The organism is Streptomyces sp. NPDC101118 (assembly GCF_044759445.1).
In the GTDB taxonomy this organism is placed as follows: Bacteria; Actinomycetota; Actinomycetes; order Streptomycetales; family Streptomycetaceae; genus Streptomyces.
Window position 1 is genome coordinate 78748 of the sequence record NZ_JBIVZG010000008.1, and the last position, 55918, is coordinate 134665.

Here is a 55918-nt window from a genome sequence, read left to right on the forward strand (position 1 = left end):
CGGGCGTCGTGTCGGGCCGTACTCCCCGGGGAGTACGGCCCGACACGACGCCCGGCCGACGCGCCCGCCGCCGGGCGCCCCTAGCGTGGTCGTATGGACGACCAGCGGGGGCCCGCGCACGGCCGGCGACGGGACGGGTGGCGGGACCGGCGGGACGAGCGGGCGGAGCGGGCGGAGCTTCGGGACGGCCGGGCGGAGCGGCGGGACTCCTCGGCGCCGTGGACCGCGGGCCCGCCCGGGCGGCGGGGGCGGCCCGTGCGCGCCGCGCTGCTGGTCGCGCTCGTCGCGCAGGCCGGCGCGGGATGGGCCGCCCACGCGCAGCCGGAGGCGCGGCCGGTCGACGTCTGGGCCCGGCTGCTGCTCCTGGCGGGCCCGGTGCTGCTCGTCTGGCGGCACCGCCACCCGGTGCCGGTGGTCTTCGGCGTCTGCGGCGTCACCCTCGCGTACCTGGCCGCGGGGTACCCATACGGGCCGGTGTTCCTCGCGGTGGTGGTGGCCGTGCCGGCGGCGGTGTCCGCCGGGCACCGGTACGCGGCGTGGACGGCGCTGGGCCTGCTCTGGGCCGGTCACCTGCTGGTCGCGCACTGGCTGTACCGGTGGCTGCCCCCGGCAGGGGACGGGCCGGGCTCGTGGACCGCCGAACTGGGGGCGACGGCCTGGGTGCTGGTGCTGGCGGCCGTCGCCGAACTGGCCAGGACCCGGCGCGAGCGGGCGGTCAGGGAGCGGGCCGAGCGGGCTGCCCGGGAACGCCGCCGGGCCGACGAGGAGCGGCTGCGGATCGCCCGTGAGCTGCACGACGTGCTGGCCCACAGCATCTCGGTGATCAACGTGCAGGCCGGGGTGGGGCTGGCGCTGCTCGACAGCGACCCGGAGCAGGCCCGGTCCGCGCTCACCACCATCAAGACGGCCAGCAAGGAGGCCCTGGGCGAGGTGCGGCAGGTGCTGGACGCGCTCCGGGCGCCGGGGGCGGCCCCCCGTACCCCGGCGCCGGGCCTGGCGGAGCTGCCGGAGCTCGTGGCGCAGGCCGCCGCCGCGGGGCTGACCGTACGGGTGGAGCGGCCGGATGCCGGCGCGTCCGGGGCCGGGGTGCCGCCGGCGACGGAGCTGGCGGCCTTCCGCATCGTGCAGGAGGCGCTGACCAACGTGATCCGGCACTCGGGGGCGCGTACCGCCCTGGTACGGGTGACCCGCGCGCCCGGGGCGCTGGAGGTGCTGGTGACCGACGGGGGCCCGGCCACCGGCACGGCCGCGGGCGGCAGCGGCACCGGGCTGGTCGGCATGCGGGAGCGGGCGGCGGCGCTGGGCGGCACCCTGGAGGCCGGGCCGGAGCCCGGGGGCGGGTTCCGGGTGCGGGCGGTGCTGCCGGTGGAGGAGGGGTGAGCGGGGTGGGAGGTGCGAGCGAGGCGGGCGGCGCGCGTGGGATGGACGGCGCGGGGGGCACGGGGGGCGTGATCCGGGTGCTGCTGGCCGACGACCAGCTGCTGGTGCGGGCCGGGTTCCGGGCGCTGCTGTCCGCGCAGCCGGACGTCGAGGTGGCGGGCGAGGCCTCCGACGGGGCCGAGGCGGTCCGGCTGGCCCGCGAACTGCGGCCCGACGTGGTGCTGATGGACATCAGGATGCCGGTGCTCGACGGCCTGGCGGCCACCCGCGCGATCACCGGCGACCCCGCGCTCGCGGAGGTGAAGGTGGTGATGCTGACCACCTTCGAGCTCGACGAGTACGTCTTCGAGGCGCTCAGGTCGGGCGCCTCCGGCTTCCTCGTGAAGGACACCGAGCCGGAGGAACTCGTCCGTGCGGTCAGGGCGGTTCGGGAGGGCGACGCGCTGCTCTCGCCCGGTGTGACCCGGCGGCTGATCGCCGAGTTCGCCGCGCGGTCGAAGGCGCCCGCGGCCGTCGCGCCGCTGGAGGCGCTGACCGAGCGGGAGCGGGAGGTGATGGCGCTGGTGGGGATGGGCCTGACCAACCAGGAGATCGCCCGCCGTCTGGTGGTCAGCCCGCTCACCGCGAAGACCCACGTGAGCCGGACGATGGTGAAGCTCGGCGCCCGCGACCGGGCCCAACTGGTGGTGCTGGCGTACGAGTCGGGGCTGGTCAGACCGGGCTGGCTGGACTGACGGGGTGGGGGCGGGGCCGGGTGCCGGTAGGGGGAGGCCGGACGCGGGGTGCCTCTGAGGGCGGGGTCGGACGCGGTGCCGCTGGAGGGGCCCGGTCGGACGCCGGGTGCCCCCTGGGGGTCTGGCGCCCGGGTGCCGGGGGCGGGGGCCGTCGGCCGAGCGCCGGGGGCGGCTACCGGCGGCCGGGCCCCGGGGGCGAGAGCCGTCGGCAAGGTGCCGGGGGCGGGTACCGGCGACGGGGTGCGCAGGCAGGTGTCATCGGCCGGGTGCCGGGGGCGGATACGGGCCGACGGGAGCCGGAGGCGCGTGCCTTGGGCCGGATGCCCGGACGGGTGCGGCCGGGCAAGTGCCCTCGGCTGACGCGCTGCCGCGGGCCGGGGGCTCGTACGCCCGGGCCGCTCGCGCCGCGGGCCCGTACTCCCCCGGGAGCAGGCACGGTGCCGCCGGGTGGACGACGACGGGAGGGGTGGGGCGGGGCGAGTCTCGAAGGGTCACGGCGTCCACCCCGGACGCCGGCGCCATCGAGGAGCTGAACGACGGTGAACACCCTCGCGTACGACGGGCCCGGCCCGTGGATCCTTTTCCTCCCGCTCGTGTGGACGGCTGTCGTCATCACCGTGGTGACCGTGCTGCGCCGCACGGTGTGGCGCGGCAGGCGCGGTCCGTGGCAGGGCCGCGCGGTGCACGGCGAGCACTCGCCGATCGCGATGCTCGGCCGGCGGTTCGCCTCCGGCGAGATCGACGAGGACGAGTACTGGCGACGGCTGTCGGTACTGGACGAGCAGTTCGGCCGACGCCCCGAGGACGCCGGCCTCTGACCCCGCATCCCGGCCCGCCGCGGTCATCGCGGCCGGCCGGCCCACCCGCCGTGGCGGCGGTCACCCGAGGCGGGGAGCCCGCCCGCGGCGGAGCCGGCGGGGCTGACCCGAGGCGCGGGCTGACCCGAGGCGAAGGACAGGCTGGTCCGGAGGCAGGCACTGCGGGGGCCCTGCCGCGACGGGGTACCAGCCCAGAGCGGGGCGTCGGCCCACGGCCGGCGGACGTCGCGGGCGAACTCGCGGCGTACGCAGACACGGGACGCCTGCGCGAGCGGGACCCCGGCCCAAGGCCGAAAGGCGCCCGAGGCAAGGGCCGCTCCAGGGCGGGACACCCGCTCGCCGTGGGAGGCCCGCCCAGGACGGGGCCCACGCGGAGTGGGAGGCCCGCCCACAGCGGGGCACTCCCTCAGTGGGAGGCGCCCTCAGCGGGAGGCGCCGTCAGGGTGCGGCGCACGTCAGGGTGCGGCACGTCAGGGTTGGGGCCGGGGCGGCGCGGGCGTGGGGGCGGTGCCCAGGGGGTCGGCCTCGGAGCCGCGGGCGGGTCGCGCAGGCCCGGGACCTGCGGGGATGCCGGTACCGACCGGGGTGCCGGGGGCGTTCGGGTGGGTCCCCCGGTGCCTTCTGCCGGAGAATGGCCCCTGGAGCTGTTGCCCGCGGCCGACCACACGGCCGCCGCCCGGACCACGGACGCGCACCCCTTCGGAGGGACCGCCAGTGAGACAGCACAGGACCGTCCTCCTCACCCGCCTGCTGGCCGCCCTGATCCTCGCGCTCGGGGCGGGCACGGCATCGGCCGCCGCCGCCCCCGCACCCGCCGCGCCCGCGGCTCCGGTGCCGCTGGGGCGGGTCGTGCCGGTCCCGGTCTCGGTGGCGCCCGCGGGCAGCCCGTACACGCTCGGCGACGCGACGGTCATCCGGGTCGACGCGGGCTCACCGGCGGCCCAGCGGGTCGGCGAGTGGCTGGCGGCCCTGCTGCGGCCCTCGACCGGCCTCGCGCTGCCGGTGGTCGCAGGCGCCGGGACGGACGGCATCCAGCTCCGCCTGGGCGCGGGCGACAAGGCGCTGGGGACCGAGGGGTACCGGCTGGTCAGCGGTCCCGGCACGGTCGCCGTCACGGCCAACGCGCCCGCCGGCCTCTTCCACGGGGTGCAGACCCTGCGGCAGCTGCTGCCGCCGTCCGTCGAGGAGCGCACCCGGCAGTCCGGCCCCTGGCAGGTCGCCGGCGGCACGGTGCGGGACTTCCCGCGCTACCCGTACCGCGGCGCGATGCTGGACGTGGCCCGGCACTTCTTCACGGTGGAGCAGGTCAAGCGGTACGTCGACCAGCTCGCCCTCTACAAGATCAACACCCTGCACCTGCACCTGAGCGACGACCAGGGCTGGCGCATCGTGGTGGACTCCTGGCCGCGGCTGGCGACGTACGGCGGCTCGACCGAGGTGGGCGGCGGGCCCGGCGGCCACTTCAGCAAGGCCGACTACCGGGACATCGTCGCGTACGCGGCCTCCCGCCACATGGAGGTCGTGCCGGAGATCGACACCCCCGGGCACACGACCGCGGCACTGGCCTCGTACGCCCAGCTGAACTGCGACGGCGTGGCCCCGCCGATCTACACCGGCACGCAGGTCGGCTTCAGCTCGCTGTGCGTGCCGAAGGCGGTCACCTACAGCTTCCTGGACGACGTGCTGCGGGAGCTGGCGGCGATGACTCCCGGCCGGTACCTGCACATCGGCGGGGACGAGGCGCAGTCGACCACGGCGGCGGACTACGCCACCTTCATGGGCAGGGTGCAGCCGCTGGTGACGAAGCGCGGCAAGACGGTGATGGCCTGGCACCAGATCACCGAGGCCCGGCCGGTGGCGGGCGCGGTGGCCCAGTACTGGGGCATGGGCGGTACGGAGACGAAGCTGGTGGCGGCGGCGCGGACCGGGACGCGGGTGGTGATGTCGCCGGCGAACCACGCGTACCTCGACATGAAGTACAAGGCGGGCGCCCCGTTCGGCACGGAGTGGGCCGGGTACGTGGAGGTGGACAAGTCGTACGCCTGGGACCCGGCCACACTGGTGCGGCAGCTGCCCGCCTCGGCGGTGCTCGGCGTGGAGGCCCCGCTGTGGTCGGAGACGATCGACAACAGCGACGAGATCGAGTACCTGGCCTTCCCGAGGCTGCCCGGCATCGCGGAGATCGGCTGGTCCCCGGCGGCCACGCACGACTGGAGCACCTACCGGACGCGGCTGGCGGCCCAGGGGCCCCGGTGGGACGCGATGGGGATCGACTACTACCGGTCGCCGCTGGTCCCCTGGCCCGCGGGGTAGGGTGCCGAGGCGTTTTCGATCTTCTTCAGAGAGGCCGGGCGGACCATGGCGGTCGACGAGCTGGACACCCGGATCCTGCGGCTGCTCATCGAGCAGCCGCGGACCAGCGTGCGCGAGTACGCACGGATCCTGGGGATCGCCCGGGGCACGCTCCAGGCGCGGCTCGACCGGCTGGAGCGGACCGGGGTCGTCACCGGCACCGGCCCGGTCCTCTCCCCCGCGGCGCTCGGGCACCCGGTGCTGGCCTTCGTACACATCGAGGTCACGCAGGGGCACCTGGACGAGGTGGGCGACGCGCTGGCCGCCGTACCCGAGATCATCGAGGCGCACTCGATCACCGGCGGGGGCGACCTCCTGACCCGGGTGGCGGCCCGGGACAACGCCCACCTGGAGGACGTGATCCAGCGCCTGATCAGGCTCCCCGGGGTGGTGCGGACCCGGACGGAGGTGGCGCTGCGGGAGCGGGTGCCGCACCGGCTGCTGCCGCTGGTGGAGTCCGTGGGCCGGGCAGCCCGCAAACCCTGACATCCTTGAGGGGACAGGACAGAACCGGCAGGACGGGCGCAGCGGATGATTTCCGTCATATTCGATCTCGACGGCACCCTCGTGGACAGCGAGCCGAACTACTACGAGTCGGGTCGCCGGACGCTGGCACGGCACGGGGTCGAGGGGTTCACCTGGGAGGAGCACGCGGCCTTCATCGGGATCGGGACCCGGGAGACCCTGGAGGTCCTCCGGGCGCGGTACGGGCTCTCCGTGCCGGTGGACCGGCTGCTGGCCGAGCAGAACGCCGCCTACCTGGAGCTGGCGCGCGCGGCCACCGAGGCCTATCCGGAGATGCGGAAGTTCGTCGAGCGGCTGCAGGCGGAGGGTGTGCCGATGGCGGTGGCCTCCGGGTCGTCACGGGAGGCCATCGAGGCCGTGCTGGCCGGGACGGGGCTGGCGCCGCTGCTGCCGGTGGCGGTCTCCGCCGAGGAGGTCGGGCGGGGCAAGCCGGAGCCGGACGTGTTCCTGGAGGCGGCCCGGCGGCTGGGCGCGGCACCGGGCGACTGCGTGGTGGTGGAGGACGCGGCTCCGGGCGCGCGGGCGGCCCACGCGGCCGGCATGGGGTGCGTGGTGGTCCCGTACGTGGCCGGGACGGCCGGCGACCCGGCGTTCGCCACGGCGGGGCTGCTGTTCCCGGGAGGCCAGGCGGAGTTCACGGCGGAGGCGGCGTACGCGTGGCTGCGGGAGCAGGGGGCGGCGCGGGGGTGACCCCGGCGCGGGGCTCGGAACGGGGGTGACCCAGGCGCGGGGCGGGGGTGACCCCGGCGCGGGGCGGGGGTGACCCCGCCCGGGGGCGCGGCGCGGGGCGCTTGCCGGTGCGCCGCGCCGCGCCCCCGCCTGCCGGGACTTACGGTTCCACCGCATCCGGTGCTGCCGCCCCGGGCGCCGGCGCCCCCGCTTCCACCGCCTCCGTGCCGTACGTGCGGGCCGAGGCGTCGACCTGGGCGAGGCGGCGCAGGGAGGCCAGCAGCGAGTCGCCCAGGACGGTGCCGACCACCACCCGTTCCACGAGGTCCTCGCGCTCGACGCGCCGGGCGACGTAGGCCAGGTCGGCCGCCGCGACGCCCTCGGCCGCGGCCGCCAGGTCGTCGAGCCAGTCCAGGTAGTCCTCGTGACCCACGGCCATGAACGAGGCGACGGTCGCCGTGAGCGCCTCGGTCCAGCGGTGTTCCGGCGGCACCTGCCAGCCGCGCCGCGCGATGAGGTCGCGTACCACCTCGCGGGCCTCGTCCAGGTGGTCCCGGCCGGGCCCCTCGGCGACCACGGGGGCGACGGTCCTGGCCACGTCGCCGAGCATCTCGTGCACCGGGCGCCCGCTGTCCGCCACGGCGTCGACCACCTGCCGGACCGCGGCCACCGACAGTCCCCCGACCTCGATCAGGGCGCGGATCAGACGCAGCCGGCGCACGTGCGCCTCGCCGTACCGGGCCTGGTTGGGGCTGGTCAGCTCGCCCGGGGGCAGCACCCCCTCCCGTACGTAGAACTTGATCGTCGGTACGGGGATGCCCGTGGTCCGGCTGAGTTCACCGATGCGCAACGCGCCGTCTCCCTCGAAATCGCTTGCACTGTCCGACCCCATCATAGATAGTGGCGCTATCAGATAGCGGCCAGTGCCACTATCCATAATTTCACCGGGGGAACTGGGGGAACCGCTATGCCTCGCTTGGCCGGATGGCACCGTCCGCTGCTCTTCTTCACCGCCGCGATGGGCGTGCTCGCCGTGGTCTGCGCCGTCGGACTCGTGGCCGACGACCGGGTGCTCGTGGGCGCCCCGATCTGGCACAAGCCGCTGAAGTTCTCGATCTCGTTCGTGCTCTACGGGCTGACCCTCGCCTGGATGCACTCGCTGCTCACCCGCGGCCGGCGGACGAGCTGGTGGGCCGGCACGGTCATCGTGGCCGCCGGCGTCGTCGAGATGGCGGTCATCGTGGGGCAGGTGGTGCGCGGCAAGCGCAGCCACTTCAACCAGGAGACCGCGTTCGACTCGATGCTGTTCCAGATCATGGGCAGCACGATCGTGGTGCTGTGGCTCGCCGCGCTGCTGCTCGCGGTCCTGCTGTTCCGCCAGCCGCTCGCCGACCGGGCCACCGCCTGGGCGATCCGGCTCGGCTCGGTCGTCGGGCTGGCCGGGCTCGCGGTCGGCTTCCTGATGGTGCGGCCGACGCCGGAGCAGCTGGCCGTGGCGGACAGCCCGGCCATCGGGGCGCACAGCGTGGGCGTGCCCGACGGCGGCCCCCACCTGCCCGTCACCGGCTGGGCCGCCACCGGCGGCGACCTGCGGGTGGCCCACTTCGTCGGCATGCACGCCCTCCAGGCCCTGCCGCTGCTCGCCCTGGTCCTGGTGTACGCCGCCACGCGCGTCCCGCGGCTGCGCGACGCCACGGTCCGGCTGCGGCTGGTGTGGGTCGGTGCGTCCGGCTGGACCGGGCTGTTCGCCCTGGTCACCTGGCAGGCGCTGCGGGGGCAGGCGCTGACCCGGCCGGACGGGCTCACGCTGGCCGCGGCCGGTGTGCTGGTCGCGGCCGTGGCGGCCGGAATCGTCGTCACGCTTACGCGGTCGGCGAAGCCGTCTCGCGTGTCGGCGCCGGAGGTGGTGGGCTGACGCCATGGAGATCCTGATTCTGGGTGGTACCGCCTGGCTGGGGCGGGAGTTGGCGCAGCAGGCGGTGGCCGCGGGGCACCGGGTCGTCTGCCTGGCCCGCGGGGAGAGCGGTCCGGTGGCGGAGGGCGCCGAGCTGGTCACCGCGGACCGGAGCGCCCCGGGCGCCTACGAGGCGCTGGTGGAGCGGGAGTTCGACGCGGTCTTCGAGGTGTCCTGGCAGCCGGGGTTCGTCCGGGAGGCGCTGGACGCGCTCGCCGGCCGGGCCCGGCACTGGACGTACGTCTCGTCGGTGAGCGCGTACGCCGACCACGGGCGGGTCGGCGCCGACGAGTCCACCCCGCTGCTCCCGGCCGCGGTACGGGCGGAGGCGGACCGCGAGGAGTACGGCGGGGCCAAGGTCGCCTGCGAGGAACTGAGCGCGGCCGCGGCCGGGGACCGGCTGCTGGTCGCCCGGGCCGGGCTGATCGGCGGCCCGGGCGACCACAGCGGACGCTCCGGCTACTGGGTGGGGCGCGCGGCGCGGGACCCCGAGGGTCCGCTGCTGGTGCCGGCCGTGCGGGACGTGCCGACGCAGGTGGTCGACGTACGGGACCTGGCGGCCTGGCTGCTGGCCTCGGCGGCGGCCGGGCGCACCGGGACCTTCGACGCGGTGGGGCCGGTGCTGTCCTTCGAGGAATGGCTGGCGCTCAGCCGGGAGGTGGGCGGCCACACGGGCCCACTGGTCGCGGCGGACCGGGACTGGCTGGTGGAGCGGGGCGTCGGGTGGTTCATGGGTGAGGAGTCCCTCGCCATGTGGGCGGCCGAGCCGGGCTGGGAGGGCTGGGCGGCCCGCACCGGCGCGGCGGCACGGGCCGCGGGGCTGACGCACCGCCCCCGGTCCGAACTGCTGGCGGACACCCTGGCGTGGGAACGCGCCGAGGGCCTCGCGCGCCCGCGCCGCGCGGGCCTCTCCCCGGGCCGCGAACGCGAACTCCTGGCGGAGCTGCGGTAGCTCGGGGTGGCTCCGGACGTGCGCGGGGCGTGGCCGTGGCTGCGGCCGCGGGGAAGGTGCGGCGCCCCCGGGTCGTCGCGGGGCGGCCATCGGTCTGCGCGGCCGCGGCCGCCCGGCGTGCTTGCTCCCCGGCGGCCCGCCGGGGAGGATCACGGGATGTCCAGCGACCGGCTCATGCGCATCCACAGCCCCGAGTTCCAGGCCATGGCCGACCGGGTCCTGCAGGTCACCGCGCTCACCTCGCGCCTGAACGTGCTGCCCTTCGAGGACGAGGCGGGGAAGGCGGAGCTGTTCGAGCAGATCCTGGGCAAGCCGCTGCCGCCGAGGGTCACGATCTACCCGCCCTTCTACACCGACCACGGCCTCAACCTCGACCTGGCCGAGCGGGTGTTCATCAACCAGAACTGCACGTTCCTGGACTACGCGGGCATCCGGCTCGGCGAGCGCGTGATGATCGGCCCGAAGGTCACGTTCATCACGAGCGGCCACCCGGTCGACCCCGGGGAGCGGCGCGTGTACCTCACGGGGGCGCCCATCGACGTCGCGGAGAACGTGTGGATCGGCGCCGGTGCCACGATCCTGCCGGGCGTCAGCATCGGCCGTGACGCGGTGGTCGCCGCCGGCGCGGTGGTGGCCGACGACGTTCCCCCGGCCACCCTGGTCACCGGCGGCAAGGCCACGGTGCAGCGCAGCTGGTGACGCCCCGGGAAGGCGCCGCCGGTCCCGCCGGCGGCGCCCTCTCGACGGCCCTGAGCCGCCCTGCCGGGCGGGGAGGGCTTCGCGGACCTCGGGGGGTCGACCGGCGGCACCGCGCCGAGGGCGCGGAAGTCGAGGGTGATCCTGACCGTGGTCGTCTCCACGTCGCGCGTGCGGGGACGGGCGTCCCGAAGCCGATCCGGTGGCCGGAGACGGTCAGGTCGAAATCTGCAGAACCGGCGGCGGCCAGGGCGCGGTCCGCCGCGGCCTGCAGGGCCTCCCCCGGCGGTCTGGCCTCCAGTCGCCGCAACCGGGTGTCGGCCTCGACCTCCGCCGGCCGTGACGAGCCCGAGGAGCAGTGCCGGCCGTGCCCCGGCGTTGTGGTGCCACGCCCTCTTCCCCATCGGGCCTTCCCCCGCACTCACAGCGCCACGACCGGGTCCTGCACCCTAGTTGAGAACGGTCCTCGCGCCCTCGGGCAGGGTGATCCGCTCCACGCTGCCGAAGGACCGGAAGTCGAGCGTGACCAGGGCGCCGGCCAGCCGCGTGTGGAGCCGGACCAGGCGTCCGCGCTCGTCGAGCCAGGCGTCGAGGTGGGCCACGTGCACGCCGTTGCCGACGGGGATCGTCTGGACACGGCCGTTCATGCCGGGGAACGTGCGCTGCTGGATCTCGTCGACGGCCGTGACGGCCACCGTCGAGCGGTAGTGCGTGGTGGGCCAGCCCCGGACGGACTCCGGTCCCACCTTCTTGGCCTTCCCCTCCGCGCGGAGCGCGTTGAGGTACCACGGCAGCACGACCAGCTGCTTCTGGTCGTGCGACTCCACCTCGGGGTTCCACTCGCCCCCGTAGCCCGCCTGGCCGTCCGTGGAGCCCGGCGGCCCGCCCGGACCACGCCGTTGACGAGCCAGCGCGACATGGACGGGACCTCCGCTGTGATCCGGTTCCCGGACCCTAGTCGACCGGAAGCCGGCGCTTGCGGCGGGGGCGGCCGTGGTTGCGGCCGCGGCGGAAGCGGAAGCGGCCGGACGCGAGAGCGGCGGCGGTCTCCGGATGGCGGGCCTCCAGCTCCACGAGGGCCGGGTGCGGACCCTCCGCCTGCAGGCGCTCGGCGACCCGGTCGCGCCCCTCGTTCCTCCTGCGGAGCCGGTCGTCCCTGTCGAGCCAGACGAACTGGGCGGCCAGGGCCACTGCGGTGACGGCGGCCGCGACCCACTCCACCGTCCCCCTCGGCACCCGGTCGAGCAGCACGACGACCCCCAGCACCATCTGCATGGCCAGGACTGCCACGCCGAGTACGACCAGGCAGCAGGATCCGCGCTCCGGCCCGGGTTCCGGGAAGCGGGCCCGGCACGCGGCGAGGAACTCGTCGCGTGCCGGGCCGAAGTCCGGGTCGTTGGCGAGTACGTTGCCGAGCGGGGCGGGGGCGGTGCGGCGGCGCAGTGCGGCGAGCAGCGCGTCCGGTAGCGGGTGCCCGGCGCCGCGGGCCGGGTCCGCCCCGGCGGGGGTGACGGCGATGTTGCCGCGGCGGGTGACGGTCGCCAGCCCGTCCAGGAACAGCCGCGCGGCGGCGGCCTGGACGTCGTCCTCGGGCCACCACCTGTCGTGCACCGCGTGGTACGGGTCCACTGCGAGCGCGGCCCACCGCTCCGTCAGCCGCTGGTCCCGGCGGCGGTGCCTCGCGAGCCGGGCGTGCAGCAGCACGGCGACGGCCAGCAGGAAGAGGGCGAAGACGAGGCGGGTCATCGGACGAGCGTACGACCGGTCGGTGACAGCGCTGCGGGTGGGCCGAGCCAACTGGTTTGCCTGTCGGGTGGGTTGGGGCGGCCGAGGTGTCCGGGGCCGGGGTCGAGGCGAGCCGGGCGTCGTGCGGTTCGGCGGCGCTCGTACCGCCCGGCACCCGCCCGTACCGCCCGGCGGCCCCGGGCCCCCCGGCCCCGGCCCCGGCCCCCTGAACTGCCGCAGCCGACTGCCGGTCGGGGCACCGGGACGGACGTACGGTGCTCGGGTCACGGCGGGGCGGGCCCTGGGCGGCCTCCCCCGCACCCCTCGCATCCGGAAGAGGACCGATGAATCAGAAGCGACTGGCGGCCGGAGGGGCCGCGGCCGTCCTTGCGGCCGGTCTGGCCCTCACGGTGGTCGGCGCGGCCAACGCCGAACCCGCCGCGCGCCCCGAGCGCATCACGTCCGTGCAGCAGCTGCACGAGAGCCTCCGGCAGGCGGTCGAGCAGGAGCGGCCCCAGGCCCTGGCCGGCACCATCGGCGGCACCACGGGCCGCCTGGAGAACGTCACCGACACGCCCGCCGACAGCTGACATGGAGGTGCGCACCGTGGCAACCGACGAAGCGGCACCGACCTGGTGCCCAAGCGGCGCGGCGCACGCGCCCGAGTCCGTCGTCCTCGGCGTGCGGTCGGGACACGACGGCCAGGTGACCTACCTCGCCGACCCGGTGCCGGCGGCCGAGGTGCTGCCCTCGGTGCCCGAGGGCATCGAGCCGCGGCGCGTCCTGCGGTTCGCCTCGCACTGCGTCTCCAACTGCGTGAACCGGCGCGGCGACGACTGCACCCTGATCGAGCGGGTGCTGACGCTGCCGGTGCGGGAGGAGACGCGTGCGGTGCCGCGGTGCCACCTCCGTACGCAGTGCCAGTGGTGGCGGCAGGAGGGCGTCGACGCCTGCCACCGCTGCCCGGCCGTGGCGACGAAGAACTACACGGACGACGAACTGGCCACCCTCGTCGCGGACCCGAGCACGACGCCGGAACAGCTGGCGGAGTGGATCGCGGCCGCGCGCTGACCCGTACCACCGACCCCGAGGAGGGGCCCATGAAGCACACCCGGCTCACGGCGCGCGGCGCGGCCGCGGCCATCGCCGCCGGTCTCGCGCTGACCGCGCTCGGTGCCACCACCGCCGCCGCGGCGCCGAAGGCGACCCGCATCACGTCCGCGGAGCAGCTGCACAGCAGCCTCCGGCAGGCCATCGCGCTGGAACTCCCCCGGACGGGCGGCACGCTCAACACCGACCCCATCGGGAAGGAAGTGAACGCCTGACGGCCGACAGCCGACAGCCGGCGAGCGGCGGTCCCCGGTCCTGTCCCGGTCCGGGTCCCGCCGCCCGCGTCGCGGTCAGCCGCCGCCCAGCAGGGCGGTGATCGCCCCCGCGAAGGCCCCGGCGGCAGCCTGCAGGGCGGTGCCCGCGGCCAGCGCCGAGAGGGCCCCGGCGAGGTTGCGCAACGGGCCCGGCTGGGCATCCGGTACGGAGAGCTGCTCGCCCGCCTCGTCGGCGAGGGCCCGCAGCGCCGCCGCGTTGGGCAGGTCCGCGCCCTGTGCGTCCAGGGCGGCGCGGAACTCCGCGAGCCGCTCCCGCACCTCCGCCGGCGTGACGGTGCCGGGCACGGGGCCGGCGTACTGGGCGACGTGGGTGACGTCGCGCCCCACCACGTTCTGCACGGGCCCGGAGTTGTGCCCGCCGATGCTCACTCCCGCGCCGTGCGGTGCGGGCGGCGGACCTCCTGGCTCCCCCGCGGGGCGGCGTCCGGTCACGGGGTCCTCCTCGTGGGGTGGCGGGTCAACGGCTCCTCCTCGTGGGACGGCGGGTCAACGGCTCCTCCTCGTACGTCCGGTGCACGTCCTCATTGCTGGCTGACGCCGGCGGCGGCCTGGCCCGCGGCGACGGCCTGGATCGGCGCGGTGTTGTCCCCGAACACCTGGATGGCGTTGATCACGGTGGCCACCTGCTTCTCGTAGAGCGTCGTGTCGACCCCGCGCTCCTTGAGGAACTCGGCGACCGTCCGAAACGCGCAGGTCTCCATCAGGACCACGTGCCGGGTCGCGTCGTCGCTCTGGTGCATGTCGAGGATCTCCTCGAACGAGTACCGGTCGCGCAGGCTGACCGGGTCCTTCTCCTCCCGTCGCCGCGAACGCGGCCCCTTGCCCGCCGCCCGCCGCCACAGGGCTCCGGTACGGGCCGCCGCGTCCAGCACGGCCTGGGCGGCGAGCCAGCCCGCCAGCCTCGGGCCGCGCAGCCGCAGCGGGTTGGCCAGCACCAGGAACTCGTTGTAGAGCGGGGTCATCACGTGGGGCCTGAGGGTGAGCCGCAGGTCGCCCGCCTCCAGCGCGCAGTGCACGAAGGCCGTCACGACCACCTGTCCCGACCAGCTCACGGTCTGCGCGCGGAGGTAGATCCGCTCGGGGTGGCTGGTCGGTGAACGGCGTCCCTGGCCGCGGGGGTCGGGCACCCCGCGCTCGGGCTTGCGGATGTGCAGCAGCCAGAGCGGGGCCTGGAGCGCGACCACCCGGTCCATGGTGAAGCCGGGCAGCGGGTCGGTGATCTCCGCTTCGCCGCGGCCGAGTTGGCGCAGCGACTCCCCCAGGTGGCCCAGCAGCTCCTCCTCGGTGAAGGGCGTGACCTGCGCGCCCTTCTCCTTGGGACGCAGCGGGATCGCGAAGTGCGCGGCGTGCCAGGTCTCGCGCCCGGCGCCGATGAAACGCTGGGTGGCCTCGTCGTACGGCAGCCAGGCGTCGTCCGCCTCGGCGAGCCGGGCGATCTTCCGGGCGGCCAGGACGCCGGCCCAGGGCCGGGGCACCGGGGTGCCGCGCCCGTGCTGGAGGGCGGCCAGGGAGCGGAGCACCACCAGCCGGTCGACGAGGCAGACGGCGGTCATCGCCCCGAGGTACGCGAGGGGCAGCCAGATCATCCAGCCGACGGTGCCGGGCCGCGCGCCGGCCGTGTCGTTGGCGGCCAGGATCCAGGGCACCACCAGCACGGCGAGCGGGAAGAAGCCGACCCCGCGCGTGGTCCAGGCGAGCCCGAGGCTGAGCAGGACGGCCCCGCCCCAGAGGACGGCCGCTTCGGGGCGCAGCCAGGCCAGGAACAGCAGGGCCAGCAGGACGGCCGCGCGCCGCAGGCGGCGCAGCCGCCGCGCCCGGACGCTGTGGGCGACCACGGCGGGCAGGTCGAAGCCGTAGGAGGGCACGGCCCTGACCGGCCCGTGCAGGACGTGGTCGACGACCCACTGGGCCACCGACTCGCCCAGCGGCGGGCAGTCGTCGCTGCCCTCCAGGAGGATGCGCCGGCGGTGGCTGCGCCGCGGTCTGCGCTCCTGGGCCCCGCGTCCGCGCGCCTTCCGCCAGGCGCGCTTGAGGTCGCCGATGCGGTTCGGGCGGGCGTACACCGACTGGCAGAGCAGGCGGGTGACGTCGGACGCCTCGGGATCGGGCGCCTCGGGATCGGGCGGCCCGGCTGCCGGGCCGGCGGGCTCCGGGGCTCCGGTGGCGAGGGCCGGAGGTCCGTCGGCCGCCTGCTGCGCCGGCAGGTCCGGTGCTCCGGACGGCAGGTCCGCCGGTCCGGGCGACGCCTCCGGCGGTCCGGGCGACGCCTCCGGTCCGGGCGACGCCTCCGGCGGTCCGGGCGGCACCTCCTGGGCCGTTGCGGCCGGCGGCTCCGCCGCATCGACCGGCGCCACAACTCCGCTGCCAGATGCTTCAGTTGTAGCCGCGTACGGCTCAACTGACCTTGTCACATGTTCCGTTGCGCCCGTAGGCAGCTGTTCCTGTGCCATGGCTCCCCCCGTTCGGCCGTGGCGGGCCATTTTCACGGGGAACGCCACCGCACGCCAGGGGGGAACCGGTCAACCGGCCGCGATGACCAGAAGCGTGCGGGCCGCCCCCTCCGAGGCGAGGCGGCAGCGGTGCGGCACGTCACCGCGGTGGTGGGCGCTCTGGCCGGCCCCCAGCGTCAGCGGCTCCTCGCCCTCGACCTCCAGCACGACTGCACCCTCCAGCACGTACAGGAAGTCCTCGCCCGGGTGCTCGAACCAGCCGCGCTCACCCTGCCCCGGCTCGAAGTGGTGCTCGTACGCCTCCATCAGCCCGCTGCGCCCGCCGGGGATCAGGACGCGCGCCACCTGGCCGGCGGCCTCCGCCACCCGGATCACCTGCGGGTCGGACTCGTGGCTCACCGCGCCCGGGCGCGCCGGGGGGCGCAGGAACGTGCCGGGCGCCACGTCCAGGGCCTCGGCGATCCGGTAGATCGAGCTGAGGCTCGGGCTGGTGAGGCCGCGTTCGAGCTGGCTGAGGAAGGGCTGCGAGAGGCCGGACCGGGTGGCGAGCTCCGCCATCGCGACACCGCGCCTCTTGCGGCAGTCGCGGATCACCTGGCCCACCACGAGGGCTTCGGGCGTGGGTTCGGGTCGGGACACGCAGGTGAACGTACCCCATCGGGCCGGAGGCGCCATCGGCGACGATCACCGGCCCGGCAGGTTTCGTACTGCCGCAACACTCCCTTCATAAGTCTCGTCAATTATTGATCCTGCTTATAGCTGCCGATGAGCGCCGATGAGGAGTGCCACCCGTGTCCGTCCCCGATCTCCGCCGCCTGCTGCCCCCGCTGGGGGCCGCCGCGGCCGTCCTGGCCCTGTGGTCGGCCCTGGCCTGGTCCGGGGCCGTGGCGCCGGGGCTGCTGCCCGGCCCGGCCGAAACGTTCCGCGCACTGGCCGGGTCCGCCCGCAGCGGCACGCTGGCCGAGGACCTGTCCGCGAGCCTGGCGCGTGCCGGGCAGGGCTTCGCGCTCGGGGCCGCCGCGGGCAGCGTGCTCGGGTTCGCCACCGGGTACCTGCCGCGCCTGTCGGCCCTCGTCACACCCCTGGTGTCCTTCCTCCGCCCGATCCCCGCGATCGCGCTCGTGCCGCTGGCCACCGCGTGGTTCGGGATCGGCGAGGACGCGAAGCGGCTGCTCATCGCGTACGCCGTGCTGCTGGCGGTCTGGCTGTACGTGCACGACGGCGTCTCCCGCGTGCCGGTCAGCCACCTGCGGGCGGCGCGCTCGCTCGGGGCTCCGCTGCACCGCCGGTTCGCCGAGGTGCTGCTGCCCGCGGCGGCGCCCTCACTGCTGGCCGCGCTGCGCTACGGGGCGTCGGTGGCGCTGCTCGCGCTGGTGGCGGCCGAACTGGGCGGGGCCGAGAGCGGGCTGGCGTACCGGCTGCAGGTGGACGGCCAGTTCCTGCGGGTGGACCGGGTGTTCGCCGGTCTGCTGGTCCTCGGGCTGGTGGGCGTCGCGGTGGACCTGGTCCTCGCGGCGGCCGGCCGCCGGATCGTCCGCTGGGAGGCGTCGTGAGCCTCGGGGTCCGGCTGGAGGGCGTGTCCGTCGGCTTCGGCCGGGGCGGGCGCGGGGCGCCGGTGGTGGCGGGGGTGGACGCCGAGTTCGCCGCGGGGTCGTTCACCGCCCTGCTCGGGCCCAGCGGCTGCGGGAAGTCCACGCTGCTGAACGCGGTGGCGGGGTTCGTGCGGCCCACCGCGGGCGGGATCACCGTCGGCGGGGCACCCGTCACCGGGCCGGGCCCGGACCGGGGCGTGGTCTTCCAGCAGTACGCGCTGTTCCCGTGGCTGAGCGCCCGCGGGAACGTCGAGTTCGCCCTCAAACGCCTTGGGCTGACCCGCTCCGAGCGGCGGCGCCGGGCCCTCGAAGCGCTGGCCGAGGTCGGGCTGGCCGAGGGCGCGGAGAAGCGGCCGGGCGAGCTGTCCGGCGGCATGCAGCAGCGGGTCGCGCTGGCCCGGGCGCTCGCCGCCGAGCCCGAAGTGCTGCTGATGGACGAGCCGTTCGGGGCGCTCGACCCGCTGACCCGGGGCCGGATGCAGGGTCTGCTGGCGGACCTCTGGCGGCGGGCCGGCACCACGGTGCTGTTCGTCACGCACGACCTCGACGAAGCCCTCGCCCTGGCCCAGCGGGTGCTGGTGCTGGGCGGCTCCCCTGGTCGCGTCCTCGCCGACCACGAGGTGCCGCCGGGCGGCCCGGACGCCGGACTGCGCGCCCGCGTGGCGGCGCACCTGGGCGCCTGACCGCACCCGCGGAGCGCCGTCCCCGACGGGCCCCGTCACACCCCCACTTCCCCCCCTACTCCCCAAGGAGATCCTCGTGTTCAGACCCCGCGCCCTGGTCGGGCTGCTGACCGCCGTACTGCTCGCCCCCCTCACCGCCGCCTGCTCCGACGCCGGTTCGGGCGGGGCCGGCGGACCCGCCGTGACCGTGGCGGCCAGTGACCACCTCGGCGGCGCTCCCGTGTACGTCGCCCAGGAGCGCAACCACTGGGCCGCCGAGGGTGTGCGGGCCGACGTACGGACGCTCCCGACCGGGCGGGACGCGCTGAACGCCGTGCTGGGCGGCCAGGCCGCGTACGGCGTGGTCGGCGACCTGCCCGCCGTCACCGCGGCCCTCGGCGGCCGGGACGTCCGGGTCGTGGCCGAGCTGTCCACGTTCACCGACTGGCGGCTGCTCACCCGCACCGACCGGGGAGTCACCGGCTTCGACCGGCTGCGCGGCAAGCGGATCGGCGTACCCCGCGGCACCAACGTCGAGTACGCGCTCTCCCGCATGCTCACCGCCGGACGGCTCACGGCCGCCGACGTCACGCTCGTGAACCTCGCTCCGAACCAGGTGCCCGCCGCCCTGGCCCGCGGGGACGTCGACGCCGGGGTCACCTTCCCGAGCTTCTACGACGCCACGCGCACCGCCCTCGGCGCCCGCCACGCCGAGCTCCGCTTCACCGGCTACACCGCCCGCACGCTCCTGGTGTCCGGCCCCGGCGCCGAGGCCGGCCGGACCACGGCCCTGCTGCGCGCCCTGCTGCGGGCGCAGCAGGAGCTGGCCGCGGACCCGGCGGGCGCGCGGAACGCCGTACTCGCCCAGTCCAAGGGGGCGCTGCAGCCCGCGTACGCCGCCGCGTTCCAGCCCCGCTATGCCTACCGGGCCTCGCTCTCGCCCGCCCTGCTGCGGCAGCTGCACGAGGAGGGCGTCTGGGCCAAGTCCGCGCAGGGGCTGCCCGGGTCCGCCGACGAGGCCGCACTGCGGAAGGTGCTGGACCCGGCACCGCTGAGGGCCGCCGACCCGGCCGCCGTCACCCTCCCCTGAACCCCCACCGCCCCATCCGTCCGACCAGTTCCCTGAAGGAGCCCCACCCGTGACCGTCGACCAGAACACCCTCCGCCGCCGCGGCCTCGGCCTGCGCGCGCACGACCCGGCCCGCAGCTACGGCGGGTACACCCTCTACACGCCCATCGCCGGCCCCGGGGAGGTGCACCTGGTCGACATCGAGGGCCGCACCGCCCACACCTGGCGGCTCCCCCACCCGCCCGGCCGCCACGGCCGGCTGCTGCCGAACGGCAACCTCTTCTACCAGGGCAAGGACACCTCGGGCCCGAGCCTCTTCCCGATCTGGGACGTCTACCACGGCGGCATCCTCCAGGAGGTGGCGCCCGACGGCACCGTGCTGCGCGAGGTCCGCCACCCGTACCACCACCACGACGCGTCGGTGCTGCGCAACGGCAACCTGCTGATCCTCGCCGTCGAGCCCCTCTCCCCCGCCGACGCCGCCCGCATCCGCGGCGGCATCCCGGGGTCCACGGCTCCGGACGGGCGGATCTGGGGCGACGTGGTGTACGAGCTGACCTGGGACGGCGAGGTCGTCTGGCGCTGGGCGGCGATCGAGCACCTGGACCCCGAGCAGACCCCGCTCAACCCGCACTTCGCCCGCGAGCACTGGCCCATGGCCAACACCGTCAACGAACTCGCGGACGGCGGGGTGGTGGTCGGCTTCCGCAGCGCCTCCACGACGGTGGCCGTCGACCGCGCCGACGGCTCCGTGCGCTGGCGCATCGGCCCGGACGTCCTCGCCCAGCAGCACTATCCGCACGAGCTGGCCGGCGGGAACGTCCTGGTCTTCGACAACGGCACGTACCGCGACACCACCTCGGTGCCCTACTCCCGGGTCCTGGAGCTCGACCCGGTCAGCGGGGCGGAGGTCTGGTCGTACGAGGACAACCCGCCGCAGAACTTCTACAGCCCCTACATGTCCAGCGCGCAGCGGCTGGCGAACGGCAACACCTTCGTCGCGGAGGGCTCCTTCGGCCGGCTCTTCGAGGTGACGCCCGACGGGGACGTGGTCTGGGAGTTCGTGGTCCCCGAGTTCGGCGCCTTCGGGCAGGGCGTGGGCCTGGAGTCCTCGCGCGGCGCCCAGAACGCCGTCTTCCGCGCCTACCGCTACGCGGCCGAGGAGATCCCCTGGCTCTGATTCCGGCGGCGCACGGAGAGCACCAGCCCGCCGGCGGTCACCACCCAGAAGCCGAGGGCGATCCACAGCAGCACCCGGCCGGTGCTCTCCAGCCAGTCCACCCCGGTGGCCGCGGCCGTGGACAGGCAGGCCACCGAGGTCATCCCGAGGGGGAAGACGGTGGACCAGCGGCGGATGTCGTAGGCGGGGCGCGGCCAGCGGGCCTCGGCGAACAGCAGCACCACGTACCAGGCCAGGTCGAGTCCCATCAGGACCAGGGTGGCGGTGCGCAGCACGTCGTGGGCGGTGCCGGTCCAGACGGGCGAGGCGGTCAGCTTCGAGCCCGCGAGCGCCGAGATGGCGAGCGCGCCGCCGGCCACCCACTGGTCGCCGAGGCCCTCGCGGACCTGCCGGAAGTCGAAGCGTGCCAGCGCCTCGCCGTAGAGGACCAGGCCGAGGAGGAAGCAGGCGAGGGCGGCCCGGGCGAGCCATTCCCCGTGCCCGGCGAGGGAGAGGGTGCCGGCGAGCACGGCGAGGGCCTGGGTGGCCACGCAGGTGAGGAACGCGGCGCCGGGCATCCCGCGGTGCCAGTGCCTGACCACGGAGAGGAGGAGGAAGGGCCAGACCAGGGTGGCCAGGGCCAGCAGCCCGTACGCGAGGCCCGGCCAGTCGTGGAGGCTGGCGCGCACCCCCAGGACGGCGGTGGCGGCGACGGCGGTGAGCGCGGGCGGGGTGTCCGCCTCGGAACGCCATCTGCGCCGGTCCTCGAACAGCCGGGAGACGAACTCGCCCGCCAGCAGCACCCAGGCCAGGCCCGCGAGGGCGAAGGCGACCAGCGAGAGCGGCTCGTAGCCGGTGAGGTGCAGGCCGACGGAGATGATGCCGGTGGCCATGACGAAGGCTCCCGCGGCCGGCGGGAGGTCGGTCCACCAGGGCGGGGGCGGCTGCTGCTCACGTTCGCGCATCCTCCCAGCGGAACCCGGCGGGCGGCGTGCCGCCATCCGGGTGGTCCACCCGGGGCACCGGCGGGTCCGCGGGCGGCGGCCGGGCGGCGGGCGTACCTGCCTCCGGCAAACGCCGGATGGCGGGTTCCCGCTGCTCACGGGCCGGATCCGAGCCGCATCGGCCGGCCGTGGTTGACGCGCCGGGCCGGCAGCGGGGACGGTGACCGCCATGGGGATGGAACGCAGGGTCACGGCGGTGCTGGCGTGCCTGGTCCTGGGCGGGGGCCTGAGCGCCGCGGGAGCGCCCGGGGGCGGGCGGGGAGAGGTGCCCGCCGTGCCGCTCGACGCGCCGGTGGCGCACGGCCCGGACGCGTCGACGGGCCGGGTGGTGGCCGACTGCGGGCGCAACGGGGAGCGGCACTACAACGAGGACAACCTGGTCGTCTCGCCGGGCGTGCGGGCCGGCGCGCACCACACCCACGCCTACGTGGGCAACCTGTCCACCACCGCGGCGTCCACCGACGCGTCCCTGGCGGCGGCCGCGACCAGCTGCCGGGACGGGGACCGCTCCACGTACTACTGGCCGGTGCTGCGGCGTACGGACCTGCCGGGCCGGGAGGCGTACGAGCGGGCCGCCGGCCACCACGGCAACGCGGGCCGGATCCTGCGCGAGGCCGCCGTCACCGTGGAGTTCCGCGGCAACCCGGTGAGCAAGGTGGTGGCGATGCCGCGGTTCCTGCGCGGGATCACCGGCGACGCGGTGGCCCACACCGCCGCCGACGCCTCCCGGGTGCGGGCCGCCTGGGGCTGCGCCGGCCTGCCCGGGCTCGCCACGGTGCGGTACCCCCGCTGCCCCGGCGGCGACCGGATCACCCGCACCCTGGTCTTCCCCAGCTGCTGGAACGGGCTGGACACCGCGGCCCCCGACCACCGGGCCCACCTCACCTTCCCCGCGGGCAACGGGGCGTGCGCGCCGGGCACCTTCCCGGTGCCCGCCCTGCGTCTGTCGCTCGTGTACGAGCCCGTCCCGCCGGGGACGCCCCTCGCGCTGGACTCGTTCCCCGAGCAGCAGCACAGCCCGCGGACCGACCACGCCATGTTCGTGAACGTGATGGACCCGGCCGCGATGGAGCGGGTGGTGGACTGCATCAACTCGGGCCGCAGCTGCCGCGGGTCCCGGGATTCCTCCGGATCCGGGTGAACCGGAGGCGCTCCCCGCGCGTGTTCCGCACGTAACCGAGCGAGGGAGAAGGTGAGATGGCCGGACCACTGCGGCCCCGCGCGCGGCGGGGCTCCACCGACGAGGCGCTGATCAGGTCGCTGTACGAGGAGCACGGCAACGCGCTGCTGGCGTATGCGACGCGCCTGACGAACGACCGGGCCGCCGCCGAGGACGTGGTGCAGGAGACCTTCATCCGGGCGTGGCGGCACGCCGAGGCCATGGTCAACGGGAAGGGATCGGTCCGCGGCTGGCTGCTCACCGTCACCCGGAACATCGTCATCGACCGTACCCGGGCGCGGAACGTGCGGCCCCGGGAGGTGCCGGGCTCCCCGTCCACCCATCCGGTCGAGGACGACCACGCCGACTCGGTGGTCGACACGATGGCGGTGCTGGCGGCGATGGACCACCTCTCCCCGGAACACCGCGCCGTGCTGCAGGAGTTGTACTACCGGCAGCGCAGTGTCGCGGAGGCCGCCGATTCCCTCGGCATCCCGGCGGGCACCGTCAAGTCCCGTTCGCACTACGCCCTGCGCGCCCTGCGCGAGGCGTTCACGGCACAACACACACCCAGCAGGCCCACCCGTCGGCCCGCCGGACTCCAGGAGGTGGTGGCATGAACCGGCAGCAGTACCAGGACGGGCACGTGAACGAACAGCTCGGCCCGTACGTCCTCGGCGTGCTGGACGACGCGGAGGCCCGCGCGGTCGAGGAGCACCTGGCCTCCTGCGCGGGCTGCGCCGCCGAGGTCGTGGCCTTGCGGGAACTGGAGGAGGCGCTCGGCGAGGTGCCGCCCGAGGCCTTCCTGGAGGGGCCGCCCCCGGACGGGGACCTGCTGCTCCAGAAGACCCTGCGGCAGGTGCGGGGAGAGGTGGTGCGGGCCCGGCGGACGCGGTGGGCGCTGACCGGGATGGCCGCAGCGGCCTCCCTGGCGGCGGTGTTCTGGCTGGGCACGCAGGCCTCCGACGGGGCCCGGGACGTCGCCGTGCCCCCGACAGTTCCCACGGCGACCGCGCCGGTGCCGCCCGCGGGGACGCGGCTGGCGACGGCCACCGATCCCGGTACCGGGGCACGGATGACCGTACGGGTCGTGCCGGCCGTGAAGTGGGTCCGGGTCAACGCGGCCGTCACCGGGGTGCCGCCGGGCGAGCGGTGCCGGATCGTGGTCGTGGCGCGCGACGGTACGCGGACCACGGCGGGCGGCTGGGTGGTCGGTACGGCCGCCCACGGCGAGGGCAAGGGCGTGATGCTCGACGGCTCGGCCGCGACGGACCCGGCGGACGTGGTGGCGGTGGCCGTGGAGAACGAGGCGGGGAGGCGGTTCGTGACCGTGCCGCTGTGACCCGGCCCGTGAGCCCCGCGGCCTGCCGTCCGGTGTGCCCTCCGGTGTGGCGCTGAGAAAACTTCCCGGTCCGTTGAACCCCCTCCCGGAGGGCGGCGTGTGGTTGATGAGTGACCAGAACACAACGAACCACAGGATCACGGGAGTTCTCATGACGAACCGGCGCAAGCTCACCCTGGCCGTGGCCGCCTCGGCCCTGCTGATCGGCGGCGCGACGGCCTGCGGCACCGAGCGGACCACGCCCGTGGGAGCCGGTGCCCAGGCGCCGGCGAAGGCGGCCGGCGCCGCCGGCGGGTACGGGGACGGCGGGTACGGCGACGGGGGCTACGGCTCCGCGGGCGGCGGCGACGGCGCGGGGGCCGGTACGGCCTCCGGCCCGCTCGCCGTCCGGCAGGACGCCAAGCTCGGCACCCTGGTGGCCGACTCGGCCGGCTTCACCCTGTACCGCTTCGACAAGGACACGGCCTCCCCCTCGCGCTCCAACTGCGCGGGTGCCTGCGCCACCGCCTGGCCCCCGGTGCCCGCCGGCACCACCCTGCCGGGCGCGGTCCCGAAGGGGTCCGTGGGCTCCGTGGACCGGGCGGACGGCACGAAGCAGCTGACCATCGGCGGCTGGCCGGTCTACCGCTACGCCAAGGACACCGCGCCGGGGCAGACCAACGGGCAGGGTGTGGGCGGCACCTGGTTCGCCGTCACCCCGGAGGGCAAGAAGGCCGGCCAGGGCGGCGCCGGAGAGGGCGGGACCGCCGGTCAGGGCGGCGCGGAGGGCGGGGGCGCCGCCGCGCTGCCCGCCCTCTCCACGGTCGAGGACCAGAACCTCGGGGCCGTCCTGCGGGACGGGAAGGGCCGTACGCTCTACCGCTTCACCAAGGACACCGCCTGGCCCATGAAGTCCAACTGCCAGGGCGCCTGCCTGGAGAAGTGGAAGCCCGCCAAGCCCGTCGACGTCAACGACGTCAAGGGCGTGGACCCCAAGCTGCTGTCCGTCTACACCCGCTCCGACGGCGGCAAGCAGCTGGCGATCGACTGCTGGCCGCTGTACTGGTTCACCGGGGACACCGCGCCCGGCCAGGTCAACGGCCAGGGCGTCGGCGGCACCTGGTTCGCGGTCACGCCGCAGGGGAAGCTGGCGAAGTGACCGCCAGCCGGTTGGCGGGGCGGGCGAGTCCGTAGTGCTCCCGCAGCGTCCGGCCGGTGTACTCCGTACGGAACAGCCCACGGGCCTGGAGCAGGGGCACCACCTCGTCCACGAAGACCTCCAGGCCCCCGGGCAGGTAGGGCGGCATGATGTTGAAGCCGTCCGCCGCGCCCGCCCGGAACCACTCCTCGATCTCGTCGGCGATGCGCTCGGGGGTGCCCGCGACCACGCGGTGCCCCCGGCCGCCGCCGAGCCGCGCGATCAGCTCGCGCAGGGTGAGCCCGTCGCGCCGGGCCAGTTCGGCGACCAGGGTGAACCGGCTCTTGTTGCCGTTGATGTCCTTCTCCTCCGGCAGTTCGGGGAGCGGGCCGTCCAGCGGCAGGCCGGTGAGGTCGGTGCCCAGCATCCCGGACAGCTGCGCCAGCCCGTACTCGGGCACCTGGAGGTCGGTGAGCTCCTGCTCCAGGGCGCGCGCCTCGGCCTCCGTGGAGCCGATGACCGGGGCGATGCCGGGGAGGATCAGCAGCTGGTCGTCGGTCCTGCCGTACCGGGGCAGCCGGGCCCTGAGGTCCTTGGCGAAGGCCTGGGCGTCGGCCAGGGTCTGCTGGGCGGTGAAGACGGCCTCCGCGTACTGGGCGGCGAACTCCTTGCCGTCCTCGGAGGAGCCGGCCTGGACGAGCAGCGGGTGGCCCTGGGGCGGGCGGGGCACGTTGAGGGCCCCGTGGACGGAGAAGTGCTCGCCCTTGTGCCCGATGGCGCGGACCTTGTCGGTGTCGGCGTACACGCCCCGCTCCCGGTCGACGAGGATCGCGTCGTCCTCCCAGCTGTCCCACAGCTTGGTGGTCACGTCGACGAACTCCCGGGCCCTGGCGTAGCGGACGGCGTGGTCGAGGTGCTCCTCGCGGTTGAAGTTGCGGGCCTCGTCGACGGAACCGGAGGTGACGATGTTCCAGCCCGCCCGGCCGCCGCTGAGGTGGTCGAGCGAGGCGAACTTGCGGGCCGTGTGGTACGGCTCGTTGAAGGTGGTGGAGACCGTGGCGATCAAGCCGACGTGTTCGGTGACGGCGGCCAGGGCGGAGAGCAGCGTCAGGGGCTCGAAGCCGCCGAGCGCGTTGTGGCGGACCTTGCCCCACAGCGCGACCCCGTCGGCCAGGAAGACCGAGTCGAGCAGGCCGCGTTCGGCGGTGCGGGCCAGTTCCTGGAAGTAGCGCAGGTCGGTGACGCGTTCGGGCTGGGTGCGCGGGTGGCGCCAGGCGGCGTCGTGGTGTCCCGCGTTCATCAGGAAGGCGTTGAGGTGGAGCTGTCGGGGCATGCCGGCCGTCCTCGGTCGGTGGGTGGGGTGGAGGTGATGTGCGCGTGCACGGTGGTACGCGGGCCCGGTGCGCGGGCTCAGGCGGTGAGCGGGACGCGCCACGCGGTGAGGCGGCGCTCGATGGTGACCAGGACCTGGTTGAAGGCCAGGCCGATGGCGGAGATGGTGATGATCCCGGCGTACATCTGCGGGATGGCGAAGTTGAACTGCGAGGCGTTGACGAGGTAGCCGAGGCCGGCCTTGGCGCCGATCATCTCGGCGGCGACGAGCACCAGGATGGACACGGCCCCGGCCAGCCGTACGCCGGTGAACACGGCCGGCACGGAGGAGGGCAGGATCACCTTGGCGAACAGCTGGTGGGTGGGCAGGTCCATCGACCGGGCCAGCTTGACCAGGGTCGGGTCCGCGGTGCGCACGGCGCTGATGGTGTTCAGCAGCACGGGCCAGGTGCAGGCGTAGACGACGATGGAGATTTTCGAGGTCTCGCCGATGCCGAGGAGCAGCACGAAGACGGGCAGCAGGGCGAGCGCGGCCGTGTTGCGGAAGACCTCCAGCAGCGGATTGAGCAGGTCGGCGACCGGCCGGTACCAGCCGATGAGCAGGCCGAAGGGTACGGCGACCCCGACGGCGATGCCGAAGCCGGCCAGCGAACGGACCAGGCTGGCGCGGGTGTTCTCGGCGAGCTGTCCGTCGGCGGCCAGCCCCCACCAGGCCTGGGCGACCTCGCTGAAGGGCGGCAGGAAGGTCCGGTCGACCAGCCCCAGGCGCGGGGCGGTCTCCCAGACCACGAGCAGGGCGAGGACCGCGGCCGACTTCAGGGCGGCGTTCCGCAGGGTGGTGAGGACGCGGCGGGTGCGGGACGGGCGGCGGCGCTGCGCGGCGGCGGGCCGGGGCAGGGTCTCGGGCACGGTCCCGGCCGTGGCGGCCGGAGCCGGGTCCGGTTCCGTTTCCGTTGTCGTCCCGTCGGTGGTCTTGGCGGGGTTCAGGGTCTGGCTCATGCGGCCACTGCCTCCTTCTCCAGCTGCTGTGCTCGGGCGACCTCGTCGTGGAGCAGTTCCCAGATCCGCCGGCGGTGGGCGGCGAACTCCGGGCTGGAGCGCACGTCCTCGGTGGTGTCCCGGGAGCCGAAGGCGACCGGGACGACCTCCTTGACCCGGCCGGGCCGGGAGGTGAGGACCGCGACCCGCTGGCCGAGGTGGACGGCCTCGTCGATGCTGTGCGTGATGAACACGATGGTCTTGCCGGTGCGCTCCCAGATGCGCAGCAGCTCGTCCTGGAGCGATTCGCGGGTCTGTGCGTCGAGGGCGGCGAACGGCTCGTCCATCAGCAGCACGTCGGGGTCGTAGGCGAGGCTGCGGGCGATCGCGACGCGCTGGCGCATGCCGCCGGAGAGCTCGTGCGGGTGCCGGTCCTCGAAGCCGGAGAGGCCGACGAGTTCCAGGTGGGCGCGAGCGCGTTCGGCGCGTTCGCGGCGGGGTACGCCGGTGGCCTCCAGACCGAAGGACACGTTGCCGAGCGCGGTGCGCCAGGGCAGCAGCGCGTACTGCTGGAAGACGATGCCGCGGTCGAGGCCGGGGCCCGTGACGGGCCTGCCGTCGAGCAGCACCCGGCCGGCGGTGGGCCGGGTGAGTCCGCCGAGGAGGTCGAGGAGGGTGGACTTGCCGCAGCCGCTGGGGCCGACGACCACCGTGAACTCGCCGGGCGCGATGGAGAGGTCGATGCCGTCGAGGGCGGTGAACTCGGGGCCGCCGCCCTTGACGGGGAAGGTCTTGGTGACCCCTTCGAAGACGATCTTCGGGGTTGCGGAGGAGGTCATGGCTCAGCCCGCCTTGCCGTAGGCGTTGTAGTCGTTTGTGTAGAGGTCGCGTGCGGTGAACTTGCCCTTGGGGACGTCACCGCGCTTGCCGAGCCAGTCGATCCACAGCTGGAAGGACTTGTCGTCGATGCGGCCGCCGGTCTCGGCGACGCCGAAGGAGCGCCAGAACTTCAGGGCTGCCGGGTCCTCGTTGCGGCCGCGCTTGCGGACGATCTCCGTCATGCGGGCCACGACCTGCTCGCGCGGGGTGGTGCGGGACCACTCGATGGCCTTGGCGACGCCGGTGACGAAGGTGCGGGCGGTGTCCGGGTTGGCCTTGAGGAACCGCTCGGTCATCACGTACGTGCCGGCGCTGAACGCCCCGAGCAGCTGGAAGTCCGTGAACAGCGGCCGGATGCCGCCCGTGGCCAGGGCCTTGTCGCGCAGGATGCCGCCGAGCACGCCGACCTGGATCTGCTTCTGCCGCAGCGACTGCTCGGTGTTGACCGGCGGCACCACCAGCGCCTCGACCTTGTCGATCTCGGCGCGGCTCAGGCCGTTGCGCTCCAGGTAGATCTCCAGCATGGCCTCGGAGTGGGCGCCGAGGGTGTTCATGCCGACCTTCTTGCCGATCAGGTCGCGCGGGGTGCGGATGGGGCTGTCCTCCAGGACGTAGAAGCCGCTGTACGCGTGCCGGTCGGAGCCGTAGTAGCTGATCACGGCCTTGACGGGCGCGCCCTGGGAGGCGAGCTTGACCACGGCGCCGTTGAAGGCGCCGCCGAAGTCGGTCTGGCCGGTCGCGGCGGACTGGATGTCCTGGGGGCCGCTGATGGTGTTGCCGACCCATTCGAGCTTGACGTCGCCCAGGTAGCCCAGGTCCTCGGCGAGTTCGGGGAGCGTGACGGCGCCTGCGGCGCCCTGGTAGCGGAGGGTGCGGGTCTGGCCGCCCCCGCCGCCGGCGCCGCCCGCCTCGGCCCGGCCGCAGCCGACCGCGACCGCCGAGATGCCGAGCAGGGCGAGGAACTGGCGCCGGTTCGGGGCCGTGGCGAGATGCATGTGCGTGGTCCTTCGGGGAGGAGTGGCTGGCGGGGTGTGACGGGCCGTGCGGTGTGGGGGGCGGCGGGTGGCAGGGACAGGGGTCAGAGCGCCGCGCCGGCCAGGGCGGGCCGGGACGGGAGGGCCTCGACGAAGTCGTCGACGGCCTGGCCGAGGTCCACCGCGGCCTCCGGCCTCAGCCGGACCCCGCCGGGCAGGCGCTCGATGTGCGAGTCGAGCAGGAATCGGCCGGCGACGACGTGGCGTGCGCCGAGCGCGGACAGCACCGGGCGCAGGGCGTAGTCGATGGCCAGGACGTGGGCCAGGGAGCCGCCGGTCACCAGGGGCAGGACGGTCTTGCCGTGCAGGGCGTCCTGCGGGAGCAGGTCGAGGAAGACCTTGAGGAGACCGGAGTACGAGGCCTTGTAGACCGGGGTGGCGACGATCAGGCCGTCTGCGGCGGCCACCGCCTCCACCGCCCGCCTGATCGCCTCGCCGTCGGTGCGGGCCGCGAGGAGCTCGTCCGCCGGCAGGTGGCGCAGGGGGAGGTGGGCGGCCGGGAACCCGCCGAGGGAGAGGCGGTCGACGACGTGGTCGGCGACCAGGGCGGTGCGGGAGGCGGCCGACGGGCTGGCGGACAGGGCGAGCAGCTGGGACACGGGGGGCTCCTCTGGTACGGGCCGGGGTCGGGCGGGGTGTCGGGCGCGGGAGGCGTCGGCGGGCCCGGGCCGGGTACGGGGCCGGATGCCGGCGCCGGGTTCGGGCCGGGTTCGGGGCCGGGTTCGGGCCGGGTTCGGGGCCGGGTGGGCACGGGCGGCCGGGTGCCGGGGCCGGGGCCCGGGTGGACACGGGGCGGGTGCGGGTGCCCGGCTGGGCGCCGGTGGTACGGCGCCCGCCGGGCCCGGGCGGTCCCGCCCCGCGGTCAGGCGGCCGGGGCGGCGTCGCCCCCGGTGGAGCCGCCGGAGGCCACTCCGAAGGCCGGGGCGGGCACGGTCTCGGGCTCCAGCAGCCGGGAGGGCTCGCCGTCGGTGCCGACCGGCACGTCGCCGTCGATGGTCACGCGGCGCAGGGTGCGCTCGTGGGAACCGGAGTCGTCGACGCCGTAGTGCTGGGTGGCGCGGTTGTCCCAGATCGCGACGTCGCCCTCCTGCCACGACCAGCGGACGGTGTTCTCCGGGCGCTCGATGTGGGCCTGGAAGACGTCGAGCAGTGCGCGGGAGTCCCTGGCGGTGAGACCGTCGATGCGGTCGACGAAGTTGCCGAGCAGCAGGGTGCGTTCGCCGGTCTCGGGGTGCACGCGGACGACCGGGTGCTCGGTCCGGTACGTGGTGGAGCTGAACACCTCGCGGAACTGGCGCAGCAGTTCGGGGGCGGCCTCCGGGTCCAGCGCGGCGTAGTCGTAGGCGTTGGTGTGCACGGCGCGCAGGCCCTCGGCGAGGGTGCGGAGCGGGGCGGGCAGGTGGGCGTAGGCGGTGGCGGTGTTGGCCCAGAGGGTGTCGCCGCCGTAGGGCGGGATCGTGACGGCGCGCAGGATGGAGAAGGCCGGGTAGGCGGGGACGAAGGTGACGTCGGTGTGCCACTGGTTGGCGCGGCCGCCGTAGCGGGACTCGATGCCGAGGGAGTAACGCCCGTCGGCGGAGGGGACGGTGGGGTGCGCGACGGGCGTGCCGAGGAGGCGGGCGAAGGCCTCGTGCCCCTCCTCGTCGAGGTGGTCCTGTCCCCTGAAGAAGACGACCTTGTGGTCGAGGAGGGCGGCGCGGATCCCGGCGACGGTGCCCTCGTCGAGGTCGCCGCCGAGCTTGACGCCCTCGATCAGGGCGCCGATGCGGCCGCCGATCCTGGTGACGGTGGTGGTGCCCGAGGTCGTGACAGCGGTCATGGGGACGCTCCTTCTGATTTCTTTTCGCAGCGGAAGGAATGGGTGGTTGACTTCCCCCGTACGGACGGAGGAGGGGGAAGTGGCCGGAACCGGAGTGGCCTTGGCCGGGAGCGTGGCAGCGGTGGAGAGGGCGGTCAAGGGCCTTCCCGGGGCGGCGGGAGGCCGTGCGGCGCCCCGTACCCGCCGGTCGGACGGAATCCGGCCAACCCGCTCTGACCTGCACTTTCAAACCCGCCGACGGCCGGTTTCCGACGCCCGTGCGGCCGGTGTCCGAACTCGTGCGGGCCGTCCGGGATTTCACGCCGCCGCAACGGCGCGCAACATGACGGGAGGAAATCCGTGACACTCACCGGAACCGGACGGGGGCCGCGCAGGGCGGGCGACGGGCGCCGCGAGGCGAACGCGGCGGCCGTGCTGCGCACCGTGCTCGACGGCGGCCCGGTCGCCCGCGGCGCCGTCGCCCGCCTCTCGGGGCTGAGCCCGGCGGCGGTCTCCCGGCAGTCCACCGAACTGCTCAGGCTGGGCCTGCTGCGCGAACTCCCGGGCCTGGCCGCCCCGGCCGGGGCCGGCCGCCCCCAGGTGCCGCTGGACCTGCACACCGGCGAGACCTCAGGGCCGGTGGCCGGCGCCCTGCACATCGGGGTGCCCGGCTCCACCCTGGGCGTGGTCGACCTGCGGGGGCGGGTGCTCGCCCGGCACACCCTCTGGCACGACGGCCTCGGCACGGACGAGATCCCGGCCCGGGCGGCTGCCGCACTGCGGGAGCTGCTGGCCGGGTCCGCGGGCGGCCGGCCGGTGCTGGGGGTGGGCGCCGCGATAGGGCGCTGGGTGCGGCCCGCCGAGGGGGTGGTGGTCCGCCACGACGCACTCGGCTGGTACGACCGCCCGCTCGCCGCCGAGCTGGCCGGCCGGCTGGAGCTGCCGGTGCGGCTGGACAACCACGCCCGGGCGGTGGCCCAGTCGGAGATCCTCTTCGGCCGCCCGGAGGCCCGGCGCAGCCTGGTGCACCTGTTCGTCGGCAACGTGGTGGACGCCGCCTTCGGCATCGCCGGCGTGATCCACCAGGGTCCGGGCGCGGGTGCCGGCGACGTGGCCCACCTGCCGGTGCCCGGGTCGCGTACGCCGTGCGCGTGCGGGCGTACCGGCTGCCTGGGCGCCACCGCGTCGGACACCGCCGTGGCCGCGGAGGCGGTGCGGCGCGGCATCCTGCCCCGGCCGGACGCGGCAGCACTGACGGCCGCCGCGGCCGACGGCCACGCGGGGGCCCGGGAGCTGCTGCGCGAGCGGGCCCGGGCGGTGGGGCGCGCCCTGGCGCTGCTGATCGACGTGGTCAACCCTGACCTGGCCGTGGTCACCGAGCAGGCCTGCCTGGCCGGTCCGGAGTACCTGGAGGAGGTCCGCGCGCAGGTGCTGGCGCACTCCCGGGTGTGCGACGACCCGGAGCGCATCGTCACCCCGCACGCGGGGCCCGACGTGCTGGCCGTGGCGTCCGCGACGGTGCTGCTGCACCCGCTGTTCGCCGACCCCGCCGGGTACGCCCTGCCGGCCCTGCCGCCCTGCTGACCGTCCCGCGCGCCCGGGCAACGCGCTGGACCGGACGGGCGGGCAATGCGCTGGACCGGACGGGCGGGCATGCCCCAGCCTGGGCGCATGACCGAGACCGGCACCCCCGCGACACCGCCCGGCCCCCGCGCGGCACCACCCGGCCCCCTCTCCGCGTTGCCGTCCCACCGCGCGATGCGCGCTTCCGGCGCGCCCGCGTGCGGGGAGGCGGGGTGATGGGCGGTCAACTGCTGGTGGCGGCCGGGGTGCTGGCCCTGCTGACCGTGGTGCCGGGGCCCGACCTGGCACTGGTCACCCGGCAGGCCGTCGGCTCCGGTCCCGGTGACGCGCTGCGCACCGTGGGCGGCGTCGCGGCCGGGCTGCTGGTGTGGGGCGCGCTCGCGGTGGCGGGCCTGGCGGCGCTGCTGGCCGCCTCGGCGGGGGCCGCGCTGGTGGTACGGGTGCTGGGCGCCGCGTACCTGGTGGTGCTCGGCATCGGGGCGCTGCGGCGGGGCGGGCGGTCCGCGGACGCCGACCCGGACGCCGTCGCCCCCGCGGTGCGGGGCAATCCCTGGCGCACCGGGCTGGTGGGCAACCTCCTGAACCCGAAGATCGCGGTGTTCTACACGGGTCTGCTGCCCGCACTGGCCCCCGCCGGCCTGCCGCCGTCCGCCGGGATGGCGCTGCTCGTCGCGCTGCACGCCGGGCTCACGGTGGCCTGGCTGGGCGGGTACGTGCTGCTGCTGTCCCGCGCCCGGGCCCAGCTCTCCCGCCCGTCGGTCCGGCGCGCGCTGGACCGCCTCACGGGCGTGGTCCTGATCGCCTTCGGGCTGCGGCTGGCGGCCTCGGCGCACTGACGGGAGGCGCGCGGCGCACCGCCGGTCCGGCCCGGGCCGTCGCCGTGCGACGACCCGGGCCGGACCGGTGTCTCAGTGGTGGAAGCTCGGCTGCGCCGGCGGGACGCCGCCCGCGGCCGCGGTCAGCCGGTCCACCGCGGCGCCCAGGTCCGCCGCGAGCAGGGCCACCTTGTCGCGGCTGATGCCGTGCCGGATCAGGACGCGCTGGATCACCGTCTCCTCGCGGGCGGGCGGCAGCGGGTACGACGGGACCTGCCAGCCGCGCAGCCGCAGCTGGTCGCTGAGCTCGTACAGGGTGAACGGCGCGTTCGCGTCGGCCAGCGTCCACGAGACCGCCGGCAGGCCGCCCCGGCCGTCGTACAGCAGCCGGAAGGGGCCCATCCCGGCCACCGCCTCCCCGAGCGCCCGGGCGCTGGCCGCGGCCGCCTCGTACACCGCCCGGTAGCCCTCGCGGCCGAGGCGCAGCATGACGTAGTACTGGGCGATCACCGAGCCGCCGGGGCGGGAGAAGTTGAGGGCGAAGGTCGGCATGTCGCCGCCGAGGTAGCTGACCTTGAAGACCAGTTCGTCCGGCAGGTGCTCGGCCGAACGCCAGACGATCCAGCCGACGCCGAGCGGCGCCATGCCGTACTTGTGCCCCGAGGCGTTGATCGAGACGACCCGGGGCACCCGGAAGTCCCAGGGCAGGTCGGGCTGGAGGAACGGCGCGACGAAGCCGCCGCTGGCCGCGTCGACGTGCACCGGCACGTCCAGCCCGGTCTCCGCCTGGAGGGCGTCGAGTTCGGCGGCGATGGCCGCGACCGGCTCGTAGTCGCAGGTGTACGTGACGCCCAGGATCGCGACCACGCCGATGGTGTTCTCGTCGACGTACTCGCGCAGCTGGTGCGGCTGCAGGCCGGTGGCGTCGGGCTCCAGCGGCACCTGGCGCAGCTCCACGTCGAAGTAGGTGGCGAACTTCTCCCAGCACACCTGGACGGGCCCGCACACGAGGTTCGGCCGGTCCGTCGGCTTGCCCTCGGCCTCGCGGCGGGCGCGCCAGCGCCACTTCAGGGCGAGGCCGCCGAGCATGGCCGCCTCGCTGGAGCCGGTGGTGGAACAGCCCATGGTGCTGGTGCCCTCGGGGGCGTGCCACAGGTCGGCGAGGATGTGCACGCAGCGGGACTCGATCTCCGCGGTCTGCGGGTACTCGTCCTTGTCGATCATGTTCTTGTTGAGGCACGCGTCCATGAGCTCGTGCACCTCGGGCTCGCTCCAGGTGGTGCAGAAGGTCGCCAGGTTCTGCGCCGCGTTCCCGTCCAGGGCGAGCTCGTCCTCGATGAGGGCGCGGATGATCCGGGGGTCGGCGGTGCCGTCGGGCATCTTCAGCTTGGGCAGGGCAGCCCGGCTGATCGGGGTCGCGTAGATGTCAGCGAACGCGGCGGCCGCGTCCCGCTTCGTCTCGTGCAAGGCCATGGCGGCTCCTCCGCTCGGTCGGCATCCACCGCTCCGATGCTGGTCCACCGGCCCGCCGCCCGCCCGCCCGATGAGCCGTACGGGTGAACGCGCGGCCCGCGGCGCGCCCCAGGGGGCACAACACCCCAAACCACCCGATCCTCATACGAACCACCCACGCGCCGCCACCACCACACGCCGCCTCCACCACACGCCGCCTCCACCACTCACGGATCGCAGAGCGACACCCCACCCCACAGGCCACACACGCACCCCCACCCCCATCCCCACCAGCGGCACGCACATCCCCCCGCCCGGAGCCACGATGCCCCTGCACCCCCCGGCCCCCACCCTCACGGCCGGCCGTCCTCCCGCACCCGAGTCCGCCCCGGCACGGGGACTGACGCTGGAGGACCGCCTGGCCCTGGCCGACGCGACGATGACCGCCCGGCTGGCCGCGGCCGCGGTCGCGTACGAGGTCAACACGGCGCACATCCCCACCGGGCCCCTCGACCTCACCGACGTCGTCAGGCTCCCCCTCGCACCGTCGCCCCGCCCTCCGGGGGAGGCGCACACGACCCCCGTCGCCGCACTCCTCCAGCGCGCCCACCACCGCCTGGCCACCGGCGGCTGGTGCAGCGGCCGCCTCGTCGACGAGGACGGCGCGCGCTGCCTCCTCGGCGCACTCCGCGCCGAGGCCCACGGCGACGCCGGCCTGGAAGGCAGCGCAGCCGACCTCCTCCTGGACACGATCCGCCGCACCTTCGCCGCCGACGTCCCCTCGGTCCCCCGCTTCAACGACGCCTTCGCCACCCCCAGCGTCCCCCTCCGCACCCTCGCCCAGGCAACCACCCGAGCCGCCACCCAGGGCCTGTAACCCCCCGTCGGCGGGCTGCCCGGCGTCCGGTGCGGCTGCGCCTACGCGGGGAGCGCGGGGAGTACGACCACGGAGCCGTCCGCCTCGCGGGCGATCTCGATCGCCACGTCCGTCGCGCGGCCGTCGAGCCTGACGCCGGCGCCCAGCTTGTGGATCCGGTGTGCCGCGCTCATGAGGCGGTCGACTTCGCCGGTCGTGAAGACGGGGCGCAGACCGTTGGGGCGGGCCAGCTCCAGTGCCGACAGGCGTACCAGGACGCCGGCGATGCCCGACTCCAGTTCGTCGAGGCGCTGCTGATCCCGATTGAGCGCGCGGGTGAAGTTCTCGAACGGGTTGCCGGGGTCGCTCTGGGCGTGCTCGACGGCCTGGAGGACGACCACTCGTCGCTTCAGCGCGATGGCCAGCGAGGCGAGTTCGAGGTGGGTGCGGAACGTGCCGCCCCGCTCGTCGACGCCGGGGAACGACTTGGTCAGCGTACCGAGTTCGACGGCCTCGCCCTGCGGCAGTCCGTCCAGGGCGCTCTGCCACCCGGCGAGGCGGCGGTCGGCCTTGCCCAGGGCCGTGTTGATGGCGTGGACCGCCGAGTCGAGCCCCAGCGAGAGGCCGGGCCTGCCCTCGTCGAGCAGAATGGCGGTGGCCTTGTCGACGGCGTCGCGGCAGCCGTCGAGTACGCCGTGTTCGTCGTCGCGCTTGTCCGCCTCGAGCTGCTCCAGCAGTTCCGTGATGCGTTCGACGGCCTGCCGGCGCTGGTGGTCGGCGTGCGCGCTCACCCCGGCCGCCACGGCCATCAGCACGAGCGGAGCGGCCACGGTGAGCGCCGTTCCGCCGGCGGCCGCGACCCCGGCGGTCGCACCGGCACCGCCCGCCGTGCCCACGGCTGCCGCGCCTCCGAGCGGCACGAACGTCGCCTTCGCGGCGACCTTGCCCGTCGAGTCCACGAGATCGCCGAACATACCGCCGGCCGCCCCCTTCGGGACCATCGGACGGACGAGGCCCTGTCCGAACTGGGCGGCGACCTTCGCCGGGACCACCATCCGGTACAGACCCTCGCCGGAGCCGGTCGCCCTGGCCGCCGTGAGGGACGTTCGCGCCGACTGCGTGATGAACTGCGACAGGTGCTGCGCCAGAGGACTCGCCGCGTCGAGCGGGATGCCGCGGCGGCGGTCGATCCCGCCGGGGAGCGGATGCATCTCGAGCGTGACGATCGGCTCGCCGGCCATGACGGCCAGGGCTCCGCGCAGTTCAGCCAGGCGCTCTGCCGTCATGGACTCGCCTGCGGTGAGCCCCGGCACCCGGACATCCGCGGTCGCCAACGTCCAGACGGGCACGGTCGTCTTGCGGTCGTCGGTCATCGTCCCCCCTCGTTCTCCGGCAGCAGCCTACGCCCGATGCCGAACGCCGACCCGGTCAGCCGAGGAAGCTCAGGCGGACCTCGCGGTCGGGGTTGTCCTTGTTCGTGTCCACCAGGCAGACGGACTGCCAGGTGCCCAGGGCCAGGCGGCCGTTGACGACCGGGAGGGTGGCGTGGGGCGGGACGAGGGCCGGGAGGACGTGGTCGCGGCCGTGGCCGGGTGAGCCGTGCCGGTGCTGCCAGCGGTCGTCGGCCGGGAGGAGGTGGTGGAGGGCGGTGAGCAGGTCGTCGTCGCTGCCCGCGCCGGTTTCGATGACCGCGATGCCGGCGGTGGCGTGCGGGACGAAGACGTTCAGCAGGCCGTCCCGGCCGGCGGCCGCGCCGGACAGGAACTCGGCGCAGGCGTCGGTCAGGTCGGTGACGGTCTCGGTGCGGCCGGTGGCGATCCGGAGGACGTGCGTCGTGAAGGGTGACATGGCCTCATCCTCGTCCATCCGCCGGCCGTTCCCGGGGCGCGCGGGGCCGGGGGCGCGGCGCCCCCGGCCCCGTCGGTCGCGTCAGGCCGCCGGGCGGCGGCCGGTGTGGACCGTGACGGCCGAGAGGAGGAAGGCGTCGGGGCGCTTCAGGAGGCCGTCCGGGGACTCCGGGTCGAGCAGCAGGTCCAGGGTCTTGCGGTCGTCCGCGGCGAGCGAGTCGCCCCGCGTGTCCCGGATCCGGGTCAGCTGTGCGTGCAGGAAGGCGCGGGCCGGTGCGGCCAGTGGCGCCGGCAGGTCGAGGAGGAGGGTGAAGCTGCCGGTCCCGGTGAGTCCGGCGCGTGCGAGCATCGCGGGCCAGTCCTCCACCAGGGCGGTGCTGCCCGGGAGTTCACGGCGCATCTCCTCGAACCAGTCCTCCTGGGCCGCGTCGAGCCGGGCCTGGAGGCCGGGGCGGCCGGTGCCGATGTCACGGGGGAGGAAGCGCACCGGCAGTCCGCCCTCCGCGACGGCGAGCAGGCCGCCCGGCCGCAGTACGGCGGCCAGCGCGTCCAGCGCGCGCTGCTGGTCGCCGACGTGGTGGACGGCCTTGCTGCTCCAGACCAGGTCGGCCGCGCCGACGCCGTCCGTGCCGGGCCCCTCGGCGCCGGCGCCCAGGCCGTCGGGCAGTTCGGCGTGGCGTACGGCGACCCGCTCGCCCAGGCCCAGGCGCTCCGCGCGGGCGAGGGCGCGGTCGAGGAGGGCGGGGGTGGGGTCCACGGCGACCGCCTCCGCGGTCGGGAAGGCCTCGGCGAGTACGGAGGTCATGACGCCGGGCCCGCTGCCGACGTCGAGGACGCGGCGGACCACGTGGGCCGGGCCGAGGAGTTCCCCGAGGCGGGCCGCGACGCCCCGCAGGACGGGGAGCTGGACCTCGGCGTTCTGCTCCAGGTGGTCGGCGAGGTCCGCCCAGTCGAGGTCGGTGGTGCGGTCGTCGTGGGAGTGACTGCCGTGGCTGTGGCCGTGGCTGCCGTGGCTGCCGTGGCTGCCGTGGCTGCCGTGGCTGCCGTGGCTGCCGTGGGTGCCGTGGCTGCCGTGGGTGCCGTGGGTGCCGGGCGTCGGGGTGGGGTCCGCGTGAGGGCTCATGTCCCGGAGCGTGCACCCGGGGCCCGGTACCGGCAAACTTTTGTTGCCGTTTCCGGGACGAGGGGGTGGAATGCCCGCATGGACGAACCCACTCCCGACCGGCCCGCGCCGTACCAGGCGGTCCTCGACGAGGTCGCCCCGCGGCTGCGCCGCCTGCGCGACCGGCACGGGCTGACCCTGGCCGCGCTGTCCGAGGCGACCGGCATCTCGAAGAGCACGCTGTCCCGGCTGGAGTCGGGCCAGCGCCGGCCGAGCCTGGAGCTCCTGCTGCCGCTCGCCCAGGCCTACCAGGTGCCGCTGGACGACCTGGTCGGCGCGCCCGAGGTCGGAGACCCCCGGGTGCGCATGTCGCCGCGCACGATGCCGCACGGCGGCACCGCCGTGCCCCTGACCCGCAGCGCGAGCCCCCTCCAGGCGTACAAGATGGTGATCCCGGACCGGGGCAGCGAGCCGGACCTGCGCACCCACGAGGGGTACGAGTGGCTGTACGTCCTGGACGGGCGGCTGCGGCTGGTCCTCGCGGAGCACGACCTGGTGCTGGGGGCGGGCGAGGCGGCCGAGTTCGACACCCGGCTCCCCCACTGGTTCGGCAGCGCGGACGGCCGGCCCGTGGAGGTGCTGAGCCTCTTCGGCAAGCAGGGCGAGCGGATGCACGTACGGGCCAGGCCGCGCAGGGAAGATCCGGGAGCACCCCGCAGTTAGTAGAACCGTGAACGACTTTGCGGCAGACCTCGTACGCACCGACCCGGGCGCGGTCCGGGAGGTGGACGTGGCGGTCGTCGGCGCCGGCCAGGCCGGGCTGTCGGGCGCGTACCACCTGCGCCGCGCGGGGCTGGAGCCGGGGCGGGACTTCGTCGTCCTGGACCATTCGCCCCGGCCCGGCGGCGCCTGGCAGTTCCGCTGGCCCACCCTCACGTACGGGAAGGTCCACGGCATGCACGCGCTGCCCGGCATGGAGCTGGAGGGCGCGGATCCGGAGCGGCCGTCCGCCGAGGTGATCGGCGACTACTTCGCCGCCTACGAGGAGACCTTCGGCCTGGGCGTGCTGCGGCCGGTGGACGTGTCGGCGGTGCGGGAGGGCGACGGCGGACGACTGCGGGTGGAGAGCTCGGCCGGGGTGTTCTCGGCACGGGCACTGATCAACGCCACCGGCACCTGGGACCGGCCGTTCTGGCCGCGCTACCCCGGCCGGGAGCTGTTCCGCGGCCGCCAGCTGCACACCGCCGGCTATCCGGGCCCGGCGGCCTTCGCGGGCGCCCGCGTGATCGTGGTCGGCGGGGGCACCTCCGGCGTCCAGCACCTGCTGGAGATCGCGGAGGTCGCGGCGGGAACCACCTGGGTGACCCGGCGGCCGCCGGTGTTCCGCGAGGGCCCCTTCGGCGAGGCGGAGGGCCGCGCGGCGGTCGCTCTGGTGGACCGGCGGGTGCGGCAGGGGCTGCCCCCGCAGTCGGTGGTCAGCGTGACCGGCCTGCCGCTGAACGAGGCGGTGCGGCAGGGGCGGGACTCCGGCGTGCTGGACCGGCGGCCGATGTTCGAGCGCCTCACGGAGACCGGCGCGGTCTGGGCCGACGGCACGCGCGTGGACGCGGACGTGATCCTCTGGGCCACCGGCTTCCGTGCGGCCGTCGACCACCTGGCCCCGCTGCGGCTGCGCGAGCCGGGCGGCGGCATCCGCGTCGAGGGCACCCGTGCGGTCCGCGACGAGCGGGTGCACCTGGTCGGCTACGGGCCCTCGGCGAGCACCATCGGCGCCAACCGCGCCGGCGCCACGGCGGTCCGCGAAATCCGCCGCCTGCTGGCTCGCGCGCAGCCCCCGGTACCGGCCTGAGCCGATGCCCGTGACCGGGCGCGGGCGCGGGCCGGACGAGCCCTGGCCCGGAGCCGCGGCGGTCCCCGAAGTCCGCCACCTGCGCGCCGGCGCGGAGCACCCGACCCCGGCCCGAGCCGGGACCCCCTCGCCTGCGCCCGGGCCACCCCGGGAACCCAGACCGGCGGACCCGCACCCGGTGCCGCCCCGCCGCCGGGCGGACCCCCCTCCCCGGACCGCAGCCCGACGGCTGAACGGAATCCCGGCCGACGCCGCAGGGCCCTGCCGCTCGCCCGCCGGCGGAGCACGTTGCGGGTCGCGGGCGGGGATGCGACGGGGGCCACGGCGTCCGGTGCCGGACCGGGACCGGACGCCGCGCCGGCCGGCGGCGGGTGCCCGGCGACGGCTCGGATCGGCATGCGCCGGCCGTCTCAGTCCCCCGTGCCCCGCTCCGACGCGCGGCGTTCCGCGTTGAAGGCTTCGACGTGCCTCTGGTGTTCCTCGTACGTGGTGCTGAAGCGGGTGTCGCCCGGGCGGACGGTGACGAAGAACAGCCAGTCCCCGGCTGCCGGGGAGACCGCCGCGCGCAGGGCGGCGAGGCCCGGGTTGCCGATCGGGGTGGGCGGGAGGCCCTGGCGGCGGTAGGTGTTGAAGGGGCTGTCGAGGCGGGTGTCGGCCAGGCTGACGTCGAGGGTGTGCCGGTCGAGCGCGTAGTTGAGCGTGGAGTCCATCTGGAGCGGCATCGAGCGGGCCAGCCGGTTGTGGATCACCCGCGCGACGCGGGGCCGGTCGGCCGGGGCGTCGGCCTCCGCCTCGATCAGGCTGGCCAGCGTCGCGACCTGGTACGGCGTCATCCCCCGGGCCCGGGCCGCCCCCGCGATCCCGGCGCCCGCCAGCCGTTCGTTGGCCGTGTCGACCATGTACCGGAGGAGCCCCTCCGGCGTCGCCTTCGAGGTGACCGGGTAGGTCGCCGGGAACAGGTACCCCTCGGGGTTGCCCTTGGCCTCCGGCGGCAGCGCGAGCCCCGCGCGCGGGACGGCGGCCCGGGTGGTGCCGGGCGCCAGGCCCAGGGCCCGGTCCACGGCGGCGTACACCTGCGGGGCGCGCCAGCCCTCCGGGACGAGCAGCCGGCGCGGCTGCTCGGGCGGCACGTCGCCGCCGGTCAGCCGGGGTAGGAGCACCAGGCAGCCGGTGCCGGCCAGCATGGCCAGGAACAGCAGCAGCCGGCCGCGCCGGGTCAGCCGGGGGCGCCGGCGCGGCGGCCGGCCGGGGCCGGCGGCGCGCCGGGAGTAGCCGGACGGCCCGACGGGCCCGAGGGAGCCGACGGGGTCGAGGGAGCCGAGCGGGCCGGATCGGGAGCGGCCGGGACGGGAGCGGCGCATGCGGGCACGCTAACCCGCCGGCCGTTACATTTCCGGCATTGCGGGCGCCAGCTCGGCGTCCCGGCGGACCAGGGCGGCGTACCGGCCTTCGGCGGCCAGCAGCTCCCGGTGGGTGCCGCGCTCGGCGATGCGCCCGGAGTCCAGCACCACGATCTGGTCGGCGTCGCGCACCGTGGAGAGGCGGTGGGCGATGGTGATGGTGGTGCGGCCGCGCGAGAGGGCCTCGATGGCCGTCTGGACGGCGTGCTCGGTCCGGGTGTCGAGGGCGCTGGTGGCCTCGTCGAGGATCAGCACCGGCGGGTCGCGCAGGATGGTGCGGGCGATGGCCAGGCGCTGCTTCTCGCCACCGGAGAAGCGGTAGCCGCGCTCGCCGACCAGGGTGTCGTACCCGTCGGGCAGCCCCGCGATGTGGTCGTGGATCTGCGCGGCGCGCGCGGCCTCCTCGATCTCCTCGTCGGTGGCGTCCGGCTTGGCGAAGCGCAGGTTGTCGGCGACGGAGGCGTGGAAGAGGTACGTCTCCTGGGAGACCACGCCCACCGAGCGGGCGAGGGAGTCGAAGTCCAGGTCGCGCACGTCCACCCCGTCGAGGGTGACCCGGCCGCCCGTGACGTCGTACAGGCGCGGCACGAGGTAGCTGAGGGTGCTCTTGCCGGAGCCGGTGGGGCCGACCACGGCCAGGGAGCCGCCGGCGGGGACGGTGATGTCCAGGCCGGTGAGGGTGGGGCCGTGCTGGGGGTCGTAGGCGAAGTCCACGTCCTCGAAGCGCAGCTCGCCCTTGGCCGTCTCCAGGCGGACGGGGTCGGGCCGCTCGGTGATGTCCACCGGCAGGTCGAGGTACTCGAAGATCCTCGCGAACAGGGCGAGGGAGGTCTGCATCTGCACGCCGGTGGACAGCAGGCTCACGGCGGGCCGGAAGAGGCCCTGCTGGAGGGTGACGAAGGCGACCAGGGTGCCGACGGAGAGCGAGGGGGCGCCGGACTGGAGGGCGATGCCGGCGGCCCAGTAGATCAGGGCGGGCATGGCGGCCATCACGATGCCGATGGTCGACATGCGCCAGCGGCCGGCCATGCTGGAGCGGACCTCCAGGGAGACCAGCCGCTCGGACTCCTCCGCGAACGACCGGGTGAGGGAGTCGGCGCGGCCCATGGTGCGGCCGAGCAGGATGCCGCTGACCGAGAGGGACTCGGTGACGGTGGCGGCCATGGCGGCCATCTGCTTCTGGCGCTGGGTGGTGATCTTCTTGCGCTCGCGGCCGACCCGGCGGCTGATCCACACGAAGACGGGCAGCAGGAGCAGCGAGACGAGGGTGAGCCGCCAGTCGAGCGCGAGCATGGCGACGACCGAGGCGACCACCGCGGTCAGGTTGGAGACCAGGGAGGTCGCGGTGGAGGTGACCGTGGCCTGCATGCCGCCGATGTCGTTGGCGATGCGGGACTGCACCTCGCCGGTGCGGGTCCGGGTGAAGAAGGCCAGCGGCATTCGCTGAAGCTGGGCGTAGACGGCGGTGCGCAGGTCGTGCATGACGCGCTGGCCGACCGTGGTCGAGATGAGGGTCTGGAGCACGCCGAAGACGCTGGTGACGACCGCGGTGGCGATCATCCCGAGCGCGAGCAGGCTGAGCAGTCCGGTGCGGCCCTCGGGGATGGCGGTGTCGAGGATCTCGCGCAGCAGGAACGGCGAGGCCACCGAGACCAGCGACGACGCGGCGACGAGCAGGCCCACCAGCGCGAGCCGGCCGCGGTACGGGCGGAACAGGCGCACGATGCGGCGGAGCTCGCGGGGCTGCTCGGCCGGGTCGGGGCGGCTGGGATCGAGGGGGCGGGACGCGGGGGTCCAGTCGGGTCCGTGCGGGTGCATGGGCTCCTTCAGGAGGTGCGGCGACAGTGCCATGGGGAGCGTAGCTCATTGTTACCTATACTCACAATGAACATGGTCCTGATAGTGTTCCCGGCATGAGCAGCACCGCGCCCGCCGCCTCTCCCGCGCCCGGACCCGAGACCGGACCCGGACCCGAGACCGGATCCGAGGCCGAGCCCGGACCCGGACCCGACCGCACCGGTCCGGACATGGCCCCCGACCCAGACGGCCTGCTGGCCGAGCAGCTGCTGCGGGTCACCCGCCGGCTGCACCGCATCCAGAAGCGCCACCTGGAGCCGCTCGGCATCACCCCGGCCCAGTCCCGGCTGCTGCGCACCGTGGCCCACTGGGACGCGCCGCCCCGGATGGCCGACCTGGCGGCCCGCCTGGAGGTCGTTCCCCGGGCGGTCACCAGCCTGGTCGACGGCCTGGAGGCGGCCGACTGCGTACGCCGCGCCCCCGACCCCGCCAACCGCCGCGTGGTCCGCGTGGAGCTCACCGACACCGGCCGCGCCACGCTGCGGCGGCTGCGCAACGCGCGGCGGGAGGCGGCAGAGGAGATCCTGGCTCCATTGACCGCCGGCCAGCGCGAGGTGCTCGGCGGTCTGCTGACCGCTCTGGCCGAGGGGCCCGAGCCGCGCTGCTGAGAAGGCGAGGGGTCGCACGATGCCGCTGCTGGAGCCGAAGCCCGGGGCGCTGAGGCCCCGTACGATCACCGGCCCCTCCCCCGACCGGGTGCCCGAGCGGATGGCCCACGGCACCCCCGAAGGGCTGCGCGACGACCTCACCGCGCTGCTGGGCGCCGACAAGGTGCTGTGGAAGGTCTCCGACCTGGTCCGGTACGCCTCCGACGCCTCGCCCTACCGCTTCGTGCCGCAGGTGGTGGTCGTCGCCGAGGACGTGGACGACGTGTCCGCCGTGCTCTCGTACGCCCACGGCCGGGGCCGCGAGGTGGTCTTCCGGGCCGCCGGCACCTCCCTCAACGGCCAGGCGCAGGGGGAGGACATCCTGGTCGACGTGCGACGCCACTGGTCCGGCGTCGAGGTGCTGGACGAGGGCCGCCGCGCCCGGATCCGGCCGGGCACCACCGTGGTACGGGCCAACGCCGCGCTCGCCCGGTACGGCCGGGTGCTGGGCCCGGACCCCGCGAGCGCCATCGCCTGCACCCTCGGCGGGGTGGTGGCGAACAACGCCTCCGGCATGACCGCGGGGACGACCAGGAACGCGTACCGCACCCTCTCCTCGCTCACCTTCGTGCTGCCCGGCGGCACGGTGGTGGACACCGCCGACCCGCTCGCCGACGAGGAGCTGGCCCGCGCCGAACCGGCCCTGTGCGCCGGGCTGATGGAGATCAAGCGGGAGATCGAGGCCGACCCGGAGCTGGTGGCCCGGATCCGCGCCAAGTACGAGATCAAGAACACCAACGGCTACCGGCTGGACGCCTACCTCGACGGCACCACCCCGGTGGAGATCCTGCGCGGGCTGATGGTCGGCTCGGAGGGCACCTTCGGCTTCATCTCCGAGACCGTCTTCGACACCCTGCCGCTGGACCGGCTGCTCAGCACCGCCCTGCTGTTCTTCCCGTCGCTGCCCGCCGCCGCGGCCGCGGTCCCGGCGTTCAACGCGGCCGGGGCCCTCGCCGTCGAGCTGATGGACGGCAACACCCTGCGCGCCTCGGTGTCCGTCGCGGGCGTGCCCGCGGACTGGGCCGGGCTGCCCAGGGACACCACCGCCCTGCTCGTGGAGTTCCGCGCCCCCGACGAGGCCGGACGGGCCGAGTACGAGCGGCGGGCGGCCGAGGTGCTGGCGGGGCTGGAGCTGGTCGCGCCCGTCGCCTCGGTGACCAACGCCTTCACCCGCGACCCGGCCGTCATCGCCGGCTACTGGAAGGCCCGCAAGGCGTTCGTCACGGCCGTCGGCGGCGCCCGCGCCTCCGGCACCACCCTGATCACCGAGGACTTCGCCGTCCCGCCCGCCCGGCTGGCCGAGGCCTGCCAGGCCCTGCTCACGCTCCAGGCCGAGCACGGCTTCGACGCCGCCGTCGCGGGCCACGCCGCCCACGGCAACCTGCACTTCCTGCTGGCCTTCGACGCCGCGAAGCCCGCGGACGTCGAGCGGTACGCGGCCTTCATGGACGCCTTCTGCCGCCTCACCGTCGAGCGCTTCGACGGCTCCCTCAAGGCCGAGCACGCCACCGGCCGCAACATCGCCCCCTTCCTGGAGCTGGAATGGGGCCCGCGCGCCACCGAAATCATGTGGCGCACCAAGCGGGTCGTCGACCCGGACGGGGTGCTCGCGCCGCGCATCGTGCTGGACCGCGACCCGGACGCGCACCTGCGGGGCCTGAAGACCATCCCCGAGGTGGAGGCCGTCGGCGACCCGTGCATCGAGTGCGGGTTCTGCGAACCGACCTGCCCCAGCCGGGACCTGACGACCACACCGCGCCAGCGCATCGTGCTGCGCCGCGAGATGATGCGGCAGAGTCCCGGCTCCCCGGTGCTCGACGGGCTGCTCGGGGACTACGGGTACGACGCCGTCGACACCTGTGCCGGCGACTCCACCTGCGGCCTGGCCTGCCCCGTCGGCATCGACACCGGCGCCCTGATGAAGGAGTTCCGGCACCGCCGCCACACCCCCCGCGAGGAACGCGCCGCGGAGCTGGCGGCCCGCGGATTCGGGGCCGTCGAGCACGCCGCCCGGCTGGCCGTGGCCGCCGCCGACGCCGTCACCCGCCGGGTCGGCGACGCCCCGCTGCGCGCCCTGACCGGCGCCGCGCGCAAGGCCGTACACCCCGACCTCGTACCGGAGTGGCTGCCGCAGGTCCCCGGCGCCGCCGCCCGCGCCCTGCCGCCCTCGGCCTCCCGCGCCCGGGCCGCGGCCGTCTACTACCCGGCGTGCGTCAACCGGATCTTCGGCGGGCCGGACGACACCGCGGGGCACTCGCTCGCCGAGGCCGTGGTGGCCGTGTCGGCGCGGGCGGGCAAGCCGGTGTGGATCCCGGAGGACGTGACGGGCACCTGCTGCGCCACCATCTGGCACTCCAAGGGCTACCGGGCCGGCACCGAGGTGATGGCCAACAGGATCGTGGAGGCCGCCTGGGGCTGGACCGCCGGCGGGCGGCTGCCCCTGGTCGTGGACGCCTCCTCCTGCACCCTGGGCATCGCGCACGAGGTGGTGCCGTACCTCACGGACGACAACCGGGCCCTGCACGCCGAACTCACCGTCGTGGACTCGGTGGTGTGGGCCGCCGAGGAACTGCTGCCGCACCTGTCCGTGCTGCGCCGGGCCGGCTCCGCCGTGCTGCACCCCACCTGCTCGATGCGGCACCTGGGCGACGAGGCGCACCTGGCGGCCGTGGCGCGGGCCTGCGCGGAGGAGGTGGTGGTGCCGGACGACGCGGGCTGCTGCGCCTTCGCCGGCGACCGGGGGATGCTGCACCCGGAACTGACCGCGTCGGCCACCGCGAAGGAGGCGGCCGAGGTGCTGGCCCGGCCCTACGACCTGCACCTGTCGGCGAACCGGATGTGCGAGGTCGGCATGGACCGGGCCACCGGGCGCTCGTACCGCTCCGTGCTCCTGGAGCTGGAGCGGGCCACCCGCCCCTGACGCGAAAATCGATTGCCCCGGTGCCTCCGGGAAGGCGAACCTTGCACGGTTTGGACCACTCACCGTGTCTGGGGCGTCATGCAGATCAGCGACCTTCCGTATCCGGATCCCGGAGAACCCGACGCACGGTCAGGCCCCCGGTTCCTGCTGTGGCTGGGCCGCAACCAGCTCGGCGGCCAGCTCAAGAGCTTCGCCTGGGGCGTCCTGCACTTCTGCGGCGTCGCCGGCCTGCCGTTCGCGGTCGGCCTCGGCGTCGAGGCGGTCGTCGACCGCGACGGCGGGCGGCTCGCCCAGGTGGGCCTGCTGCTCCTGGCGTTCGGCGTGGCGATCTCGCTCGGCGACACGATGCTGCACCGCACCGCGGTCACCAACTGGATCACCGCCGCGGCCCGGGTGCAGCAACTGCTGGCCCGCAAGACCGCGGAGCTGGGCTCGGCGCTGACCCGCCGGGTCGCCGCGGGCGAGGTGGTGGCCGTCTCCACCGGCGACGTGGAGAAGATCGGCTGGTTCGTCGAGGCGGTCTCCCGTTTCCTGGCCGCCGTCTTCTCGATCGTGGTGATCGTCGTCGGGATGCTGGTGTACGCGCCCGCGCTCGGCGTGGTCGTGGCGGTCGGCGTGCCCGTGCTGGCCCTGGCCGTGCTGCCGCTGCTGCCGCACGCCACGAAGCGGGCCGACGCACAGCGCGAGAAGGCCGGCAAGGCCACCGAACTGGCCTCCGACACCGTCGCGGGACTGCGCGTGCTGCGCGGGATCGGCGGCGAGGAACTCTTCCTGGGCCGGTACCGCGAGGCCTCGCAGGCGGTCCGCAGGGCGGCCGTGCGCAGCGCCCGGATGTGGGCGCTGATCTCGGCGGTCCAGGTCCTGCTGCCGGGTCTGCTGCTGCTGGCCGTCGTCTGGTACGGGGCCACGCTGGCCCTTGAGGGGAGGATCGCGGTCGGTGAACTCGTCGCGGTCTTCAGCGCGGTGGCGCTGATGCTGTACCCGCTGCGGCACTTCGAGGAGATCGCGATGGCGTACTCCTTCTCGCGGCCGTCCGCGAAACGGGCGGCCCGGGTGCTGACGCTCACGCGCACCGAGGGCGAGCCGCCCGGGACCGCGGCCGGGTCCGCGGACGCGCCGGAGCCGCCGCAGGGCGGGGACCTCTACGACCCGGAGTCCGGCGTCCTGGCCCCGGAGGGGCTGCTGACCGCCGTGGTGTGCGGCGACCCCGACCTCGCCGGGCGGCTGGCGGAGCGGCTGGGCGGGCATCCCGCCGGGGCCGCGGAGGGACCGTCGGTGCTGCTGGGCGGGGTGGCCCTGGGCGACCTGCCGCTGGAGACGGCGCGGGAGCTGGTGCTGGTGCAGGACAAGGACCCGGTGCTGCTCTCCGGGACGCTGCGCGAGCTGTTCGACGTACCGGCCTCCGGGCAGGTGGCGGCGGGCGAGGCGCTGACGGCGGCGCAGTGCGGGGACGTGCTCGACGCGCTGCTCCAGTCGGCGCCCGAGGGGGTGACCGACCCGATGGACGCGCGGATCACGGAACGCGGCCGGTCCCTGTCCGGCGGGCAGCGGCAGCGGCTGGCGCTGGCGCGTTCGCTGGTGACCGACCCGGCCGTGCTGGTGCTGGACGAGCCGACCTCCGCCGTCGACTCGCACACCGAGGCGCGGATCGCGGAGGGCGTCGCCGCGCTGCGGGCGGGCCGCACCACCGTGGTGCTGGCCTCCTCGCCGCTGCTGCTGGACCGCGCGGACCGGGTGGTCCTGGTCCACGAGGGGCAGGCGGCGGCGGTCGGCAGCCACAGGGAGCTGCTGTCCCGCGACCGCCGGTACCGGGCCGTGGTGACCCGCGAGACCGACGAGGAGCGGGGGACGGCGGAGCCCGAGGCCCTGTCAGGGCTGGACGTCGGCGGACTGGAAGAACTCTCCGAGATCGAGGAGTCGGCATGATCGGCGTGGCGCCACCGGAGTACGACCCGGCGGCCCCGGAATCGGCCGCGACGCTGCCGGTGGGCACCCCGGCGACGGTACGCGCGTACGTGGGCGGGCTGCTGCGGCGGCACCGCCGCGCGTTCGTGACGCTGGTGACGGTGAACGCCGTCGCCGTGGTCGCCTCGCTGGTCGGCCCGTACCTGCTGGGCCGGGTGGTGGACGACCTCGCGGCCGGTGCCCGGGAACTCCATCTGGGCCGCGTCGGAGTGCTGTTCGCGGCCGCGCTGGCCGTCCAGACGGTGTTCACCCGCATGGTGCGGCTGCGCGGCGCGATGCTCGGCGAGGAGATGCTGGCCGACTTGCGCGAGGACTTCCTCGTGCGGTCGGTCGGGCTGCCGCCGGGCGTGCTGGAGCGGGCCGGCACGGGCGACCTGCTGTCCCGGATCACCACGGACGTCGACCGGCTGGCCAACGCGATGCGCGAGGCCGTGCCGCAGCTGTCCATCGGCGTCGTGTGGGCCGGGCTGCTGTACGGCGCGCTCGCGGTGACCGCGCCGCCGCTGGCGCTGGCCGCGCTGGTGGCCCTGCCCGTGCTGGTGATCGGCTGCCGCTGGTACTTCCGGCGGGCCCCCTCGGCGTACCGCTCGGAGGCGGCCGGGTACGCGGCGGTGGCGGCGGTGCTCGCCGAGACCGTGGACGCCGGCCGCACCGTGGAGGCGCACCGGCTGGGCCGCGGGCGGATCGAGCTGTCCGAGCGGCGGATCAAGGAGTGGACGGCCTGGGAGAGGTACACCCTCTTCCTGCGGTCCGTCCTCTTCCCCGTCATCAACGTCACGTACGTGACCATCCTCGCCGCGGTGCTGCTGATCGGCGGGTGGTGCGTGCTCCAGGGCTGGATGACGGTCGGCCAGCTGACCACGGGCGCGCTGCTGGCGCAGATGATGGTGGACCCGATCGGCCTGATCCTGCGCTGGTACGACGAGCTCCAGATCGCCCAGGTGTCGATCGCCCGGCTGGTCGGCGTGCGGGACATCGAGCCCGACGCGGGCGACCCGGACACCGTGCCGGCGGGCCGCGAGGTGCGGGCCGACGACGTGCGCTTCGGCTACCGCGAGGGCGTCGACGTGCTGCACGAGGTGTCCATGGCGGTGCCGCCGGGCACCCGGATGGCGCTGGTCGGCCCCTCGGGCGCCGGCAAGTCGACGCTGGGCCGGCTGCTGGCCGGCATCTACGGGCCGCGCGCGGGCGAGGTGACGCTCGGCGGGGCCCGGCTGGCGGAGATGCCGGCGGAGCGGGTGCGGGAGCACGTGGCGCTGGTCAACCAGGAGCACCACGTCTTCGTCGGCACGCTGCGGGACAACCTGCGGCTGGCCAGGACGGGTGCCGAGGACGCGGAGCTGTGGGCGGCGCTGGGTGCCGTCGACGCGGAGGGCTGGGCGCGGGCCCTGGAGCAGGGCCTCGACACGGAGGTGGGCTCGGGGGGCACCGCGCTGACCCCGGCTCAGGCGCAGCAGATCGCGCTGGCGCGGCTGGTGCTGGCCGATCCGCACACGCTGGTGCTGGACGAGGCGACCTCGCTGCTGGACCCGCGGGCTGCCCGGCACCTGGAGCGGTCCCTGGCGCGGGTGCTGGACGGGCGTACCGTCGTGGCGATCGCGCACCGGCTGCACACCGCGCACGACGCGGACGTGATCGCGGTCGTCGAGGGCGGCCGGATCAGCGAGCTGGGCAGTCACGACGAGCTGGTCGCGGCGGACGGTGCGTACGCGGCGCTGTGGCGGTCCTGGCACGGGTGAGGCCCTCGATGCCGGTGTGGTGACGGCGGGCCCCTGCCTTCGGGTGGGGGCCCGCCGTCGTCGTGCGGGGACGTGCCGGGACTACGAGCCGCCGGCCGGCAGGGTCGCCTGCTTCGAGGCGCAGGTCCAGATCACCGGGTGCATCACGTCGGCGGCGTCCACCGCGAAGCCGCCGACCTGGTCGTGGTCGGTGACGGTGAACGCTCCGGCGTGCGCGGTCGGGGTGGCGGCCAGCCGGGGCAGGCCGAGCAGCGGGCCGCTGCCCTTCCAGTAGGTGGCCTGGTACGGCGGGGCGGTCTCCGGCGGCCAGGGACCGACGATGGTGGAGTCGGAGGCCGTGCCGACGCTGACGTTCGTGGTCGGGCTGATGTCCTCGAAGGTGCTCTGCGTGCGGTCGCCGAGGCCGGGCGCGTGGGTGACGGCCGCGTACGGGGGCAGCCAGTGGGCGCCGTTGGAGATCAGGGTGTGCGTGAAGCCGTAGGTGCCGGCGATCCGGCCGGACTCGTCGATGTCGCGCGGCTCGTACTTGCTGTACGTGTCGCCGGGGTGGACGTCCGGGAGCTCGGTGGGCGGGGTGGCCGGGTCGGCGGCCCAGAGCAGGCCGGCGTCGTAGCCCTCGTCGCCGACGAGGCCGAAGCCGTCGCCGACGATCCGGCCGGCGTTGTTGATGCCGCTGACCCCTTCGAGGCGTGTCATGTGCGGGGGCAGGGGCAGTTCGCGGCGGAGGCTGCCGCCGGACCACTCCAGGCCGGTCATGCCGCCCGCCGTGCGGCGGTAGCCGACCGCGCGGCCCCAGTCGTTGACGTCGGTGGCGTGGGTGCCGCCGGGCAGGATGCCGACGGCGGGGGCGCCGGGGAAGTAGCGGAAGGCGAGCGGCGCCAGGCCCGGCCCGGAGACCGAACCGACCATCAGGCCCCAGCGGTTGACCGCCTCCACGACGCCTGTGGTGTAGCCGGACGGCAGCGGGACGGCGTGCACGGCGGTGCCCGTCCAGTAGACCGGTCGGTTCTGCGAGCGGCCCACGGAGAGGCCGAGCGGGCCGATGCCGCGGACCTCGGTGGTGGCCATCCAGGGGCGCGGGTCCTCGCCGGGCCCCGGCAGGGAGGCGAGCACCCGGATCGACGGGGTGCAGCCGGTGCCGGTGAGGGTGCCCGCGGTGCCGCCGGCGGCCCGCGCCGTGGCCTGGTGCCCCGCCGCCTGTCCGGCGGCCTCCTGTCCCGCGGCCGCGTGTGCCGGTGCCGCGAGCGCCAGTGCGGCGAGTACGGTCCCCGCGGCCGCCGTGCCGACCGCTCTCCGGGTCGTGCCCTTGCTCGTGCGCATGCCGTGTCCCCCCAGTCATGTGCGAGCCGACGGACCTGACGGCTCGTCGGCAGACATCATGTACGCCTCAACCCTGGATGCCCACCCCGCCACGCACGGCCGTGGCAGGGCTGTTACGGGACGCCGGGACGGCCCCGCGGACAAGGGTCGTGATCGCCGGACGGGCCTTAGATGAAGTTCAGGGCCGCCGCTCCGCCCACGCCGCCGAGCAGCATGAACACCGGCATGAGCACCTTCAGCTCCACCCAGCTGCCGGCCCGGAAGCGCATCGCCTTCGGCGGGCCGACGGGGTACCAGCGCTTCCCGGCGATCGGGATCGGCCACAGCACGGGGCAGCCGGAGACGGTCAGTGCGTCGCCCAGGTCGTGGACCAGGGCGCCCAGCACGATGGGCAGGCCCAGCCACAGGTACTCCTGGCCGGGACCGGTGAACAGCCAGTCCGCCCCGTTGCCCGGCTTGTCCAGCACGCCGGCGAGGATCCAGGCGCTGGTCGCGCCGAGCAGCCAGACCAGCACGTCGCTCGACATCCGGGCGGCCCGCCATAGCAGGCCCTCCACCGCGAGGACGAGGTGGACGAAGAGGATCGCGAGCACGCCCCAGCGGTCCCCGGTGACGGCGATGGCGGAGGAACCGCCGCCGATCAGCACCGCCCACAGCCAGGTGTGGGTCAGCGTCCGGTGGCCCCCCGACCGCCGCGGGTCGCGCGGGGTGCGGGTGGCCTTGTAGACGGCGTAGGAGATCTTGTCGACCACCTCGCACAGGCCGCGCGACAGCGGGCCGAACGCGCGCGAGATGGTGGCGGACTTGTGGTCGAGGTCGGGGGCGAGGGCCGCCCCGGCGCAGATCAGCGCCCCGACGACCAGCACCGGCCACGGCATGGGGTGGCCCGCGGCCGCTGCCGCCGCTCCCACCCCCAGCCAGGCCGCTGCCCCGGAAAGTGAGTGTGCCGGACCCATCATGCTCGTCCCCGCCCCAGTGGTGTGGTGTGTTCTGGCCCCGTTGACGGCGTCGCGCGGGCCCGGTCGACGGCACAGCGTAGCGTTGACGATCTTCGTTGGGCCCTCCGGTTCCCTCTTCGGGGGAGAAGCCAGGCAAGATGGGGGCGTGACCCTCATTGATCAGCTGCCGCCCACCGCCGACCCCGATGCCCTCTTCGAGGCCTTCTCCACGTGGGCCGAGGACCAGGGCATCTCCCTGTACCCGGCTCAGGAAGAGGCGCTGATCGAGGTCGTCTCGGGCGCGAACGTCATCCTCTCCACCCCCACCGGCTCCGGTAAGAGCCTGGTCGCGGCCGGCGCGCACTTCACCGCCCTGGCCCAGGACAAGGTCACCTTCTACACGGCGCCGATCAAGGCACTGGTGTCGGAGAAGTTCTTCGACCTGTGCAAGCTCTTCGGCACCGAGAACGTCGGCATGCTGACCGGCGACGCCTCCGTGAACGCCGACGCGCCCGTCATCTGCTGCACCGCCGAGGTGCTGGCCTCCATCGCCCTGCGCGACGGCAAGCACGCCGACATCGGCCAGGTCGTCATGGACGAGTTCCACTTCTACGCGGAGCCCGACCGCGGCTGGGCCTGGCAGATCCCGCTCCTGGAACTCCCCCAGGCGCAGTTCATCCTCATGTCGGCCACCCTCGGCGACGTGTCCCGCTTCGAGGAGGACCTGACCCGGCGCACCGGGCGGCCCACCTCCGTGGTCCGGTCCGCGACCCGTCCCGTGCCGCTGTCGTACGAGTACGTCACCACCCCCATCACCGACACCCTCACCGAGCTGCTGGAGACCAAGCAGGCGCCGGTCTACATCGTCCACTTCACCCAGGCCCAGGCGGTCGAGCGGGCGCAGTCGCTGATGAGCATCAACATGTGCACCCGCGAGGAGAAGGACCGGATCGCCGAGCTGATCGGCAGCTTCCGCTTCACCACCAAGTTCGGCCAGAACCTCTCCCGCTACGTCCGCCACGGCATCGGCGTCCACCACGCCGGCATGCTGCCCAAGTACCGGCGCCTGGTGGAGAAGCTCGCCCAGGCCGGCCTGCTGAAGGTCATCTGCGGCACCGACACCCTCGGCGTGGGCGTCAACGTGCCCATCCGCACCGTGCTGTTCACCGCCCTCACCAAGTACGACGGCAACCGGGTGCGGACGCTGCGCGCCCGTGAGTTCCACCAGATCGCCGGCCGCGCCGGCCGGGCCGGCTTCGACACCGCGGGCTTCGTCGTCGCCCAGGCCCCCGAGCACGTGATCGAGAACGAGAAGGCCCTCGCCAAGGCCGGGGACGACCCGAAGAAGCGCCGCAAGGTGGTCCGCAAGAAGGCCCCCGAGGGCTTCGTCGGCTGGACCGAGAACACCTTCGAGAAGCTCATCGCCTCCGAGCCCGAGCCGCTCACCTCCCGCTTCAAGGTCACCAACATCATGCTGCTCTCGGTGATCGCCCGGCCCGGCAACGCCTTCGAGGCGATGCGCCGCCTGCTGGAGGACAACCACGAGCCGCGCAAGAACCAGCTGCGCCACATCCGCCGCGCCATCGCGATCTACCGCTCCCTGCTGGACGGCGGGGTCGTCGAGCAGCTCGACACCCCCGACGCCGAGGGCCGCACCATCCGGCTGACGGTGGACCTCCAGCAGGACTTCGCCCTCAACCAGCCCCTGTCGACCTTCGCGCTCGCCTCCTTCGACCTCCTCGACCCGGAATCGCCCTCCTACGCCCTGGACATGGTCTCGGTGGTGGAGTCCACCCTCGACGACCCGCGCCAGATCCTGGCCGCCCAGCAGAACAAGGCCCGGGGCGAGGCCGTCGGCGCCATGAAGGCGGACGGCGTCGAGTACGAGGAGCGGATGGAGCGCCTGCAGGACATCTCCTACCCCAAGCCCCTCGAAGAGCTCCTCGTGCACGCCTACGACGTGTACCGCAAGAGCCACCCGTGGGTGGGCGACCACCCCGTCTCGCCCAAGTCCGTGATCCGCGACATGTACGAACGGGCGCTCTCCTTCACCGAGTTCACCTCCTTCTACGAACTGGCCCGCACCGAGGGCATCGTGCTGCGCTACCTCGCGAGCGCGTACAAGGCGCTGGACCACACCATCCCGGACGACCTGAAGTCCGAGGACCTGGAGGACCTCATCGCCTGGCTGGGCGAGATGGTCCGCCAGGTCGACTCCAGCCTGCTCGACGAGTGGGAGCAGCTCGCCAACCCGGAGCTGGAGACGGCCGAGGAGGCCCAGGAGAAGGCCGACCAGGTCAAGCCGGTCACCGCCAACGCGCGCGCCTTCCGGGTCCTGGTCCGCAACGCCATGTTCCGCCGCGTGGAACTGGCGGCCTTCGACGACGTCGCCGAGCTGGGCCGGATGGACGAGGAGTCCGGCTGGGACGCCGACGCCTGGGGCGAGGCGATGGACGCCTACTGGGACGAGTACGACGACCTGGGCACCGGCCCCGACGCCCGCGGCCCGAAGCTCCTCATGATCGAGGAAGACGCGGCGCACGGCCTGTGGCGCGTCCGCCAGACCTTCGCCGACCCCAACGGCGACCATGACTGGGGCATCAGCGCCGAGGTCGATCTCGCGGCCTCCGACGAGGAGGGCCGGGCCGTGCTCCGGGTCACCTCCGTCGGCCAGCTCTGACGCACGGCGCCCCGACCGCCCGCCCCGCCCGCGCGCGGGAACACGTCCGCCGGAACCCGACCGCAGTGGAGGCCCCCTGATGACCAGCCCCGCCGAAAGACTCGTGGACCTGCTCGACCTGGAGCAGATCGAGGTCAACATCTTCCGCGGCCGCAGTCCGCAGGAATCCCTCCAGCGGGTCT

Annotated in this window: 52 protein-coding genes (1 of these 52 cut by a window edge); 31 read left to right on the forward strand and 21 right to left on the reverse strand. The window is 75.0% G+C overall.

The genetic code is table 11. The features are described 5' to 3' along the window. The first annotated feature begins 93 nt into the window (after positions 1-93). The 6 genes from ACIQUQ_RS15755 (at position 94) to ACIQUQ_RS15780 (ending at position 6499) form a co-directional block, all read left to right on the forward strand. Positions 94-1380 carry a sensor histidine kinase gene (locus ACIQUQ_RS15755; protein ID WP_403975829.1) on the forward strand — a complete coding sequence of 429 codons (1287 nt, stop codon included), beginning with the start codon at positions 94-96 and terminating at the stop codon, positions 1378-1380. A gap of 68 nt (positions 1381-1448) precedes the next feature. Continuing rightward, positions 1449-2114, forward strand: a complete 666-nt coding sequence (locus ACIQUQ_RS15760; RefSeq protein WP_403976278.1) for a response regulator — start codon at positions 1449-1451, stop codon at positions 2112-2114. A gap of 539 nt (positions 2115-2653) precedes the next feature. Beyond that, positions 2654-2932: an SHOCT domain-containing protein gene (locus tag ACIQUQ_RS15765; RefSeq protein ID WP_403975832.1), complete on the forward strand. Its 279-nt coding sequence runs from the start codon at positions 2654-2656 to the stop codon at positions 2930-2932. Between the two features lie 714 nt (positions 2933-3646). Beyond that, on the forward strand, positions 3647-5245 hold the full coding sequence (locus tag ACIQUQ_RS15770) for a beta-N-acetylhexosaminidase (RefSeq protein ID WP_403975834.1): 1599 nt from the start codon (positions 3647-3649) through the stop codon (positions 5243-5245). Positions 5246-5290: 45 nt separating this feature from the next. Continuing rightward, positions 5291-5770 (forward strand): Lrp/AsnC family transcriptional regulator, encoded by a 480-nt coding sequence (locus ACIQUQ_RS15775; RefSeq protein ID WP_399948181.1) that lies wholly within the window; start codon positions 5291-5293, stop codon positions 5768-5770. Positions 5771-5815: 45 nt separating this feature from the next. Further along, a complete protein-coding gene (locus ACIQUQ_RS15780) occupies positions 5816-6499 on the forward strand; it encodes an HAD family hydrolase (RefSeq protein ID WP_403975837.1) in 684 nt (227 codons plus the stop codon). A gap of 139 nt (positions 6500-6638) precedes the next feature. Here the strand turns inward: ACIQUQ_RS15780 and ACIQUQ_RS15785 are convergent, their stop codons facing one another. Next, entirely contained in the window at positions 6639-7328 is a 690-nt protein-coding gene (locus tag ACIQUQ_RS15785; RefSeq protein ID WP_403975840.1) for a MerR family transcriptional regulator, read from the reverse strand. 117 nt (positions 7329-7445) lie between these two features. Here ACIQUQ_RS15785 and ACIQUQ_RS15790 point away from each other — a divergent pair, with 117 nt between their 5' ends. The 3 genes from ACIQUQ_RS15790 to ACIQUQ_RS15800 all read left to right on the forward strand — a co-directional run bounded on the left by ACIQUQ_RS15790 (position 7446) and on the right by ACIQUQ_RS15800 (position 10083). Further along, complete coding sequence (locus ACIQUQ_RS15790) at positions 7446-8393, forward strand: hypothetical protein (RefSeq protein ID WP_403975843.1); 948 nt, start codon at positions 7446-7448, stop codon at positions 8391-8393. A gap of 4 nt (positions 8394-8397) precedes the next feature. Then, positions 8398-9384, forward strand: a complete 987-nt coding sequence (locus ACIQUQ_RS15795) for an NAD-dependent epimerase/dehydratase family protein (RefSeq protein ID WP_403975846.1) — start codon at positions 8398-8400, stop codon at positions 9382-9384. 156 nt (positions 9385-9540) lie between these two features. Beyond that, positions 9541-10083 carry a DapH/DapD/GlmU-related protein gene (locus tag ACIQUQ_RS15800; RefSeq protein ID WP_403975850.1) on the forward strand — a complete coding sequence of 181 codons (543 nt, stop codon included), beginning with the start codon at positions 9541-9543 and terminating at the stop codon, positions 10081-10083. Positions 10084-10529: 446 nt separating this feature from the next. Here the strand turns inward: ACIQUQ_RS15800 and ACIQUQ_RS15805 are convergent, their stop codons facing one another. Continuing rightward, positions 10530-10907 (reverse strand): hypothetical protein, encoded by a 378-nt coding sequence (locus ACIQUQ_RS15805; RefSeq protein WP_403975852.1) that lies wholly within the window; start codon positions 10905-10907, stop codon positions 10530-10532. Positions 10908-11034: 127 nt separating this feature from the next. Beyond that, on the reverse strand, positions 11035-11826 hold the full coding sequence (locus tag ACIQUQ_RS15810) for a hypothetical protein (protein WP_403975855.1): 792 nt from the start codon (positions 11824-11826) through the stop codon (positions 11035-11037). Between the two features lie 323 nt (positions 11827-12149). Between ACIQUQ_RS15810 and ACIQUQ_RS15815 the strand changes: the two genes are divergently transcribed. From ACIQUQ_RS15815 to ACIQUQ_RS15825, 3 genes are read left to right on the forward strand one after another with little or no spacing between them, the layout of a single operon-like run. Then, on the forward strand, positions 12150-12395 hold the full coding sequence (locus tag ACIQUQ_RS15815; RefSeq protein WP_403975857.1) for a hypothetical protein: 246 nt from the start codon (positions 12150-12152) through the stop codon (positions 12393-12395). Positions 12396-12411: 16 nt separating this feature from the next. Beyond that, complete coding sequence (locus ACIQUQ_RS15820; protein WP_403975859.1) at positions 12412-12876, forward strand: hypothetical protein; 465 nt, start codon at positions 12412-12414, stop codon at positions 12874-12876. A 29-nt stretch (positions 12877-12905) separates the two neighbouring features. Beyond that, positions 12906-13130 (forward strand): hypothetical protein, encoded by a 225-nt coding sequence (locus tag ACIQUQ_RS15825; RefSeq protein WP_403975862.1) that lies wholly within the window; start codon positions 12906-12908, stop codon positions 13128-13130. Between the two features lie 75 nt (positions 13131-13205). Here the strand turns inward: ACIQUQ_RS15825 and ACIQUQ_RS15830 are convergent, their stop codons facing one another. From ACIQUQ_RS15830 to ACIQUQ_RS15840, 3 genes are all read right to left on the reverse strand, one after another. Continuing rightward, a complete protein-coding gene (locus ACIQUQ_RS15830) occupies positions 13206-13622 on the reverse strand; it encodes a hypothetical protein (protein WP_403975864.1) in 417 nt (138 codons plus the stop codon). Positions 13623-13711: 89 nt separating this feature from the next. Beyond that, complete coding sequence (locus tag ACIQUQ_RS15835) at positions 13712-15544, reverse strand: hypothetical protein (RefSeq protein WP_403975867.1); 1833 nt, start codon at positions 15542-15544, stop codon at positions 13712-13714. A gap of 165 nt (positions 15545-15709) precedes the next feature. Continuing rightward, positions 15710-16279 carry a helix-turn-helix domain-containing protein gene (locus tag ACIQUQ_RS15840; protein ID WP_403975869.1) on the reverse strand — a complete coding sequence of 190 codons (570 nt, stop codon included), beginning with the start codon at positions 16277-16279 and terminating at the stop codon, positions 15710-15712. Between the two features lie 152 nt (positions 16280-16431). On the opposite strand from ACIQUQ_RS15840, the gene ACIQUQ_RS15845 reads away from it, so the two are divergent. The 4 genes from ACIQUQ_RS15845 to ACIQUQ_RS15860 all read left to right on the forward strand — a co-directional run bounded on the left by ACIQUQ_RS15845 (position 16432) and on the right by ACIQUQ_RS15860 (position 20143). Continuing rightward, positions 16432-17193, forward strand: coding sequence for an ABC transporter permease (locus ACIQUQ_RS15845; protein WP_403975872.1), 762 nt, complete (start codon positions 16432-16434; stop codon positions 17191-17193). Beyond that, positions 17190-17915 (forward strand): ABC transporter ATP-binding protein, encoded by a 726-nt coding sequence (locus ACIQUQ_RS15850; RefSeq protein WP_403975875.1) that lies wholly within the window; start codon positions 17190-17192, stop codon positions 17913-17915. The genes ACIQUQ_RS15845 and ACIQUQ_RS15850 overlap by 4 nt, the downstream gene beginning before the upstream one ends. 76 nt (positions 17916-17991) lie before the next feature. Continuing rightward, the gene (locus tag ACIQUQ_RS15855; protein ID WP_403975877.1) at positions 17992-18984 is read left to right on the forward strand and encodes an ABC transporter substrate-binding protein; all 993 of its coding nucleotides are present in this window, start codon (positions 17992-17994) and stop codon (positions 18982-18984) included. A 49-nt stretch (positions 18985-19033) separates the two neighbouring features. Beyond that, positions 19034-20143 carry an aryl-sulfate sulfotransferase gene (locus ACIQUQ_RS15860; RefSeq protein ID WP_403975879.1) on the forward strand — a complete coding sequence of 370 codons (1110 nt, stop codon included), beginning with the start codon at positions 19034-19036 and terminating at the stop codon, positions 20141-20143. Here ACIQUQ_RS15860 and ACIQUQ_RS15865 read toward each other — a convergent pair. Continuing rightward, positions 20113-21087 carry a tellurite resistance/C4-dicarboxylate transporter family protein gene (locus ACIQUQ_RS15865; RefSeq protein ID WP_403975881.1) on the reverse strand — a complete coding sequence of 325 codons (975 nt, stop codon included), beginning with the start codon at positions 21085-21087 and terminating at the stop codon, positions 20113-20115. The genes ACIQUQ_RS15860 and ACIQUQ_RS15865 overlap by 31 nt on opposite strands. A 208-nt stretch (positions 21088-21295) precedes the next feature. Here ACIQUQ_RS15865 and ACIQUQ_RS15870 point away from each other — a divergent pair, with 208 nt between their 5' ends. The 4 genes from ACIQUQ_RS15870 (at position 21296) to ACIQUQ_RS15885 (ending at position 24765) form a co-directional block, all read left to right on the forward strand. After that, positions 21296-22267, forward strand: coding sequence for a DUF1996 domain-containing protein (locus ACIQUQ_RS15870; protein WP_403975883.1), 972 nt, complete (start codon positions 21296-21298; stop codon positions 22265-22267). Positions 22268-22323: 56 nt separating this feature from the next. Continuing rightward, the gene (locus tag ACIQUQ_RS15875; RefSeq protein WP_403975885.1) at positions 22324-22905 is read left to right on the forward strand and encodes a sigma-70 family RNA polymerase sigma factor; all 582 of its coding nucleotides are present in this window, start codon (positions 22324-22326) and stop codon (positions 22903-22905) included. Beyond that, positions 22902-23627 carry an anti-sigma factor family protein gene (locus tag ACIQUQ_RS15880; protein ID WP_403975888.1) on the forward strand — a complete coding sequence of 242 codons (726 nt, stop codon included), beginning with the start codon at positions 22902-22904 and terminating at the stop codon, positions 23625-23627. Before ACIQUQ_RS15875 ends, ACIQUQ_RS15880 begins: the two co-directional genes overlap by 4 nt. 151 nt (positions 23628-23778) lie before the next feature. Next, positions 23779-24765 (forward strand): SCO0930 family lipoprotein, encoded by a 987-nt coding sequence (locus ACIQUQ_RS15885; protein ID WP_403975890.1) that lies wholly within the window; start codon positions 23779-23781, stop codon positions 24763-24765. Here the strand turns inward: ACIQUQ_RS15885 and ACIQUQ_RS15890 are convergent. The 6 genes from ACIQUQ_RS15890 to ACIQUQ_RS15915 all read right to left on the reverse strand — a co-directional run bounded on the left by ACIQUQ_RS15890 (position 24737) and on the right by ACIQUQ_RS15915 (position 30786). Beyond that, complete coding sequence (locus ACIQUQ_RS15890; RefSeq protein WP_403975893.1) at positions 24737-26077, reverse strand: LLM class flavin-dependent oxidoreductase; 1341 nt, start codon at positions 26075-26077, stop codon at positions 24737-24739. The two genes, ACIQUQ_RS15885 and ACIQUQ_RS15890, sit on opposite strands and share 29 nt — an antisense overlap. A 77-nt stretch (positions 26078-26154) precedes the next feature. Continuing rightward, the gene (locus tag ACIQUQ_RS15895; RefSeq protein ID WP_403975896.1) at positions 26155-27075 is read right to left on the reverse strand and encodes an ABC transporter permease; all 921 of its coding nucleotides are present in this window, start codon (positions 27073-27075) and stop codon (positions 26155-26157) included. After that, the gene (locus ACIQUQ_RS15900; RefSeq protein WP_403975899.1) at positions 27072-27893 is read right to left on the reverse strand and encodes an ABC transporter ATP-binding protein; all 822 of its coding nucleotides are present in this window, start codon (positions 27891-27893) and stop codon (positions 27072-27074) included. Before ACIQUQ_RS15900 ends, ACIQUQ_RS15895 begins: the two co-directional genes overlap by 4 nt. Positions 27894-27896: 3 nt before the next feature. Next, on the reverse strand, positions 27897-28928 hold the full coding sequence (locus ACIQUQ_RS15905) for an ABC transporter substrate-binding protein (RefSeq protein ID WP_403975901.1): 1032 nt from the start codon (positions 28926-28928) through the stop codon (positions 27897-27899). Positions 28929-29011: 83 nt separating this feature from the next. Beyond that, the gene (ssuE, locus tag ACIQUQ_RS15910) at positions 29012-29566 is read right to left on the reverse strand and encodes an NADPH-dependent FMN reductase (RefSeq protein WP_403975904.1); all 555 of its coding nucleotides are present in this window, start codon (positions 29564-29566) and stop codon (positions 29012-29014) included. Between the two features lie 263 nt (positions 29567-29829). Then, positions 29830-30786: a TauD/TfdA dioxygenase family protein gene (locus ACIQUQ_RS15915; protein WP_403975906.1), complete on the reverse strand. Its 957-nt coding sequence runs from the start codon at positions 30784-30786 to the stop codon at positions 29830-29832. A gap of 339 nt (positions 30787-31125) precedes the next feature. On the opposite strand from ACIQUQ_RS15915, the gene ACIQUQ_RS15920 reads away from it, so the two are divergent. Both ACIQUQ_RS15920 and ACIQUQ_RS15925 read left to right on the forward strand, forming a co-directional pair. Continuing rightward, entirely contained in the window at positions 31126-32349 is a 1224-nt protein-coding gene (locus ACIQUQ_RS15920; protein WP_403975909.1) for an ROK family protein, read from the forward strand. Between the two features lie 215 nt (positions 32350-32564). Further along, on the forward strand, positions 32565-33185 hold the full coding sequence (locus ACIQUQ_RS15925; protein ID WP_403975912.1) for a LysE family translocator: 621 nt from the start codon (positions 32565-32567) through the stop codon (positions 33183-33185). A gap of 72 nt (positions 33186-33257) precedes the next feature. Here the strand turns inward: ACIQUQ_RS15925 and ACIQUQ_RS15930 are convergent, their stop codons facing one another. Beyond that, positions 33258-34637, reverse strand: a complete 1380-nt coding sequence (locus ACIQUQ_RS15930; protein ID WP_403975914.1) for a glutamate decarboxylase — start codon at positions 34635-34637, stop codon at positions 33258-33260. A gap of 304 nt (positions 34638-34941) precedes the next feature. Between ACIQUQ_RS15930 and ACIQUQ_RS15935 the strand changes: the two genes are divergently transcribed. Beyond that, positions 34942-35493, forward strand: a complete 552-nt coding sequence (locus ACIQUQ_RS15935) for a hypothetical protein (protein WP_403975917.1) — start codon at positions 34942-34944, stop codon at positions 35491-35493. A gap of 41 nt (positions 35494-35534) precedes the next feature. On the opposite strand, the gene ACIQUQ_RS15940 is transcribed toward ACIQUQ_RS15935, so the two are convergent. The 3 genes from ACIQUQ_RS15940 to ACIQUQ_RS15950 form a co-directional block, all read right to left on the reverse strand. Beyond that, the gene (locus ACIQUQ_RS15940) at positions 35535-36845 is read right to left on the reverse strand and encodes a hypothetical protein (protein ID WP_403975919.1); all 1311 of its coding nucleotides are present in this window, start codon (positions 36843-36845) and stop codon (positions 35535-35537) included. Positions 36846-36900: 55 nt separating this feature from the next. Next, positions 36901-37320, reverse strand: a complete 420-nt coding sequence (locus tag ACIQUQ_RS15945) for a secondary thiamine-phosphate synthase enzyme YjbQ (RefSeq protein ID WP_403975921.1) — start codon at positions 37318-37320, stop codon at positions 36901-36903. An 81-nt stretch (positions 37321-37401) separates the two neighbouring features. Further along, entirely contained in the window at positions 37402-38442 is a 1041-nt protein-coding gene (locus ACIQUQ_RS15950) for a class I SAM-dependent methyltransferase (RefSeq protein WP_403975923.1), read from the reverse strand. Between the two features lie 78 nt (positions 38443-38520). Here ACIQUQ_RS15950 and ACIQUQ_RS15955 point away from each other — a divergent pair, with 78 nt between their 5' ends. Together ACIQUQ_RS15955 and ACIQUQ_RS15960 are read left to right on the forward strand one after the other, a co-directional pair. Next, positions 38521-39144: a helix-turn-helix domain-containing protein gene (locus tag ACIQUQ_RS15955; protein WP_403975926.1), complete on the forward strand. Its 624-nt coding sequence runs from the start codon at positions 38521-38523 to the stop codon at positions 39142-39144. A 7-nt stretch (positions 39145-39151) separates the two neighbouring features. Then, positions 39152-40270, forward strand: coding sequence for an NAD(P)-binding domain-containing protein (locus tag ACIQUQ_RS15960; protein ID WP_403975928.1), 1119 nt, complete (start codon positions 39152-39154; stop codon positions 40268-40270). A gap of 410 nt (positions 40271-40680) precedes the next feature. On the opposite strand, the gene mltG is transcribed toward ACIQUQ_RS15960, so the two are convergent. Continuing rightward, a complete protein-coding gene (gene mltG, locus ACIQUQ_RS15965; protein WP_403975931.1) occupies positions 40681-41631 on the reverse strand; it encodes an endolytic transglycosylase MltG in 951 nt (316 codons plus the stop codon). A 24-nt stretch (positions 41632-41655) separates the two neighbouring features. After that, complete coding sequence (locus tag ACIQUQ_RS15970; RefSeq protein WP_403976281.1) at positions 41656-43488, reverse strand: ABC transporter ATP-binding protein; 1833 nt, start codon at positions 43486-43488, stop codon at positions 41656-41658. 209 nt (positions 43489-43697) lie between these two features. Here ACIQUQ_RS15970 and ACIQUQ_RS15975 point away from each other — a divergent pair, with 209 nt between their 5' ends. From ACIQUQ_RS15975 to ACIQUQ_RS15990, 4 genes are all read left to right on the forward strand, one after another. Continuing rightward, complete coding sequence (locus ACIQUQ_RS15975) at positions 43698-44135, forward strand: MarR family winged helix-turn-helix transcriptional regulator (RefSeq protein WP_403976284.1); 438 nt, start codon at positions 43698-43700, stop codon at positions 44133-44135. A 19-nt stretch (positions 44136-44154) separates the two neighbouring features. After that, entirely contained in the window at positions 44155-47094 is a 2940-nt protein-coding gene (locus tag ACIQUQ_RS15980; RefSeq protein ID WP_403975933.1) for an FAD-binding and (Fe-S)-binding domain-containing protein, read from the forward strand. A gap of 78 nt (positions 47095-47172) precedes the next feature. After that, positions 47173-49020 carry an ABC transporter transmembrane domain-containing protein gene (locus ACIQUQ_RS15985; protein ID WP_403975935.1) on the forward strand — a complete coding sequence of 616 codons (1848 nt, stop codon included), beginning with the start codon at positions 47173-47175 and terminating at the stop codon, positions 49018-49020. Next, positions 49017-50798 carry an ABC transporter ATP-binding protein gene (locus ACIQUQ_RS15990; RefSeq protein WP_403975938.1) on the forward strand — a complete coding sequence of 594 codons (1782 nt, stop codon included), beginning with the start codon at positions 49017-49019 and terminating at the stop codon, positions 50796-50798. The genes ACIQUQ_RS15985 and ACIQUQ_RS15990 overlap by 4 nt, the downstream gene beginning before the upstream one ends. Positions 50799-50879: 81 nt before the next feature. Here ACIQUQ_RS15990 and ACIQUQ_RS15995 read toward each other — a convergent pair whose 3' ends face one another. Then, a complete protein-coding gene (locus tag ACIQUQ_RS15995) occupies positions 50880-52118 on the reverse strand; it encodes a hypothetical protein (RefSeq protein ID WP_403975940.1) in 1239 nt (412 codons plus the stop codon). 167 nt (positions 52119-52285) lie between these two features. Next, complete coding sequence (locus tag ACIQUQ_RS16000; protein ID WP_403975942.1) at positions 52286-53077, reverse strand: metal-dependent hydrolase; 792 nt, start codon at positions 53075-53077, stop codon at positions 52286-52288. A gap of 145 nt (positions 53078-53222) precedes the next feature. On the opposite strand from ACIQUQ_RS16000, the gene ACIQUQ_RS16005 reads away from it, so the two are divergent. Together ACIQUQ_RS16005 and ACIQUQ_RS16010 are read left to right on the forward strand one after the other, a co-directional pair. Next, entirely contained in the window at positions 53223-55736 is a 2514-nt protein-coding gene (locus ACIQUQ_RS16005; RefSeq protein WP_403975944.1) for a DEAD/DEAH box helicase, read from the forward strand. A 79-nt stretch (positions 55737-55815) separates the two neighbouring features. After that, positions 55816-55918: the beginning of an acyl-CoA thioesterase gene (locus ACIQUQ_RS16010; protein WP_399948093.1), read on the forward strand. The gene runs 776 nt beyond the window's last position; the window shows 103 of its 879 coding nt (coding positions 1-103); the start codon lies at positions 55816-55818; the stop codon falls past the right edge of the window.

Bases quoted from the DNA above. Each gene is read 5' to 3' on its own strand.
- ACIQUQ_RS15970 (WP_403976281.1), bottom strand. From the start codon at position 43,488: ATGCACCCGCACGGACCCGACTGGACCCCCGCGTCCCGCCCCCTCGAT.
- ACIQUQ_RS16000 (WP_403975942.1), bottom strand. From the start codon at position 53,077: ATGATGGGTCCGGCACACTCACTTTCCGGGGCAGCGGCCTGGCTGGGG.
- ACIQUQ_RS15775 (WP_399948181.1), top strand. From the start codon at position 5,291: ATGGCGGTCGACGAGCTGGACACCCGGATCCTGCGGCTGCTCATCGAG.
- ACIQUQ_RS15955 (WP_403975926.1), top strand. From the start codon at position 38,521: ATGGACGAACCCACTCCCGACCGGCCCGCGCCGTACCAGGCGGTCCTC.
- ACIQUQ_RS15950 (WP_403975923.1), bottom strand. From the start codon at position 38,442: ATGAGCCCTCACGCGGACCCCACCCCGACGCCCGGCACCCACGGCACC.
- ACIQUQ_RS15975 (WP_403976284.1), top strand. From the start codon at position 43,698: ATGGCCCCCGACCCAGACGGCCTGCTGGCCGAGCAGCTGCTGCGGGTC.
- ACIQUQ_RS15945 (WP_403975921.1), bottom strand. From the start codon at position 37,320: ATGTCACCCTTCACGACGCACGTCCTCCGGATCGCCACCGGCCGCACC.
- ACIQUQ_RS15895 (WP_403975896.1), bottom strand. From the start codon at position 27,075: ATGAGCCAGACCCTGAACCCCGCCAAGACCACCGACGGGACGACAACG.
- ACIQUQ_RS15810 (WP_403975855.1), bottom strand. From the start codon at position 11,826: ATGACCCGCCTCGTCTTCGCCCTCTTCCTGCTGGCCGTCGCCGTGCTG.
- ACIQUQ_RS15925 (WP_403975912.1), top strand. From the start codon at position 32,565: ATGGGCGGTCAACTGCTGGTGGCGGCCGGGGTGCTGGCCCTGCTGACC.
- ACIQUQ_RS15800 (WP_403975850.1), top strand. From the start codon at position 9,541: ATGTCCAGCGACCGGCTCATGCGCATCCACAGCCCCGAGTTCCAGGCC.
- ACIQUQ_RS15885 (WP_403975890.1), top strand. From the start codon at position 23,779: ATGACGAACCGGCGCAAGCTCACCCTGGCCGTGGCCGCCTCGGCCCTG.
- ACIQUQ_RS15900 (WP_403975899.1), bottom strand. From the start codon at position 27,893: ATGACCTCCTCCGCAACCCCGAAGATCGTCTTCGAAGGGGTCACCAAG.
- ACIQUQ_RS15825 (WP_403975862.1), top strand. From the start codon at position 12,906: ATGAAGCACACCCGGCTCACGGCGCGCGGCGCGGCCGCGGCCATCGCC.
- ACIQUQ_RS15815 (WP_403975857.1), top strand. From the start codon at position 12,150: ATGAATCAGAAGCGACTGGCGGCCGGAGGGGCCGCGGCCGTCCTTGCG.
- ACIQUQ_RS15890 (WP_403975893.1), bottom strand. From the start codon at position 26,077: ATGCCCCGACAGCTCCACCTCAACGCCTTCCTGATGAACGCGGGACAC.
- mltG (WP_403975931.1), bottom strand. From the start codon at position 41,631: ATGCGCCGCTCCCGTCCCGGCCGCTCCCGATCCGGCCCGCTCGGCTCC.
- ACIQUQ_RS15780 (WP_403975837.1), top strand. From the start codon at position 5,816: ATGATTTCCGTCATATTCGATCTCGACGGCACCCTCGTGGACAGCGAG.
- ACIQUQ_RS15865 (WP_403975881.1), bottom strand. From the start codon at position 21,087: ATGCGCGAACGTGAGCAGCAGCCGCCCCCGCCCTGGTGGACCGACCTC.
- ACIQUQ_RS15995 (WP_403975940.1), bottom strand. From the start codon at position 52,118: ATGCGCACGAGCAAGGGCACGACCCGGAGAGCGGTCGGCACGGCGGCC.
- ACIQUQ_RS15880 (WP_403975888.1), top strand. From the start codon at position 22,902: ATGAACCGGCAGCAGTACCAGGACGGGCACGTGAACGAACAGCTCGGC.
- ACIQUQ_RS15940 (WP_403975919.1), bottom strand. From the start codon at position 36,845: ATGACCGACGACCGCAAGACGACCGTGCCCGTCTGGACGTTGGCGACC.
- ACIQUQ_RS15875 (WP_403975885.1), top strand. From the start codon at position 22,324: ATGGCCGGACCACTGCGGCCCCGCGCGCGGCGGGGCTCCACCGACGAG.
- ACIQUQ_RS15915 (WP_403975906.1), bottom strand. From the start codon at position 30,786: ATGACCGCTGTCACGACCTCGGGCACCACCACCGTCACCAGGATCGGC.
- ACIQUQ_RS15790 (WP_403975843.1), top strand. From the start codon at position 7,446: ATGCCTCGCTTGGCCGGATGGCACCGTCCGCTGCTCTTCTTCACCGCC.
- ACIQUQ_RS15985 (WP_403975935.1), top strand. From the start codon at position 47,173: ATGCAGATCAGCGACCTTCCGTATCCGGATCCCGGAGAACCCGACGCA.
- ACIQUQ_RS15755 (WP_403975829.1), top strand. From the start codon at position 94: ATGGACGACCAGCGGGGGCCCGCGCACGGCCGGCGACGGGACGGGTGG.
- ACIQUQ_RS15935 (WP_403975917.1), top strand. From the start codon at position 34,942: ATGCCCCTGCACCCCCCGGCCCCCACCCTCACGGCCGGCCGTCCTCCC.
- ACIQUQ_RS15990 (WP_403975938.1), top strand. From the start codon at position 49,017: ATGATCGGCGTGGCGCCACCGGAGTACGACCCGGCGGCCCCGGAATCG.
- ACIQUQ_RS15795 (WP_403975846.1), top strand. From the start codon at position 8,398: ATGGAGATCCTGATTCTGGGTGGTACCGCCTGGCTGGGGCGGGAGTTG.
- ACIQUQ_RS15905 (WP_403975901.1), bottom strand. From the start codon at position 28,928: ATGCATCTCGCCACGGCCCCGAACCGGCGCCAGTTCCTCGCCCTGCTC.
- ACIQUQ_RS15930 (WP_403975914.1), bottom strand. From the start codon at position 34,637: ATGGCCTTGCACGAGACGAAGCGGGACGCGGCCGCCGCGTTCGCTGAC.
- ACIQUQ_RS15980 (WP_403975933.1), top strand. From the start codon at position 44,155: ATGCCGCTGCTGGAGCCGAAGCCCGGGGCGCTGAGGCCCCGTACGATC.
- ACIQUQ_RS15870 (WP_403975883.1), top strand. From the start codon at position 21,296: ATGGGGATGGAACGCAGGGTCACGGCGGTGCTGGCGTGCCTGGTCCTG.